The organism is Pseudomonas sp. (assembly GCF_049590575.1).
GTDB lineage: Bacteria > Pseudomonadota > Gammaproteobacteria > Pseudomonadales > Pseudomonadaceae > Aquipseudomonas.
Genome location: NZ_JBAWDE010000387.1, coordinates 1 through 46,547, shown reverse-complemented (window position 1 = coordinate 46,547; position 46,547 = coordinate 1). Strand labels below are relative to the sequence as shown.

General features: G+C 60.7%; 34 protein-coding genes, 1 tRNA gene and 1 pseudogene. 13 read left to right on the top strand and 23 right to left on the bottom strand.

The genetic code is table 11. From position 1 onward, the window contains the following. Window positions 1–460, bottom strand: a pseudogene (locus WBR57_RS26945) (energy transducer TonB); the annotation flags it as partial. A 400-nt stretch (window positions 461–860) separates the two neighbouring features. Between WBR57_RS26945 and WBR57_RS26940 the strand changes: the two are divergent. The 3 genes from WBR57_RS26940 (at window position 861) to WBR57_RS26930 (ending at window position 4,126) form a co-directional block, all read left to right on the top strand. Next, window positions 861–1,793, top strand: a complete 933-nt coding sequence (locus WBR57_RS26940; RefSeq protein WP_424088178.1) for a hypothetical protein — start codon at window positions 861–863, stop codon at window positions 1,791–1,793. Between the two features lie 130 nt (window positions 1,794–1,923). Further along, window positions 1,924–3,093, top strand: a complete 1,170-nt coding sequence (locus WBR57_RS26935; RefSeq protein ID WP_424088176.1) for a CynX/NimT family MFS transporter — start codon at window positions 1,924–1,926, stop codon at window positions 3,091–3,093. A 97-nt stretch (window positions 3,094–3,190) separates the two neighbouring features. Next, window positions 3,191–4,126, top strand: coding sequence for a LysR family transcriptional regulator (locus WBR57_RS26930; protein WP_424088174.1), 936 nt, complete (start codon window positions 3,191–3,193; stop codon window positions 4,124–4,126). Here the strand turns inward: WBR57_RS26930 and WBR57_RS26925 are convergent. Continuing rightward, a complete protein-coding gene (locus WBR57_RS26925; protein WP_424088173.1) occupies window positions 4,017–5,111 on the bottom strand; it encodes a fatty acid desaturase in 1,095 nt (364 codons plus the stop codon). The genes WBR57_RS26930 and WBR57_RS26925 overlap by 110 nt on opposite strands. Window positions 5,112–5,211: 100 nt before the next feature. Here WBR57_RS26925 and WBR57_RS26920 point away from each other — a divergent pair, with 100 nt between their 5' ends. Then, on the top strand, window positions 5,212–6,216 hold the full coding sequence (locus tag WBR57_RS26920) for an AraC family transcriptional regulator (RefSeq protein ID WP_424088171.1): 1,005 nt from the start codon (window positions 5,212–5,214) through the stop codon (window positions 6,214–6,216). 108 nt (window positions 6,217–6,324) lie between these two features. Here the strand turns inward: WBR57_RS26920 and WBR57_RS26915 are convergent, their stop codons facing one another. After that, window positions 6,325–6,690, bottom strand: a complete 366-nt coding sequence (locus WBR57_RS26915; protein WP_424088169.1) for a response regulator — start codon at window positions 6,688–6,690, stop codon at window positions 6,325–6,327. Window positions 6,691–6,839: 149 nt separating this feature from the next. Between WBR57_RS26915 and WBR57_RS26910 the strand changes: the two genes are divergently transcribed. After that, window positions 6,840–7,367 carry a DUF962 domain-containing protein gene (locus WBR57_RS26910; protein ID WP_424088167.1) on the top strand — a complete coding sequence of 176 codons (528 nt, stop codon included), beginning with the start codon at window positions 6,840–6,842 and terminating at the stop codon, window positions 7,365–7,367. A 37-nt stretch (window positions 7,368–7,404) separates the two neighbouring features. Here WBR57_RS26910 and WBR57_RS26905 read toward each other — a convergent pair whose 3' ends face one another. The 6 genes from WBR57_RS26905 to dibA all read right to left on the bottom strand — a co-directional run bounded on the left by WBR57_RS26905 (window position 7,405) and on the right by dibA (window position 13,591). Continuing rightward, window positions 7,405–8,385 carry a sulfate/molybdate ABC transporter ATP-binding protein gene (locus tag WBR57_RS26905; RefSeq protein ID WP_424088165.1) on the bottom strand — a complete coding sequence of 327 codons (981 nt, stop codon included), beginning with the start codon at window positions 8,383–8,385 and terminating at the stop codon, window positions 7,405–7,407. A 3-nt stretch (window positions 8,386–8,388) separates the two neighbouring features. Continuing rightward, window positions 8,389–9,261, bottom strand: coding sequence for a sulfate ABC transporter permease subunit CysW (cysW, locus tag WBR57_RS26900; RefSeq protein WP_424088163.1), 873 nt, complete (start codon window positions 9,259–9,261; stop codon window positions 8,389–8,391). Between the two features lie 13 nt (window positions 9,262–9,274). Further along, window positions 9,275–10,093, bottom strand: a complete 819-nt coding sequence (gene cysT / locus WBR57_RS26895; RefSeq protein WP_424088161.1) for a sulfate ABC transporter permease subunit CysT — start codon at window positions 10,091–10,093, stop codon at window positions 9,275–9,277. 76 nt (window positions 10,094–10,169) lie between these two features. Then, on the bottom strand, window positions 10,170–11,180 hold the full coding sequence (locus WBR57_RS26890) for a sulfate ABC transporter substrate-binding protein (RefSeq protein WP_122537822.1): 1,011 nt from the start codon (window positions 11,178–11,180) through the stop codon (window positions 10,170–10,172). 75 nt (window positions 11,181–11,255) lie between these two features. Continuing rightward, entirely contained in the window at window positions 11,256–11,438 is a 183-nt protein-coding gene (gene oscA / locus WBR57_RS26885; RefSeq protein ID WP_003170956.1) for a sulfur starvation response protein OscA, read from the bottom strand. Between the two features lie 239 nt (window positions 11,439–11,677). After that, on the bottom strand, window positions 11,678–13,591 hold the full coding sequence (gene dibA / locus WBR57_RS26880) for a phosphodiesterase DibA (RefSeq protein WP_424088159.1): 1,914 nt from the start codon (window positions 13,589–13,591) through the stop codon (window positions 11,678–11,680). 166 nt (window positions 13,592–13,757) lie between these two features. Between dibA and desA the strand changes: the two genes are divergently transcribed. Both desA and WBR57_RS26870 read left to right on the top strand, forming a co-directional pair. Continuing rightward, window positions 13,758–14,942: a delta-9 fatty acid desaturase DesA gene (gene desA / locus WBR57_RS26875; protein ID WP_424088157.1), complete on the top strand. Its 1,185-nt coding sequence runs from the start codon at window positions 13,758–13,760 to the stop codon at window positions 14,940–14,942. Window positions 14,943–15,129: 187 nt separating this feature from the next. Further along, a complete protein-coding gene (locus WBR57_RS26870; RefSeq protein WP_424088154.1) occupies window positions 15,130–16,131 on the top strand; it encodes a sensor domain-containing diguanylate cyclase in 1,002 nt (333 codons plus the stop codon). A 67-nt stretch (window positions 16,132–16,198) separates the two neighbouring features. Here the strand turns inward: WBR57_RS26870 and WBR57_RS26865 are convergent, their stop codons facing one another. From WBR57_RS26865 to gabD, 3 genes are all read right to left on the bottom strand, one after another. Continuing rightward, window positions 16,199–17,407, bottom strand: coding sequence for an HDOD domain-containing protein (locus tag WBR57_RS26865; protein WP_424088152.1), 1,209 nt, complete (start codon window positions 17,405–17,407; stop codon window positions 16,199–16,201). A 140-nt stretch (window positions 17,408–17,547) separates the two neighbouring features. Then, complete coding sequence (gene gabT, locus WBR57_RS26860) at window positions 17,548–18,825, bottom strand: 4-aminobutyrate--2-oxoglutarate transaminase (protein ID WP_106577350.1); 1,278 nt, start codon at window positions 18,823–18,825, stop codon at window positions 17,548–17,550. Between the two features lie 182 nt (window positions 18,826–19,007). Further along, window positions 19,008–20,450, bottom strand: coding sequence for an NADP-dependent succinate-semialdehyde dehydrogenase (gabD, locus tag WBR57_RS26855; RefSeq protein WP_424088150.1), 1,443 nt, complete (start codon window positions 20,448–20,450; stop codon window positions 19,008–19,010). A 371-nt stretch (window positions 20,451–20,821) separates the two neighbouring features. On the opposite strand from gabD, the gene WBR57_RS26850 reads away from it, so the two are divergent. The 3 genes from WBR57_RS26850 (at window position 20,822) to WBR57_RS26840 (ending at window position 22,518) form a co-directional block, all read left to right on the top strand. Beyond that, window positions 20,822–20,898: transfer RNA gene (locus tag WBR57_RS26850), tRNA-Arg, on the top strand. A gap of 527 nt (window positions 20,899–21,425) precedes the next feature. Beyond that, window positions 21,426–21,986 carry a hypothetical protein gene (locus tag WBR57_RS26845; protein WP_424088148.1) on the top strand — a complete coding sequence of 187 codons (561 nt, stop codon included), beginning with the start codon at window positions 21,426–21,428 and terminating at the stop codon, window positions 21,984–21,986. Between the two features lie 310 nt (window positions 21,987–22,296). Further along, the gene (locus WBR57_RS26840) at window positions 22,297–22,518 is read left to right on the top strand and encodes a hypothetical protein (RefSeq protein ID WP_424088146.1); all 222 of its coding nucleotides are present in this window, start codon (window positions 22,297–22,299) and stop codon (window positions 22,516–22,518) included. Window positions 22,519–22,752: 234 nt separating this feature from the next. Here the strand turns inward: WBR57_RS26840 and WBR57_RS26835 are convergent, their stop codons facing one another. From WBR57_RS26835 to WBR57_RS26825, 3 genes are read right to left on the bottom strand one after another with little or no spacing between them, the layout of a single operon-like run. Beyond that, window positions 22,753–23,352 (bottom strand): hypothetical protein, encoded by a 600-nt coding sequence (locus tag WBR57_RS26835; RefSeq protein WP_424088144.1) that lies wholly within the window; start codon window positions 23,350–23,352, stop codon window positions 22,753–22,755. Beyond that, window positions 23,349–23,921 carry an RNA polymerase sigma factor gene (locus WBR57_RS26830; RefSeq protein ID WP_424088142.1) on the bottom strand — a complete coding sequence of 191 codons (573 nt, stop codon included), beginning with the start codon at window positions 23,919–23,921 and terminating at the stop codon, window positions 23,349–23,351. The genes WBR57_RS26835 and WBR57_RS26830 overlap by 4 nt, the downstream gene beginning before the upstream one ends. Window positions 23,922–23,972: 51 nt before the next feature. Further along, entirely contained in the window at window positions 23,973–25,607 is a 1,635-nt protein-coding gene (locus WBR57_RS26825; protein ID WP_424088140.1) for a vWA domain-containing protein, read from the bottom strand. Window positions 25,608–26,041: 434 nt separating this feature from the next. On the opposite strand from WBR57_RS26825, the gene WBR57_RS26820 reads away from it, so the two are divergent. The 3 genes from WBR57_RS26820 (at window position 26,042) to WBR57_RS26810 (ending at window position 28,969) form a co-directional block, all read left to right on the top strand. Next, a complete protein-coding gene (locus WBR57_RS26820; RefSeq protein ID WP_424088138.1) occupies window positions 26,042–27,610 on the top strand; it encodes a M10 family metallopeptidase C-terminal domain-containing protein in 1,569 nt (522 codons plus the stop codon). Window positions 27,611–27,753: 143 nt separating this feature from the next. Then, the gene (locus WBR57_RS26815; RefSeq protein WP_424088136.1) at window positions 27,754–28,365 is read left to right on the top strand and encodes a hypothetical protein; all 612 of its coding nucleotides are present in this window, start codon (window positions 27,754–27,756) and stop codon (window positions 28,363–28,365) included. A 16-nt stretch (window positions 28,366–28,381) separates the two neighbouring features. Further along, a complete protein-coding gene (locus WBR57_RS26810; protein ID WP_424088134.1) occupies window positions 28,382–28,969 on the top strand; it encodes a hypothetical protein in 588 nt (195 codons plus the stop codon). Between the two features lie 72 nt (window positions 28,970–29,041). Here the strand turns inward: WBR57_RS26810 and lepB are convergent, their stop codons facing one another. The 8 genes from lepB to pgaA form a co-directional block, all read right to left on the bottom strand. Beyond that, window positions 29,042–29,830 (bottom strand): signal peptidase I, encoded by a 789-nt coding sequence (gene lepB, locus WBR57_RS26805; protein WP_424088132.1) that lies wholly within the window; start codon window positions 29,828–29,830, stop codon window positions 29,042–29,044. Window positions 29,831–30,531: 701 nt separating this feature from the next. After that, on the bottom strand, window positions 30,532–30,957 hold the full coding sequence (locus WBR57_RS26800; protein WP_424088130.1) for a hypothetical protein: 426 nt from the start codon (window positions 30,955–30,957) through the stop codon (window positions 30,532–30,534). A 4-nt stretch (window positions 30,958–30,961) separates the two neighbouring features. Further along, window positions 30,962–39,445, bottom strand: coding sequence for a hemagglutinin repeat-containing protein (locus WBR57_RS26795; protein WP_424088128.1), 8,484 nt, complete (start codon window positions 39,443–39,445; stop codon window positions 30,962–30,964). Between the two features lie 28 nt (window positions 39,446–39,473). Then, entirely contained in the window at window positions 39,474–41,195 is a 1,722-nt protein-coding gene (locus WBR57_RS26790; protein WP_424088126.1) for a ShlB/FhaC/HecB family hemolysin secretion/activation protein, read from the bottom strand. 364 nt (window positions 41,196–41,559) lie between these two features. Continuing rightward, window positions 41,560–42,042 (bottom strand): poly-beta-1,6-N-acetyl-D-glucosamine biosynthesis protein PgaD, encoded by a 483-nt coding sequence (pgaD, locus tag WBR57_RS26785; RefSeq protein ID WP_424088124.1) that lies wholly within the window; start codon window positions 42,040–42,042, stop codon window positions 41,560–41,562. 2 nt (window positions 42,043–42,044) lie between these two features. Then, window positions 42,045–43,385, bottom strand: coding sequence for a poly-beta-1,6-N-acetyl-D-glucosamine synthase (pgaC, locus tag WBR57_RS26780; protein ID WP_424088122.1), 1,341 nt, complete (start codon window positions 43,383–43,385; stop codon window positions 42,045–42,047). Between the two features lie 2 nt (window positions 43,386–43,387). Beyond that, window positions 43,388–45,385: a poly-beta-1,6-N-acetyl-D-glucosamine N-deacetylase PgaB gene (gene pgaB / locus WBR57_RS26775; RefSeq protein ID WP_424088120.1), complete on the bottom strand. Its 1,998-nt coding sequence runs from the start codon at window positions 45,383–45,385 to the stop codon at window positions 43,388–43,390. Window positions 45,386–45,397: 12 nt separating this feature from the next. Continuing rightward, window positions 45,398–46,547 (bottom strand): poly-beta-1,6 N-acetyl-D-glucosamine export porin PgaA (pgaA, locus tag WBR57_RS26770; protein ID WP_424088118.1); only part of this gene is annotated, 1,150 nt, incomplete at its 5' end.

The window sequence follows — 46,547 nt, the reverse complement described above, 5'->3', positions numbered from 1 at the left end:
GCTTCGGTGCGGGCTTGGGCTCAGGCTTTGGCACCGGCTTCGGTTTGGGTTTCGGAATCGGTTTGGGCGGCGCCGGTTTGGCGGCCAACTCATCCACCACCGGGGGCGGCGGCTCGACCACAGGAGGTGGCGGCGGTGGCGGCACAGGCGGCGGCGGTTCGACCACGGGCGGTGCCGGCTGGGAAAATTCGATGGTCATCGGCGGGATTTCCGGCGGCACAATCGGCAGCACCAGGGTGGGCTTCTGGCTGACCCAATAAATCACCGCACCGTGCAGGGCCAACACCAGCAACCCGAGCAGAATCCCTTCGCGCCGGCTGGAGAAGCGCTTCGGGGTTTTCTGCGTCCGCAACTGCCCCAACGGCGCGCGGTGCGGCCGGCCAAGGTCGACCAACTCACCACTCGGTGCCTGGCGCCATTGCGCCTCGTGTGCACTGGCGGCGGTCTGGACATTGCCCATTGATTCACTCCCTACGGTTTTGAAACAAAAAACCGACAGGCCTGCCTGGGAGGCCGTCGAGGGCTGAATCATCGGGGCCAGACGCTTATCTCTTAAAGTAATCTTTAAAGTTATGGATAGATCCGAAATGAATAAACGAAACATCCACAAACGCCAAAGCCTTGTTCTGTGCGGGCTGGCGACGAACAGCGTTTTTTCGATGCTTTCAAGGCATAAGAAATATTCATAAAAGGCATGGGATTTGTCAGCGGATGTGGATTCTTCGCACGCCCGTTTGGAACCCAACTCGCTCGCTCACCACCAAGGGTCCAACGCGCCGAGCTGGTTACACGCCGGCACATATTCGATAACACTCCTGACGATTCCTGATAAATGGGAGACGCTCAGCCTTGGAGAGCCCATGAATATCAACTCTAATTCCTCACAGATGCCGTCAAGTTATCAGTCGCTCGATTACCCGGCCGAGGCACAGCGTTTCGCCCCCCTCACACCGCCTCATTCCAATAAACCTCGCGCGCAAAATTTTGCCGAAAGTGCGGGAACGGCCCAGGACGGCGGGTTTGCGCTCATTACTCAGGCCCTGCAGGGCTTGACAAGTGCGCTCGCTTCGCTCAAGGCCATGATCATGAAGACTTCCAACGCCCGGGATCAGAGAAAGCCGGAGCCACACGCGCAAGCGTTTGTCGCCCAATCGGACACGAACCGAAAAACGGGTGAAAAAACCCAAACGCAAGAAAACGGCTATGAGCCCGTAGCCCATGGGCCCTATTCCACCGCACAGCTTCTGGATGGATTCTGGCAAAAGGGAGGCACGATGAATTGCGTCACCATTGCCGGAATAAAGGCCGCCATGCAGAGGTTCGGCGGCCCCAAAGAGATTTACTCGTCGGTAGAAAAAACGCCAGACGGGTATAACGTAAAAATGAGAGACAACCCCTACAAAACCTACCACGTGACCAATGCAGAACTTGCCTACGCCACCCGTCAATCGGGGTTCAGAGGCAACAACAAGCAGATACTCGATGATGCCAACTTCCTTTATGCCGTGAGTGCCAAGCGAGCGCAGTTCGAGAACAACGATGGCTATGCGCACCGCGGTTTCACGGCGGCCGTGGACAGCCTGAATACCTGGGAATACACCGGAGAAGGCCTTGGCCGACTGGGCTTGAATAACTATGTGCAGGAAACCGATGCATGGGATTTGATCAACGGCGCCGCTGGGATCATGGCCAGCAACGACCACGTCGTAGCAGTGCTCAATGGCGCTACAGACAATTACGGCAACCGGGGCTACAGGCCGGACTCGCGGGCAAGCGCCCTGAAGTTGCGCTAAGCACCGTGTGTTGCGGGTTATCAGGGTAAGATTTTATTTCAGAATAGCTCGTCAGTTGGCCATACTTCGCGCTCGATTGAGCCCAGGAAGGCCACCATGACCGCGCTGCACTACCGACTGAAAACCCTGTATGACGCTGAATAAATCCCTCGCCGGCTGGGGCCTGCTGGTGGTGCTGGGCTTGAACCTGCGGCCGATCCTCAGTTCCATCAGCCCGCTGCTCGGCGAAATCCGCCAGGCCACCGGCCTGAGTTTCCAGAGCAGCGCCCTGCTCACCAGCTTGCCGGTGGTATGCATGGGCCTGGTGGCCTTGGTCGGCGTGCGTGTGGAAGCACGCCTCGGCGAGCGGCGTGGCATCGCTCTGGGCCTGATGATGATTCTGCTGGCCTGCCTGGCGCGTTGGCTGATGGGCCAGGCGTCGGCGCTGCTGGTCACGGCCCTGCTCGGCGGCGCCGGGGTGGCGCTGATCCAGGCGTTGGTGCCGGCGATGATCAAGCGCGAGTTTCACCACCGCGTGCCGGTGGCGATGGGCGTGTATTCGGCCTCGCTGATGGCCGGTGGCGGGCTGGCGGCGCTGCTCAGCCCGGTGGTGGCTACGCACTTCCAGCAATGGCAGGCCGGGCTCGGCGTATGGCTGTTGCCGGCACTGGGCGCATTGCTGCTGTGGGCCTGGCTGCCGCTGGGCGCCGCCAGAAACCCTCAAGTGGCGCCGGCGTTCCAAGGCCTGCGTAATCGCCGCGCCTGGCTGCTAGCGCTGTATTTCGGCCTGGTGAACTGCGGCTATATGAGCATGGTGGCGTGGCTGCCGGCCTACTACCAGCAACTGGGCTGGGGCGTGCTGGCCAGCGGTTCGTTGCTGGCGTTCATGACCATCTTCCAGGTGATCGCCGCGCTGTTGATGCCAGTGCTGGCGCAACGCGGCATCGACCGCCGGCCCCTGCTCGGTATCAGCCTGCTGGCGCAGACCGTGGGTTACCTTGGCCTGATCTTCGCGCCGCTGGAATACCCGCATGTGTGGGTGGCCCTGTGCGGCTTCGGCCTGGGCGCGTGTTTCGCCCTGAGCCTGCTGCTGACCCTCGACCACCATCGCGACCCGCGCCAGGCCGGGCAACTGGCGGCCTTCGTGCAAGGCGTGGGCTTTTTGATCAACGCTCTGTCGCCATGGCTGACCGGCTGGCTGCGTGAGCTGACCGGCAATTTTGTCAGTGCCTGGGTGGTGCTGACGGTGACGGTGGTGGCGATGCTGGTGGTGACCCGCGTGTTCAGCCCAGCGACCTACCGCCCCGTGCCCGCTCTATAGATATGCGTTTAAGGTCTAGATAAAACAACAAAGCTTCATTGACGGAATAAGCAGCCCCCTTAAAATCCCGGTTCCCCTACAGGATGCCGGGCACCCCATGGACCTTCGCCAACTGCGCTACTTCATTGCGCTGAACGAGCACCGCAGTTTCGTGCGCGCTGCTGACGCCATGGGCATCACCCAGCCGGCGTTCAGTCGCAGCATCCAGGGCCTGGAGCAGGAATTCGGCTGTGTGCTGGTGGACCGCGCCAACAAAGACCTGCGCCCGACTCCCGAAGGCCAGGTGGTGCTGCAACACGCCTTAAGCCTGGTGCAAGGCGCGGCGCTGCTCAGCCACGAAGTCACGCGCATGACCAAGCTCGACGCCGGCGAGGTGCGCTTTGGCAGCGACGCGGTGGCGGCGGTAAACCTGGTGCCCCAGACCATGGCGCGGTTCATCACGGCCTACCCCAAGGTGCGCACCGCGTTGCAGGTGGATAACTGGGAAAAGCTCGGGCGCAGCCTGAGCCGCGAAGAAATCGAATTTTTTATCGCCGATGTGCGCCACTTCGAAGCCGACCCGAACTTCCAGACCCAGGCCCTGACGCCGCGCCGCAGTGTGTTTTTCTGCCGCGACGGGCACCCGCTGCTGGCCAAGGACAGCCTGTCCACCAACGACCTGTTCGGCTACCCGCTGGCCACGCCACTGATCGCGCCCGGCATTCGCAAATTGCTGGCCAACCTCAGTGGGCGCATCGATTTTGCGCCCGCTATCGAGCTGGAACAGTTCGCTGCGCTGGCGACCATCGTGCGCCAGTCGGATGCGATCGGCCTGGGCGCCGAAGAAGCCTTCGTCGATGCCTTCGCCCGTGGCGAGTTGCAGGTATTGCACTGGCGCAACCTGCCTCACGCCCTGGAGAGCCTGAACAACCGCTGCGGCGTGATCAGCCGCGCTGGGGTGCGCTTGTCGCCTGCGGCGAAGGCACTGATCGAGACGCTGTCGGCGCTGGAAAGCCAAGCCGATTGGCCCGCGCAAATGTCCCGAAATCATTGAAGCGTACGCCCATCTCGGCCATGACCTTGTGCGCCACGTTGGCCGTCATCTGGCGGATGTAGAACGGTTCCTTCACCACAAAGTGATGGATGCCATGGGTGCTGCCGAAGTTGAAGCAGAACGCCTGCAACGGCCACATCCACCATGGGTTCAACACCTGGGTTTGCTGGATCACATTGCCCAGTTCCACGTCGCCGTAGTAGTGCATGTTGGAGCTGACAAAGTGCAGACAAAAGGTGCGCAGCACGTTGGGGCCGATGATCACCACGGCGGCGATGTCGATCACGTGCATCATCTGCAAGGTGCCGGCGGACCAGTCAATCGGCGCGCCCATCAGGCTGGCGATGCCGTTGGCCGCATGGAAGCCGAGGAAGAGGTACCAGGCGCCCCAATGCAGCAGCGCCAGCGGTGCGTACACCAGCAGCGAGCGCTTGAGAATCTTCAGTTTGTGACCCCATGTCTTGGCGCGCAGCATGCGAATAAACGCCGACATCACGTTGTCGCCGACCATCAATAACCGCGCGAAACCCCACGGCTCGCCGTTGGTGATGGCGCGCTCTTCCATATCGGTCTCGGTGCCCGACACCTTGTGATGGTTGAGGTGCAGATGGCGGCGAATCCACGGGTTGATCGTACTCGGGCGCGCCAGCCACACCAGGCCCATCATCAGGTTGTGGGGCAGGCGCTGCTTGCGAAAGTACATGCTGTGGATCAGGTCGTGTTCCAGCTCGTGGGTCAGCGAGGCGAAAAACGCATTGAGCAGCAGGCACGCCCACCAGGCCATATGGCCAGTGATATACAACGCCGCCGAGCCGAGCATGCCGAGCAGGGCAAAGGCCAGGATGCCCGCGCCCAGCGCGTCCTGGTGCAGCAGCCAGGGGTGCTGCCGGCGCAACCGGAGGCCTTCGGCCAGCACCACCTCACGGATATGCGCCGAGCGTTGTTGCGCGTTCATCTGTTGGGGACTTGCAGAAGTACCGTGCATGCTTCCATCCTCTGGTTATCGATGCTGACATCCTGCACCAGGCCGTTGCGCAGGACGCTAGCCCCACACGCCAACCTGTTGACTGCAAGCGCCAATCGTCATGACCGAACCCACTTCGCTCGCCAGCTGGACCCGCGCCCTGCGCAAACAGCTCGATGCCCTGGGTCTCGACAGCGCCGCGCTGTGCGCGCAGGCCGGGCTCGACCCGCAGCAGATGGACGACCCGAATGCGCGCTACCCGCTGTCGGCGACCACGCGCCTGTGGGAACTGGCGGTGCAGGCCAGCGGCGACCCGGCGATTGGCTTGCGGGTGTCGCGGTTTGTCAGCCCCACCACCTTTCATGCGTTGGGTTACGCGTTGGTGGCCAGCGGCAGCCTGCGCGAGGTGTTCGAACGCATCGTGCGTTATCACCAAGTGGTCAGCGACGCCCTGGCCCTGGAGCTGGGCCGAGAAGGCGAGCGCTACTGCTTTCGCCTGCTGCAACCACCCGGCAGCCCGGCGCCGGCGCTGGAGGCCATCGATGCCTTCGCCGCGATCTATGTGCGCACCTGCCGCAACCGCTTGGGCCGCGACTACGCGCCGCTGGCGGTGTACCTGCGCAGGCCACAGCCGGACGACCCCAAGCCGTGGCACACGGTGTTTCGCGCGCCGGTGTTTTTTGGTGCCGAGGAAGATCGCCTGGAGTTTGCCGCCCAGGACTTCGACAGCCACCTGGACGACGCCAACCCGGAGCTGGCCGAGCATAATGAAACCGTGCTCAAACGCACCCTCGCCCAGCTGCAACCGCTGACCTGGGAACGCAAGGTGCGCGCCGCCATCGAGGCGCAATTGCCCGAAGGTGAGCCGAGCGCCGAACGGATCGCCCAGGCCCTGCACCTGAGCTTGCGCAGCTTGCAGCGGCACCTGGCGGATGAGGGCTGTCGGTTTGATGCGTTGCTCAATGAGTGCCGGGAGAACCTGGCGTTGTTGCACCTGCGCGATCCGCAGTGCTCATTGGCGCAGATCAGTCATCTGTTGGGGTTTGCCGATACCAGCAGTTTCAACCGCGCGTTCAAGCGCTGGACGGGGATGACGCCGGGGCAGTTTCGCGATGGGTTGCGATAGGCAGGGTCGCACCGGGGGCAAGCCCCCTCCCACAAGGGAATACATTCCAAGTGTGGAAGGGGGCTTGCCCCGATAGCGACAGGCCAGGCACCACAGACTCCAGATCAGTCAGCGCCCCCGATCCCGCCGCAATAACTTCCTCACCCGCGCCACCAGTGCCTTGGCCTCAAACGGCTTGAGCAAATAGTCATCCTCATGCAGTTCCAGCCCGCGCAGCCGGTCTTCAATCCCGCCCGGCGTAGTCAAAAACAGCAGCGGCGTCCCCCCCTTCAACCGAACCGCCTGCTGCAACTTCCAGGCGTTCAGGCCGGGCAGCATCACATCCAGGATGACCAGTTCGTAGTCGCTGCTTTCGACAAAATGCTGCGCGGCCATGCCGTTGGCCGCGACTTCCACGGTGTAGCCGGCCTCGTTCAGACCCTGGGCCATCCGCTGGGCACCTTCGGCTTCATGTTCCACTAACAGCACGCGCATAACACACCTCGATTGATCGTATGCACAGGCTAAGCGGGTTGGCGCCGGTTTGCTCACTTATAAAACCGATATTTGGCATAAACGGCGCTCGGTCGGGGCTTGCATGACGCGCTATTCTGAAACTTCGACCCACCACAGGAGGAACAACAATGAAAAGCCTCGTCGACCACCTCAGCCAATACGCCGCCTACCACCGCGACCCGCGCAATATCGCCAGCCACTTTATCGGCATCCCCTTGATCGTCGTTGCGGTGGCCGTGCTGCTGTCTCGCCCCGAATGGCCGGTGGGCGGGCTCTGGCTTTCGCCGGCGGTGGTGGTCGCGCTGTTTTCGGCGTGGTTTTACCTGCGCCTGGAGTTGGCGCTGGGTGGGCTGATGACGCTGCTGATGGGCTTGTCGGTATGGCTCGGGCACGTGCTGTCGGCGCAAAGCACGCTGGTGTGGCTCGGCAGCGGCCTCGGTATGTTTGTGGTGGGCTGGGTGATTCAGTTTGTCGGCCACTATTACGAAGGCAAGAAGCCGGCATTTGTAGATGACGTGTCGGGGCTGATCGTCGGGCCGTTGTTCGTGGTAGCGGAGTTGGCGTTTTTGCTGGGGTTGCGAGGTGACCTCAAGCAGCAGATTGAGGCACGGTCTGGCCCGGTAGTGCGCCGCGATCTGAAGTTGAGCAAGGTCTGAATGTGGGAGCTGGCTCCCACATTGTCTTGCGGTGTACTTAGGCTTTTTGCCAGACCTTGGGCTTGAAGAACAGGGTTTCGCCACGGGCCAGGCCGGTCAGGCTGTCGTGGTCTTTCACCACTTCGGCTTCGATCAGGTCAGCCTGGCCTTCGACCTTCAACGTCACCCGAGTGGTCGCGCCCAGCGGGCGAATATCGCGCACTTGCGCCGCGTGGTGGTCTTCCAGTTCATGCCGCGACAGCGACACTTCATGGGGGCGGAACAGCACGTGCTGGTCCTCACCCAAGTGCAGGCGATTGGAGTCGCCGAGGAAGTGGTACACAAAGTCGCTGGCCGGGTTCTCGTAGACTTCACCCGGTGAGCCGATCTGCTCGATCACGCCCTTGTTCATCACCACGATACGGTCGGCGACTTCCATGGCCTCTTCCTGGTCGTGGGTCACGAACACCGAGGTCAGGTTGATGTCTTCGTGCAGGCGCGCCAGCCAGCGGCGCAGCTCTTTACGCACCTTGGCGTCAAGGGCGCCGAAGGGTTCGTCGAGCAGCAGCACTTTGGGTTCTACCGCCAGGGCGCGGGCCAGGGCGATACGCTGGCGCTGGCCACCGGAGAGCTGCTCCGGGTAGCGATCCGACAGCCAATCCAGTTGCACCATGTTCAGCAGCTCATGCACCTTGACCGCGATCTGGCTTTCGTTTGGCCGCTGGTTTTTCGGCTTCATGCGCAGGCCGAAGGCGACGTTGTCGAACACCGTCATATGGCGGAACAGCGCGTAGTGCTGGAACACAAAACCGACGTTGCGATCACGCACGTCGTGGCCGGAAACGTCTTCACCGTGGAACACGATGCTGCCGTCATCCGGGGTTTCCAGGCCGGCGATAATGCGCAGCAAGGTGGTCTTGCCGCAGCCGGACGGGCCCAGCAACGCCACCAGCTCGCCACTCTGGATGTCAAGATTGATGCTGTTCAGGGCCTTGAAGGCGTTGAAATTCTTGCTGACATTACGGACTTCAATCGACATGACTTATTCCTCACCGGCGCTTTTGCGCAGGCGGTTGATACGGTTCTCGCTCCACTGCTTGAGCAGCAGGATGAAGAGCGCCAGGATCAGCAACAGGCTCGCGACGGCAAACGCGGCAACGTGGTTGTATTCGTTGTAGAGAATCTCGACGTGCAGCGGCAAGGTGTTGGTCACGCCGCGAATGTGGCCGGACACCACCGACACCGCGCCGAACTCACCCATGGCCCGTGCGGTGCACAGCACCACGCCGTAGATCAGGCCCCATTTGATATTCGGCACGGTCACGTGCCAGAACATCTGCCAGCCATTCGCGCCGAGCAGGCGCGCGGCCTCTTCTTCCTGGGTCCCCTGTTCCTGCATCAGCGGGATCAGTTCGCGCGCCACGAAGGGCACGGTGACGAAGATGGTCGCGAGCACGATACCGGGCAAGGCGAACACGATCTGGATGTCATGGTCCTGCAGCCACGGCCCGAAGAAGCCCTGGGCGCCGAACATCAGCACATAGACCAGACCGGCGATCACCGGCGAGACCGAGAACGGCAGGTCGATCAGCGTGACCAGGATGCTCTTGCCACGGAACGAGTATTTGCTCACGCACCAGGCCGCGCTGACGCCGAACACCACGTTGAGCGGCACCGAAATCACCACGGCGATCACCGTGAGTTTCAACGCCGACAGCGCGTCGGGTTCGAGGATCGCGGCGAAAAACGCGCCAAGGCCGTTTTTCAGGCCCTGGGACACCACGATAAACAGCGGCAGCAGCAGGAACAGGAAAAACACCAGCCAGCCAAGGCTGATCAGGATGCGTCGCGACACCGCGCTGCCACGCCGGGCTGCGTTGGCCGAGGACGCGGCGGAAATAGACGATTGGGACATGTTCCGCGCCTCCTTATGGACGTTCGATGCGCCGCTGCAGCAAGTTGATCAGCAGCAGCAACACAAAGGAAACCACCAGCATCAGCACACCAATCGAGGTGGCGCCGCGGTAGTCGTACTGGTCGAGCTTGACCATGATCAGCAGCGGCAGGATCTCGGTTTTCATCGGCATGTTGCCGGCGATGAAAATCACCGAACCGTACTCACCCACGCCACGCGCGAACGCCAGCGCGAAGCCGGTCAGCCAGGCAGGCAGCAAGGCGGGCACGAGAATGTAGCGGAACACCTGCAACGGCTTGGCGCCCAGGCAGGCGGCGGCCTCTTCGATTTCCCGGGGGATGTCGGCGAGTACCGGCTGCACCGTGCGCACCACGAATGGCAGCGTGACGAAAGTCAGCGCCAGGGTAATGCCCAGCGGGGTGTAGGCGATCTTGAAGCCCAGGTCGGCGGCAAACTGGCCCACCAGGCCGGTGGGCGTGTACAGCGCGGTCAGCGCAATACCGGCTACGGCGGTAGGCAAGGCGAACGGCAGGTCGATCATCGCATCGATGATCTTGCGGCCGGGGAAGGTGTAGCGCACCAGCACCCAGGCCAGCAGCGTACCGATCACGCCATTGATCAGCGCGGCATACAGCGCGGTGCTGAAGCTGAGTTTCAACGCCGCCAGCACGCGCGGTGCGGAAATGATGTTCCAGAACTGATCCCAGGTAAGTTGAGCGGCGTGTACAAACATCGCCGCCAGGGGGATGAGTACGATCAGGCTGAGGTACACCACGGTGTAGCCCAGCGTCAGCCCGAAGCCGGGTATGACGGGGGAAATACGACGCGACATAAGAGTCCTTGGTTAGCGGAACTGACACACAAAACCCGCAGGTGAATGCGGGCTCCGTGAGTGTGTGTTTCTCGGCTTACTGCGCCGTGTAGATCTGGTCGAACACACCACCATCATTGAAGAATTTCGGTTGGGCAGTTTTCCAGCCGCCGAAGTCTTTGTCGATAGTCACCAGGTCCAGTTTCGGGAACTGCTGGGCGTATTTGGCGGCCACTTTTGCATCGCGTGGGCGGTAGAAGTTTTTCGCCGCGATTTCCTGACCAGCCGGGCTGTACAGGTGTTTCAGGTATTCAGTGGCGATTTCGGTGTTGCCCTTTTTCTCGGCGTTCTTGTCGACCACGGCCACGGGCGGCTCGGCAAGGATCGACAGCGAAGGCACGACGATATCGAATTTGTCGGCGCCGCCGTCTTCTTTCAGGGCCAGGAACGCTTCGTTTTCCCAGGCCAGCAACACGTCACCCTGACCGTTGTTGACGAAGGTAATGGTCGAACCGCGCGCGCCGGTGTCGAGGATCGGCACGTGCTTGAACAGTTCTTTCACGTATTCCTGGGCCTTGGCTTCGCTGCCACCGGCTTTCAGTCCATAGGCCCAGGCGGCGAGGAAGTTCCAGCGTGCACCGCCGGAGGTTTTCGGGTTAGGCGTGATCACCGAAACGTCTTTCTTGATCAGGTCGCCCCAATCCTTGATGCCTTTAGGGTTGCCCTTGCGCACCAGGAATACGATGGTCGAGGTGTAGGGAGTGCTGGCGTCCGGCAGGCGGGTTTGCCAGTTTTCCGGCAGGGTCTTGCCGAGCTTGGCAATTTCATCGATGTCACCGGCCAGGGCCAGGGTCACGACATCGGCGCGCAGGCCGTCGATCACTGCCCGGCCTTGCTTGCCCGAACCACCGTGGGATTGCTGGATCTTGACGTTGTCGCCTGGGTGGGACTGTTTCCAGAAATTAGTGAACTCAGCGTTGTAGTCCTGGTACAGCTCACGGGTAGGATCGTACGAGACGTTGAGCAACTCGTAGTCCTTGGCAACGGCGGAACCGGCAAACACGGCACTGGCCAGGGCGGCCAGGGCATAACGGCGAATCGACGACATAGAAGGCTCCTGAAATTCTTGGGTGTTGGCTTTTTCTTATAGTTGCGGGTCTAGCATGCGAATCGCCGTGGTTGCTTAGCTCGGTTTGTTACCCGGGTTCTGCAGACGGAATTTTTCCTTGCGTTCAATCTGTACCACTTGTGCGTTGTGCACAGTGATTTCCACCGCGCCAAACCGCAGATCGCGCAGGGCGCTCTGGATCTCACGCAAAATGGCTGCTTCGTCCTGGCCGTCGACGCTACGTAGAGATGCGCTCATGGTCTCGCTCCTGAAATGAATAGTGCCTCGCAGTGGCGGCACTGCTTGCGGCGTGAGGGCGATAGTAGATAAGCACGGATATTCTTAAAAATACTATTTAAGAATGTTTATATAACCAGAAAGAATTTTCTGATGGGGCGAGGGGTTGCGCGGCGATTTTGTCTTCACGCTAGAAATAAAGCCTTGTGAAGTTCCAACGGTGGGAGGGGGCTTGCCCTTTCCCACAGTTGGACGGCGTTTCAAGGTTGGATCATGGGTGCCCGGTCCCAATCAATTTCATGTGCCGGCATCGGCCGACCAAACCAGTACCCTTGGCCCAGGTCGCAGTGTTGCTCCAACAGGAACCTTGCCTGCTCCACCTGTTCGATCCCCTCGGCATGCACCTGCATGCCCATGCTTTTGGCCAGGGCGATCACCACGCGCACAATTGCCGCGTCGTCTTCGTCCCACGGCAGCCCGGCGACAAAACCCTGGTCGATCTTGAGCTTCTGCACCGGCAGACGCTTGAGCCGCAGCAGCGAAGAGTAGCCGGTGCCGAAGTCGTCGATGGCCAGGCTCAAGCCCAGTTCACGCAGGCGATGCAGTTGTTCCAAGGCCACTTCCGGGTCGTCCATCACTGCGCTTTCGGTGACTTCCAACTCCACGAGGGCGGGGTCCAGGCCTGTCTCGTGCAGCACTTGGGCGACTTGCTCGTAGAGTTCACGCCGGGCAAACAGGCGGCTCGACACATTGATCGCGATGAAACTCAACGGCACGCCAGCAGCCAGCCACTGGCACATCTGGCGGCACGCCTGGTCCATCACCCAACCGTCGATATCGGCAATTAATCCGGTGCGTTCGGCGATGGGAATGAATTCGCCCGGCGGCACCAGCCCGCGTTCCGGGTGTTGCCAGCGCACCAGCGCTTCGACGCCGATCAGGCGCCCGCCGTGCAGATCGTGCACCGGCTGGTAGTAGACGCGCAGTTCCTGCTGCTCGAGGGCGCGGCGCAGTTCGCCGGCGATTTCCACGCGGTTTTGCGCGTGGGCGGTCAGCTCTTCGGTATACAGGGCATAAGCTTCGCGACCGACACTCTTGGCCTTGAACAGCGCAGAGTCGGCATTGCGCAGCAGTTGCTCGGCGCTCAGTGCGTCATTGGGGAACAGGCTGATGCCAATACTCGCGCTGATAAACAGCTGGTGACCGTCGAAGATAAACGGCTGCTTCATAGCATCAAGCATGCGCTGGGCCAACGCCGCCGCTTGCACCATCTGCGGGCAGCTTTCGACCAACACGGCAAACTCATCACCGCCCAGGCGCGCCAAGGTCACACCGCGGCCGAACAGCGCCTTGAGCCGTTCGCCCACCAGCTTGAGCAATTGATCGCCGACGTTATGCCCAAGGCTGTCGTTGATGATTTTGAAGTGGTCCAGGTCCAACAGCAGCAAGGCACAGCCACGCTTGTGGGTTTGTGCCGAGGCCAGCGCCTGCTCGGCGCGGTCGGTGAACAACAGGCGGTTGGGCAGGCCGGTCAGGGGGTCGTGATGGGCCAGGTGCGCGAGCTCGTGCTCGGAATCCTTGATGGCGGTAATGTCGGAGAAAACCGCGACATAATGGCTGACATGGCGCTGATCATCGTGGATGACGCGGATGGTTTGCCACTGCGGGTAAATTTCGCCACTTTTGCGCCGGTTCCAGATTTCACCGCTCCATTCGCCCGTGCGCTCCAGGCTTTCAAACATCTGCTGGTAGAAATGCGACGAATGGCGACCGGACTTGAACAGGCTGGGCTGCTGGCCCATGACGTCTTCGCGCTGGTAGCCGGTGATCGCCATAAACGCGCGGTTGACGTGCACGATCAGCCCCTGTGCATCGGTGACCAGCACGCCCTCGCGGGTGCAATCGAACACTGCAGCGGCCTGGCGCAGGCGCTCGCGGTTTTCTTTCAGCGGTTGCTGCAACTGATGTGCGCGGGCAAAACGCGCGCATATCAGGTAGATGGCCAGCGCGCTGAGGGCCACCCAGACGTACCCGCGCACTTGCAGCCAGCGCCCCAACTCCCGCGGTTCATCGAGAAAGTTGATCAATAAATGGCTGCTGAGCTGGAGCCACGCGATGGAAACCAGCAGGTATACCAGCCCCGCACGCAGGGCACCTCGGTATGAAAACAGCATATGGTCAGTAATCCTTACCCAAAAAACATAATCGCCCCACAAACGCTGCGGATTATAGAATAAGAAACATCCAGTCACTCCTATCTGAAAGGGCGGCTGGTTTTCTCTGTAGGCTTAGTGATAATGCGTGAGCTGTTTTTTTCTTTATCTGAGGGCCATACAGCCTATGTGGTACAACGGTTTTCTTGACTTGTCGGCCTGGCAACTGGTGGCAGTCACTCTGTTGATGACCCACGTGACCATTGTTGCGGTCACGGTCTATCTGCACCGCTATTCAGCCCATCGCTCCCTGGAGCTCAATGCCGGCCTGAAACACTTCTTCCGCTTCTGGCTGTGGCTGACCACGGCGCAGAACACCCGCGAGTGGACCGCCATCCACCGCAAACATCACGCCAAATGCGAAACCGTCGACGACCCGCACAGCCCGGTCATCAAAGGCCTGTCCACCGTGTTGCGCACAGGCGCCGAGCTGTACCGCGCCGAAGCCGAAAACCCCGAGACCCTGCGCATCTACGGCAAGAACTGCCCGGACGACTGGATCGAGCGCAAGATCTACACGCCTTACCCGCTGCTGGGCGTGGCGATCATGGGCGTGATCGACCTGCTGCTGTTCGGCACCATCGGCATTACCATCTGGGCGATCCAGATGATGTGGATTCCCTTCTGGGCGGCCGGCGTGATCAACGGCCTGGGGCATGCCGTGGGCTACCGCAACTTCGAATGCCGCGACGCCGCCACCAACCTGGTGCCGTGGGGCATCATCGTCGGCGGCGAAGAGCTGCATAACAACCACCACACCTACCCCAACTCGGCCAAGCTGTCGGTCAAGAAGTGGGAATTCGACCTGGGTTGGGCCTGGATCAAAGTGTTCAGCTTCCTGCGCCTGGCCAAGGTGCAGCGCGTGGCACCGATTGCCCATCGCGTGGAAGGCAAGGGCCACCTGGACATGGACACCGCCATGGCGATCCTCAACAACCGCTTCCAGATCATGGCCCAGTACCGCAAGTTGGTGATTGGTCCACTGGTCAAGCAGGAGCTGGAAAAGGTCGATCACTCGGTGCGCCACCAGTTCCACCGCGCCAAGCGCCTGCTGTCGCGTGAAACCAGCTTGCTGGATGATCGCCACCACCTGCGCATCCAGAGCATGCTGGAGCATAGCCACGCGCTTAAAGTGATCTATGAAAAGCGCCTGGCGCTGCAACAGATCTGGCTCAAGACCAGCTCCAATGGCCACGATATGTTGGCGGCCATCAAGGAATGGGTACACGAAGCCGAGGCCAGCGGCATCCAATCCCTGCGGGATTTCGCCCACCAATTGAAGACCTATTCGCTGCGCCCTGCAGCGGTCTGACAGGCCCGTGGGAGGGCTCGTCCTCCCACCTATCAGCTTTTTGGCGTCATTTCTCGGTCACCGCCAATCGGGCCTGTTGACGGAACTTCACTGCAATTAGCCTCTCTCAATGAACACTTCGCCATCATGGTGGCCCTTGTAGTGACCGCTGTTCCATCCTGCGGCCCGCCCAGAGAGAGTTGTACCGATGGTTCACGAAAAGTCCTACTCAACCGATACGACCACTGCTGAGCATCCCCGCCCAGCAGCGGCGGCGACCCTGCTGGCGTTGATGCACGCCCAGGGCGAAGTCGAGCGGCTGAGTGAGCGCGAGCAACTGCTGAGTTCACTGCTGGTCAGCGTGAATGCGGTGCTGTGGGCCATCGACTGGGAAACGCGCCGTGTGCTGTACGTGAGCCCGGCCTACGAACGGGTGTTCGGCCGCTCTGCCGGCCTGTTGCTGGCCGACCATCGGGAATGGCGCAACAGCATTCACCCCGAAGACCTCGACTACGCCGAACACAGCCTGGCGCGCGTGCTGGAACAGGGCGCCGTGGAGGACCGCGAGTACCGCATCATCACCGCTGACGGGCAGATCCGCTGGCTGAGCGACAAGTGCTATATCAACCAGCAGGTAGAACCCGGCGAACCGGTGATCGTGGTCGGCATGGCCGAAGACATCACCGAAAAAAAGCAGATGGAACTGGAGTTGCATCGCCTCGCCACCACCGACGTGCTGACCCAGAGCAGCAACCGTCGGCACTTCTTCGAATGCGCCAACCATGCGTTCGACAGCGCCTGTGCCCAGGGCGCGCCGCTGGCGTTCCTGCTGCTGGACATCGATGACTTCAAGGACGTCAACGACACCTACGGCCACCTGGAGGGCGATCAGGTGTTGCGGCGTATCGCCGAGAGCGGTCGTGGGGTATTGCGCCGTGGCGACCTGTTCGGGCGCATTGGCGGCGAAGAGTTCGCCGCCGTCTTGCCAGGTTGTGCGCCGGAAATGGCGTTGCAGGTGGCCGAGCGCCTGGGCAAGGAGATTCAGGAACTGAGTTTCAGCTTCGAAGGCCAGGCGTTCAACGTGACCATCAGCCAGGGCCTGGCTAACCTCACCGAGCAGGATTCGACCCTGGACAGCCTGTTCGCCCGCGCCGATGCCGCCATGTACGAGGCCAAGCGCCTGGGCAAGAACCGCGTGGTCGCCGGCTAGACATGTAAACGATGTCCCCGGTTTGTACCGGGGCTTGCCCCCTCCTACATTTGGATGCCTCCATCTTCTAGGACTTGCGCACCCGCGTAAGCTCGGCCAATCCCACTTTCAGCAAGCGCGCGGTTTTGCTCGCGGCCAGCTCTTCCAGGCCTTCGTGCTCGGTCAACCGCGCCATCTGCGCCGCCAGGTTCACCACCAGCGCATCCCGGGCATACACCCCGCCCTCAAGGGAATAGATCGCCGCAATCAATTGGCGCAACGCCAACGGCAAACGCCAGCGCGCGCGCAGGGCCGAGCCATAGGCTGCGCCAAAGGTGGAGAGGGATTCGCCGATTGCCTCCTCATCCAGCGCACCGCCACCCAGGCGCCAGTCTTCCAGGCAGCGCAGCAACGCCAGGTCGCCCAGCCGGTGCAGGATGCCGGCGCTGTAGCAGCGCTGATGGTCCAGTTCGAGCATGAACGCCAGACGGCGGGCGTAGTCGGCGGTGTCCTGGGACAATTGCCAGTGACGCTCGGCATGCACCACCAGCGCCGGGTCGCTCACTACCACGTTGTGCTTGAGCGCCAGGCCGAGGATCAGGTTCATGCTTTGCCCGGCGGCCAGCTTGTGCAAGGCCTCGTGCAGGGTTTGCACCGGTGCGCCGTGATAGCCGGCACTGTTGGCGGCGGCGATCAGCACCGCGGTGACTTGCGGGTCCATGCGCACCAGGTCTTCGAGGCGCTTGAGGTCCAGCCCTTCAGGCCCGAGGCTGCTTTGCACCGCCGCCCTTACATCGACGCGCAACGGCGCACCATCGCAGACCTCTCGACGGCGCTCCAGAAACACCGGCAACGTCATGCCCGGCGCCAGCGCTGGAATCGCGCAATACACGCTTTCGCCTTCGTTCAGCAGCAGGTCTTGCAGGCGCTGGGTCAGGCCTTCCATGTTCAGGGGTTTGGTCAGGTACGCGGTGGGCGCCAGGGGCAAGGCTTCGCGCACGCTGGCGGTGTCATTGCGACTGCTCAGCAAAATGAACGGCAGCGCGGGCGAGCGGCGCTTCTGGCGCACGTTGCGCAACAGGCTCAAGCCATCGATGCCCGGCAGCTCCCAATCCGCCAGGATCAGGTCATAGGCCTTTTCACGCAGCAGCGTGGCGGCCTGCTGCCCATCGGCACACACGTCCAACCGCGCGTCGCAACGCACATTCAACAACACTTGCTTGAGCAGATCCCGTGACCAAGGGTCCGCTTCCGCGATCAACACTCGGGGTACAGCCGGCAAATCAACAGCAGTCATCCAGCACGCTCCATCGGCAATGCTTGCAACCTTAGTCAATGCAAGTGCCTTCGTACAATGAACAGGGCCTGAATGTGTTTCGTCGGGCATAAAAAAACCCGCCGAAGCGGGTTTTTTCTGTCGATCAGATCAGTTTCCGATTACAACTCGGAGAAGCACTCTTCAATGATCGCCAGGCCTTTGTCCAACTGCTCGTCCGGCGAGGTCAGTGGGACCAGTACGCGCAACACGTTGCCGTAGGTGCCGCAGGACAGCAGGATCAGGCCCTTGTCACGCGCCTTGGCCACCACCGAGGCAACGGCCGCCGCGTTCGGCTTGTGGCTGTCGCCGCCTTCGAACAGCTCGACCGCGATCATCGCACCCAGGGCACGCACTTCGCCGATCACCGGGTACTTGGCTTGGATGGCCTTCAGGCCAGTCACCAGGCGCTCGCCGACAGCCTTGCAGCGGTCCAGCAGGTGTTCTTCTTCGAACACTTCCATCACGGCCAGGGCCGCGGCGCAGGCGATTGGGCTACCGGCGTAGGTGCCGCCCAGGCCGCCTGGCGCGATGGCGTCCATGTATTCGGCCTTGCCGCACACACCGGCCAGCGGGAAGCCGCCGGCGATGGATTTGGCGAAGGTGGTCAGGTCGGCAGCAACGCCCATCTGTTCCATGGCGAAAAAGGTGCCGGTACGGCCGGCGCCGGTTTGCACTTCGTCGGCGATCAGCAGGATGCCGTGCTTGTCGCACAGTTCGCGCAGGCGCTTCATGAAGGACTTAGGCGCGACGTAGAAACCGCCTTCGCCCTGCACCGGCTCGATGATGATCGCAGCGATATCGCGCGGCTCGGCATCGTTCTTGAAGATACGTTCGATGCTGGCGATGGCGTCGTCGTCGCTCACGCCGTGCAGTTCGTTCGGGAACAGCGCGCGGAACACGCCGCCTGGCATCAGGCCCATGCCGGCCGAGTAAGGCACGACTTTACCGGTCAGGCCCAGGGTCATCATGGTGCGGCCGTGGTAAGCGCCGGTGAAGGCGATCACGCCGGCGCGGCCAGTCGCGGCACGCGCGATTTTCACGGCGTTCTCAACGGCTTCGGAACCGGTGGTGACCAGCAGGGTTTTCTTGGCGAAATCACCTGGCACCTTGGCGTTGATTTTTTCGCACAGCTCAACGTACGGCTCGTAGGCCAGTACCTGGAAGCAGGTGTGGGTCAGCTTGTTCAGCTGCTCGGTCACGGCGGCGATGATTTTCGGGTGCACGTGGCCGGTGTTCAGCACGGCGATACCGCCGGCGAAGTCGATGAACTCGCGACCTTCAACGTCGGTCACGGTGGCGTTCTTCGCGGATTCGGCGAAGATCGGGTGAATCTGGCCAACACCGCGCGGTACAGCGGCTTCGCGGCGTTTCATCAGGGATGCGTTGGTCTTGCTCATAAAGTCCTCATTCGCCACTCATCGGGTGGCGCGGTCCAAGGAATACGTGGCGGGGAGGCAACTACGGCAGCATGCGATGATCGACTGCCACAGCTTTCCCGGCCACTACGAATAACGGTTTGAATCACGCAAAGGGTCAGCGCTCTCGTGCCCCTTGCGTTTGCTGCGATCTGCCGCCGAGCTTAGATGCCCAGGCAGAGGTATTTGATTTCCAGGTAATCCTCGATCCCGTACTTGGAGCCTTCACGGCCCAGGCCCGAAGCCTTGATGCCGCCGAACGGCGCCACTTCGTTGGAGATCAACCCGGTATTGACGCCGACCATGCCGTATTCCAGGGCTTCAGCCACACGGAACACACGGCCCAGGTCGCGGGCATAGAAGTAGGACGCCAGGCCGAACTCGGTATCGTTGGCCATCGCAATCACGTCAGCTTCGTCTTTGAAGCGGAACAGCGGTGCGAGTGGGCCGAAGGTTTCTTCCTTCGCCACGGCGGCGTTTTTCGGCACGTCGACCAGAATGGTCGGCTCGAAGAAGTTGCCTTCCATCACCTTGCCACCGGCCAGCAGCTTGGCGCCTTTGCTCAGGGCATCCGCGATGTGCTCCTGAACCTTGGCCACGGCTTTTTCGTCGATCAGCGGACCGGTGGTGGTGCCGTCTTCCAGACCGTTGCCGATCTTGAGCTTGGCCACGGCCACCTTGAGTTTTTCGGCGAACGCGTCGTACACCGAATCCTGGATGTACAGGCGGTTGGCGCAGACGCAAGTCTGGCCGTTGTTGCGGTACTTGGAGATGATCGCGCCTTCGACGGCCTTATCCAGGTCCGCGTCGTCGAACACGATAAACGGCGCATTGCCGCCCAATTCCAGGGAGACTTTCTTGATGTCCTTGGCGCATTCGGCCATCAGCTGGCGACCGATTTCGGTCGAACCGGTGAAGGACAATTTACGCACGATCGGGTTGCTGGTCAGCTCACCGCCGATGTCGCCGGCGCTGCCGGTGACCACGCTCAGCACGCCTTTCGGGATACCGGCACGGTGCGCCAGCTCAACCAGGGCCAGGGCCGAAAATGGGGTTTGCGAGGCAGGCTTGATCACCATGGTGCAACCGGCGGCCAGGGCCGGGCCGGCTTTACGGGTGATCATCGCGGCCGGGAAGTTCCACGGGGTGATCGCAGCGGTCACGCCGATCGGCTGCTTGATCACGATCAGGCGCTTGTCAGGCTGGTGGCCGGGGATCACGTCACCGTAGATGCGCTTAGCTTCTTCGGCGAACCACTCGATGAAGGAGGCGGCGTAGACGATTTCGCCCTTGGCTTCGGCCAGCGGCTTGCCCTGCTCGAGGGTCATCAGGCGACCGAGGTCGTCCTGGTTTTCGATCAGCAATTCGAACCAACGGCGCAGCTTATTGGCGCGCTCCTTGGCCGTCAGCGCGCGCCAGGCCGGCAGGGCCTTGTCGGCGGCTTCGATAGCGCGGCGGGTTTCGGCCGCGCCCATCTTCGGCACGGTGCCGAGAATCTCGCCCGTGGCCGGGTTGTTGACCTTGATGGTTTGACCGTTGTCCGCATCGACCCAAGCGCCATCGATAAAGGCTTGCTGGCGGAACAACTGGGTATCTTTGAGCTGCATGTCGGCTTTCCTTAACAGCACCGCGCGCACGCGGAGCGAATTAGAGTTGTTGAAAGGCGCCTGGTGGGCTGCCGTCAGGGAAATCAGCCCCAGCACGCACGATGAAGGAAATGGCGCACGGGAGACAGAGCGTTTGAAATCTCAAACGAATCCTAGGATCAATGGGGGTACAGGGCAATAGTCTGTTCGAAAAAAAGAACGAAAACCGCGCATTTGCCGAATCTTTCTGATCAGCGTGTTTCTGCCGGGTTCCAGCGCATTGACCGCTGGTATCCGCCGCAGGGCCCCTGCGAGGCGAATTCCTACCTATAAACGGCCAAAGACCAGCATGGACGCCCAAGGGCGACATGGGTATGATGTCGCCCGCACAAGCATCCGTAGCTCAGCTGGATAGAGTACTGCCCTCCGAAGGCAGGGGTCGTGGGTTCGAATCCCGCCGGGTGCACCAGACACAGATGAAAAAGCCCCAGCTCGAAAGAGCCTGGGGCTTTTTTGTGGGTGATTTTTTGTAAGCCTTGTGGCGCAACTTTCTGGAATTTCCGGATAGTTGCATCTCATATGGGCTCTTATGATCTCAGGCCGGCAGTTGACACTGCTCCTAGCCTGCAATCCTGCGTTACGTGTGTTGTGACGCATTGAATAGGGCGTTGGCCTGAACGTAAATAAATCTGTCCCTATTTTCCCCACATTGTTGGCCTCTAGGGTGGGTAATTGCACTCCATCTGACCGCCCATTTGCATTGCACTTGCCCACTCATTTGCATTCGACTTGCCCACTCATTTGCATTCGACTTGGCCAATCGTACGCATCGGATTGGGGCAAAGAACGCACGGCGGTGGCCTTTTCTCTCTCCCGATGTGTCGCGCTTACAGTCTGCCCTGTTATGCTGATTCAGCAATCCGGCGTGTAGATAAGATGCTATACGGCATTAAGTGACAGGAATGTCGGCTAATTGATAGCTAGGGAAAATTGAGTATGCGTCGCTTAATAGCCAACGGATTTGTGTTTGTCAGCATTGCGATACTCTGTTCCGGCTGCACATCCTATTCGTCCCAGCCGACAATCAACGAACCCGCTGAACCCGAAACACAAGAAATTATCTCCAGCTTCAGTTACGCAATAAACTCCCCATGGAAAGACAGTCGCTTCGCCAAGGACGCATACGCAGCGACACTCAAAGTCATTTCCGATGCACAGGATACGGACTCCAGCCTCGCCGCTCCGACCCTGCCGGCATTAGAAATAAAGATCTCGGAGTTCTCATCTGGCGGCGCTTGCGGACAAGATTACTTGACGGGCCTGAGTCTGGGTTTGATCCCCAGTTGGTGTACGCGGACAAACCTTTTCAAGTTCGATTTTATATTGAATAAGGATCAGCGCTTTTGCAGGCAGAAAACCTACTCGATAAACTCCACGTCGTTTTCACATCTCACGATGATTCCGTTTGCACTATTCAATACGGACAATCAGCCATTGACGCTTTATCAGGCGGCGCTTAAAGATTTTCTTCGGATAGGTCAATGTGCGACGCGTTGAGAGGCATGTTGACAGGCTTTGTTTTGCGGTTACGGGGGCTCTTCGGGCGTTAGAACGCTTGAGGTTTATCTCAGGTAGCGGCAGCTTTTGGCCGTTTTTTGCCGATCAAAGCCACCCAGTATGCTGGTCAAATCCGATGCAAACGACTGGTCAAGTCGAATGCAAATGGGTGGTCAAGTCCATGCAACTTCGCATCTAGGGAATCAAGATGACCAGCGTGTTTCCGATCACCAGGTGGTGAGGACAGCTGATATGCAATGCGACTGGCTCGAGGTAGATTGACTACCTGACAACACGGCGGGAGAACATCATGGAAGACACCCCTTTGCTTGCGTCATTACTCAAGCGCATGAATGAAAACCGACTGGCCCTGGGGGCAGCTATCGAGGAGCTGTCAAACTGGGTTGAGCAAAGAGGATCTACAGAAGTGGCACAGAACATTCGAGGGGCACTGGATACCCTGGATGGAAATGCAGGATTTATCACCCTTGCGCTTGCCTCACTTGCTGCAGAAGGTCGAACGAAGAAGTAACTACTCAGCTGGATGGCAACACATCACCAACCATCTGGTGTTCCTTTACCTACCTCGAAAAAGTGGCCAGAACGAAGCGCCGTGTATGCCCAGGTGTATGCCTAACCGAATAACCACCAAATATACCCAATAAATACGGGCCTTTTACTGTCCAGTTCAAACGACGCCGGGGCACCAGACACAGATGAAAAAGCCCCAGCTCGAAAGAGCCTGGGGCTTTTTTATGGGTGCGAATTATCGCTTCTGCAACGCCTCCAACCGCGCCGGCAGGTCTTCCTGGGGAAAGCGCTTGTGCAACGCCAGCAGCTTTTCATCCGCTGCTCGGGTTTGCCCCGACTCTCGCAGCTTCAAAATCTCCCGCAACCCCTCCTCCAACGAAGGCAACGCCACCGGCGCTCGCTTGCTCAGTTTTGCCGCAGGTGCGTCCGCCAACGAGTCGGCGATTTCAGCTTGGGCCGGTGCACTTTCGGCCTTGGGAGCGGTGGCCATACGGGCCATCGGCGCGGGGGCGGAGAAGGCTTGCGGCGCGGAGCGCGCGGGTTCTTCGTGGAGTGCGGAGAAGGTCGCGGTGGATATCTCGGGTGGCGGCACGGGGGAGCGTATGACCAGGCCGATCATGAGCGCCACGCCGGCGACGGTGGCGAATACCATTTGCCAGCGCGGTTGTTGGCAGGCGTGCAGCCAGCGTTGCAACAGGCTCGGCTGCGGCGTCGGGGCTTCGCGGCGGGCGGCGTTGAGGATCAAGGCGTCGAGGGACGCGGGCGGTTCGCCGGTGCTGTGTTGACGAAAATGCTGGATCAGGTCGTCGTCAGGGGTGTGTCGGGATTCGGTCATGCGGGGATCTCCTCGGCCAGCAGGCGGCGCAGTTTCTGCTGGGCGTAACGCAGGCGGCTTTTCACGGTTTCCAGCGGGGCGCCGGTGAGGGCGGCGATTTGCGGCACTTCGAGATCGCCGTGCAGGCGCAGCAGGAAGACTTCGCGCTGGTCTTCGGGCAAGCCTTGCAACGCGGCGTCGAGCCGCGCCTGGTCGCGGCTCAGGCTCAGTTGCTGTTCAGGCCCGGCGCTGTCGTCGAGCTGGGCGTGCAGTTGCTCGTCATAGCTGTCGTGCAGCGGGTTGTGAATGCCGTGCTTGCGCCAGTGGTCGATCAGGCGGTTGCGGGCAATCTGGAACAACCACGTACGAAAACTCGCTCGGCCCTGTGGCTGAGTGTTGCTGCGGATCAGGCTGAGCCAGGTCTCCTGGTAGATTTCCTCGGCCAGTTCGGGCTTGTTGCACAGCGACACGAGGAAGCGGTACAGGCCCTGGCGGTGCCGCGCGTACAAGGCTTCGAAAGCCGAAGCGTCGCCGGTGCGGTAGCGGGCCAGCAGCGATTCGTCGCTGGGTGGATCGTCTGGTACGGCCATGTAATGGGCGAACTCCTTTTTATCAGCCGAAGCAGGATTACTGTGGTCGGGTCAGGGTTTTAGACTCTGGGCCAGTTCGACCAGTTGCACGAATTCGTTGCGCAGGCCGAACGGGTCGTCGCCTCGGGCCGAGCGGGCGAGTGCGGCAGTGTCCTGCAGGCTCATGCTGCCAGTGTAGCGGCCATCCCCCTTGAGCTGTTGGGCGAAAGCCGCCACGGCCGCCGCGAAGCGCAGGTCGTCGCTGGCCTGGGTCGATGAGGTGCCGATAGGCCGTTCGATCAGTTGGCTGTCGCCACCCGCCGCAGGCTTGTAGCGCAGCCGCAGCAGCGCCAGTTCAGAGGAGGTGTTCTGCGCCGTAGGCGCAGCGCTGTAGCGCAAAGGCTCCAGCCAGCCCTTCTGGCCCTTTGGCACAATTTCATACAGCGCGGTGACGGTATGCCCTGCGCCAATCTCTCCAGCGTCGACTTTGTCGTTGTTGAAATCCTCACGCTTCAAGGCACGGTTTTCGTAGCCGAGCAGGCGATATTCGCTGACCTGCGCCGGGTTGAATTCCACCTGCAATTTTACATCCCGCGCCACTATCGCCAGGGTTGAGCTGAGCTGGTCCACCAGCACCTTGCGGGCTTCACGCAGGTTGTCGATATAGGCGTAGTTGCCATCGCCGGCGTCGGCGAGTTGTTCCATCAGGTGTTCGTTGTAGTTATCCACGCCAAAGCCGAGGGTGGTCAGGGACACACCGCTTTTGCGCTGCTCGACCGCCATTTGCTTGAGGCTGTCGAAGTCGCTGACACCCACATTGAAATCACCGTCAGTGGCCAGCAGGATGCGGTTGATGCCCTGCTCGATAAAGCCTTCGCGGGCCATCTGGTAAGCCAGTTGGATGCCGGACGCACCGGCCGTGGACCCGCCAGCGGTGAGCTGGTCAATGGCGTTGCGGATCCTGGTTTTTTCGCGGCCGGACGTAGGCTTGAGCACCACACGCGATTCGCCAGCGTAGACCACCAGCGACACACGGTCCTGGTCGCGCAACTGATCGACCAGCAATTTCAGGGTGCTTTTTACCAGCGGTAAACCTTCGCGTCGGTCCATGGAGCCGGACACATCCACCAGGAATACCAGGTTGGCCGGCGCCAGCTCCGCCACGGCGCGGTCGGAGGCCTTGATACCGATGCGTAGCAGTTGCGTATGCCGGTTCCATGGCGTGGCGGCGACTTCGGTGGTTACGCCAAAGGGCGAACCGTCAGTGGGCAATGCGTAGTCATAGGGAAAGTAATTGACCATTTCCTCCAATCGCACAGCGCCTTCAGGCGGCAGCCTGCCTTGGTTGAGAAAACGCCTGACATTGGCATAGCTGCCGGTGTCGACGTCGACGCTGAAAGTGGAGACGGGCGTTTGCGCCACGCGATGCACCGGGTTGTCCGGCAGGTTTTGGTATTGCTCGCGCGGCTCGCTGCGGTATTGCATCGCCGTCGAATCCTGCAGGGCCAGTCGCGCGGTCATCGGGGCCGGAACGGACATTCGCTTGAGCAGCGCCCCCTGCACCGGCTCGCTGTTCATTTCAGCAATCGGTGCAACCTGCTCAGGCCTGGCGACATCACGGGAAGAAGGCATACCACAACCGGCCAGCGCGACACACAAGGTGACGGCAAAACCCTGGGCTGCAAGGCGAAAATGACGACGGGACATTAGCTTAACCTCATGTATGAATGATCCGCTCACAAGGTCAGACGCAAACATACGAGCGTTCGGGTTAACGCCCGGCACACGGTGCAAGCGACGTCACGCTGTGGATACTCATCCAGCAGCGACGGGCCTACGCTACAAAAAATAAACATTCAGTTAATAAAAACATTCGCTTTAAACGAAGCGGCGAAGACTAACTCGGACACATATCGGCCTTTGGAAATACCTCCTGACACTGGCAGCTTTATACCCCGCAACATGGAGCCTGCAGCCTCGACCAGGGAAGGAAAAGTGCACATATCCACCGGGTAGGTATTACATTGAGAACAAATCCTGCAACACCTTTCTATTCCCCCCTTACGAACGCGCCCCAACACGCCCAGGTGAGTGATGGCGTCGATACAACGCTGCGTCCTGACGACCCGCATGTAAGAAAAATGAAAATGCCGTCCTTTCGAACAAAGCAATGCATTGGGCAACTCACACGAGACCCAGGCGCTTGGCGAGACTGGAACCAGAACAACAAAACCGAGATTTCCTACTACTTCAATTCTTACCGGGGCAACGGATTCAATGAAGAACAGAAAAACAGCGCCCGGCGCTCAATCGAGTCCTGGAGCGATGTGGCTAATCTCGCTTTTACCGAGAACGGAGGACGGGCAGAAGGCAGGCTGACCTTTAGCATCAACCCTAGGGTTAAAGTTGCATACGGTCACTACCCCAGCAGTTTCGCAGCCGGCGATACCGCTTATAACCCCAAACACGTGAACCGAAATACGCTGACTCACGAAATCGGTCACGCCCTTGGCCTCAGTCACCCGGGGGCTTACGACGGGCGTCCAGACAATAGGTACCGAGTCTATGCCCAAGACTCCAAAGCCCATTCCATCATGAGCTATTACGACGCTCAAACCAGTGGCAAAAGAATCAATGGCAACCCCATTGCCCCCATGATGGATGACATCAGCGCCATTCAACATAAATACGGTGCCAACTATCAAACTCGCCGCGAAAACAACACCTATGGTTTTAACGACAATACCGGAAGGGACTACTACTTACTAAAAAGCGCTCAAGACTCCGCTAAATTTTGCGTCTGGGACGGCGGCGGCGACGACACTCTGGACTTGTCGGGCTATGGCACTAACCAAGTCATTAACCTGCGGGAAGGTTCGTTCTCTGATGTCGGTCACGGAAAAGGCAACGTTTCGATCGCCCGGGGCGTCACTATTGAAAATGCCATTGGCGGCTCCGGCAATGATGTGCTGATCGGGAACGACGCCGATAACCGACTCACCGGCGGAAAAGGCGGGGATCGGATGCGCGGTGCCGGCGGCGCGGACACTTTTGTCTATAACCACACCAGCGACTCCACGGCGGAAAACCCCGATGAAATCATGGACTTCACCAGCGGCACCGACAAAATCGAAGTGACCGAGATGTTGAAGAAAGCAGGCCTGTCCTCGCTTTCTTATGTCAATGCCTTCCGCGGAAAAGCCGGTGAGGCACATCTGGCCTATGACAAAAATACCGGTAGGGGGAGCGTGTCCATCGACACGACGGGTGATGGTAAGGCCAACCTGCTCATCAATACGCACGGGGAGGTCAAAGCCGGGGACATCGTCACGGCGTCTCAGCTCAGGCCTACCCCTCTCCGGCGCCCTCCAGCACCCAAGAATCCGGTACAGCCGGTTTCAGGCAGGCCAGAGATCAGAGCGCATTTCGTCTTCAATCAGGTGAGCGATTCGAGCCGTTCCAACTCTCGTTTGTTGACCGATTTCATCAGTGGGAAAGACATGATCGATTTGAGAGGCGTGCAGAAAGATGCCAAGACAAACTTCAGGCTGGTTAAGGCGTTTACCGGAAAAATTGGCGACACCGTCGTGAAGTTCAACCCGCAAACCCAGCGTTACTTTATCGCCGTGGACCTGACCGGAGACCGCAAAACGGACTTCCTGGTGAGAAGCACACAACTAATCAAGCCGGAGGACGTGGTCACAGGCTGACCGCCTTGCTCAAGGACAGTATTTTGCTGGCCCGGCGAGGCCAGCGAAGTGCTGGGTGAAACGGACAACACGGGGGCACCCCTCAAGTTATAGGCCAAGCGGTCGAGACACTGGCTTGGTTTACTCACTTATAGGGATATTGCGTGCTGAAAATCCTCCTTCGGGCTACGGCCCTGCTCGCCGCGCTGTCGATGACCGGCTGCGTGTCCTACACCGTCAGCGGCCCAATCGGCGCGCCGCTCCACCCAGCCGCTGTCAGCAGCCCGCGTAACGCGCAGATCGCCGATGTGACGGTGAATGACGCTGATGTCAAAGAGGCCAACAAAACAGCCATCAGCCACGCCCTTACCGTACAGCTCAACCAGTACGTGCGCACGGCGGGCTACTTCAAGCAAGTTACCGAGTACCCGGTGCGCCTGGAAGAAAACGATGTAACGCTCAAATTCAACATGACGTCCCTCAAGGGGCATCGCGCGCCGCACCCGGGGTACTTTCCCGGCGCACTGCTGACGCTGACGATCTGGATCTGGGTCAACGGTCCGATCTACGTGGACAGCTTCGATGTAGCCGGTGACCTGGTGATCGTCGATCGCAACGGCAAGGAACTGGCCAGCGCCAAGGATTCGATCAAGTTCGAACATAACGTCGGCCTTTACAGCGGTGAATATTGGGCGCCTTCGATGGGTGGCCAACAGTTGACCAAACTGATCACCCAACTACTCGACAGCGCCGCCGCCAAGCTGGCCAAACCCTGATTTCAAGGAGCGACGCATGAAAGGATTGATCAAACACAGCCTGGTACTGGCCGCCGTCCTGCTGACCGGCTGCGTGTCTTACTCGCAGCATGAACTACCTGCCGTACAGGCCTGGCCGCCGACCGCCAACATGCCCGCGCAAAAACCTACGGTGTATGTGCGCACCACTGCGCAGAACCACGTCAACGGCGGCCCGGGCAATGCGGCTGCCGGCGCACCCGCCGCCCTGTGGGAAAAGGCCGTGGCCGATTCGTTCCGCCAGTCCAAGCGCTTTTCGCGGGTGAGCACCGACAAGGTCGACTCGGACATCTATGTGGATGCCACGCTGCACAACAATGAAGAGTACAGCCCGGTGCTGACGTTCATTTCCGGCTTCACGTTCGCCATTATTCCGACCACCGCGAAGAACATCTTTACCCTGGAAACGGTGTTCAAGGACAAGGAGGGCAAGGAACTCGGGCGCGTCAAAAAGAGCGAGTCCGTGCGTACCTTGATTCATCTGGTGCTGATCGTGGGCATCCCATTCCAGGCGGATACGCGCGAAGTGGTAGAGGCGCTGACACGCAGTACGCTGGATGAGGCGGTGCAGCGCAAGCTGCTGTAAGCCGATTGCGCGCGCACGCTACTGGGCGTGAGCGCCTATTGGTTTACGGTGTTGCTCCAGCGTCAAGAAGTATCAAGGGAAGGCAGTCCCGATCCGCGACCGCTCCTTTGAGAACCAGATGCCGGTCACCTTGCCCACCACGTCCTCAACCGCCACCTGCCCCATGAAACGGCTGTCATTGCTGTTGTTGCGGTTGTCGCCCAGCAGGTAGACATGCCCCGGCTCGACCTTGACCGGCGTGAGCGTCATTGACTCAGGGCCCTCCACCCGGTCAGCCGGTGCGTGGAAGAGCCCGAGGTTCTCACCGTTGCGGATCAACTCGCCGTTGACGATGGCCAGGGTGTCCCCGCCCACGCCCGCCACGCGCTTGATTGCTTCAGTGCCGTTCCAGCGGTACACCACGATATCCCCGACCTTCGGTGGGCCGGGGCGCAGATCGGACACGATGTAGTCCCCAATCGAGACCGTGGGTGCCATTGAGCCAGTGGGCACAAAGTAGGTGCTGAAACCCAGCACCGGCGCTCGAAGCACGCTGAACAATGCACAGGTGATCACCACCATCACGCCCACATAGAGCACATGGAAACGCTTGCGCGGCACATTCAGCGGGCCGGTGTAGCGCCGCGCCAGCACGGCCGAGGTAATCGCCGAGGCAAGCTTGACCGTAATGATAAAGCCAAGCAGCACGTAGAGCCCAAAGGGCGACGAGGCCAGCCCGCACAGCCCCATCAGCACGATGCCGACGTAAAGCAGCGCCGCCACGCGGATGCCCCACTTGATGCGGTCCACATAGACCAGCCCCCAGCCGGCTACCAGGCAGGACATCAGGAAGGCTTGGAGGGAGAGTTTTACGGGTTTCATCGATAGTCCTTGAACAGGTAAAGGCACCCGGCAGTGCACCTGTCGGGGTTTATCGCAGGGGATCACTACATTCCCCCATTACCGGATATGTAAGACTTCACATACGTCCATCGAGTGAGGATCCAATACGCCGCGAATACAAACGTAAGAGGAAAGCCGATCCAGTTGTATACCCAAGGCGAGTCAGTGCGCAGGGCAAGTGAAATCACCGCAGCGATGATCATCGCGAGTAGCAGGCTAGCCGCCAGAATCATGGAAAACAGTGAGACCGATAAGAAAAACCCACCGATCCATTTATTTCTTCTCACCCGAAGCCTCCTCGTAAAACGCTTTAAAGGCGCTTTCGCTTTAAAGGGGACGGATTTATTTACGCTTTAAAGGGGACGGATTTATTTAGGTCTGGCGCTGGCCGGCAAGCTATTAAATAAATCTGTCCCCTTTGCTGGTTGTCCCCTTTGCTGGTTTTATTTCTGACGAGATAGCAGGAAATTTCGCCGCCATTTCTTCTGAATACTTTATTAACCTCTCTAAATCATTAATCATTACGCGACCTACTGACCTGAATGTCCGGGATGCCAAATACCCCACCCCGGCTGCTTGCTATGAACCGAGCTGAAAAAATAGTAGAAAAAATAGAGCGCAAAAACGTGGTCCGACCCCGATTTTTCGACCCCGATTTTTCTCTATTTTTCATTTCTTTTTTATGGTCGCCAATTGACCTCAATACTGCAGGTTCCGCCGCGCGGATCACGCTGAGACGTGATACAGCCCCACCAGAATTCGTGGATATTCGCCAGTTCGCTTCTTCTCAGTGGTTCGCCAAAGTGTTCGACCAAAAACCGGTCATGGGCGTTTTTTTGGTCATCGGCAGTGTCTTCAGCGTCACCCATCAGGGCGAATCCGAACATTTTCAACCTGTCGTTATAGAAGTTGAAGGTGGCGGTGACTGCCTGCCCGAAAATAAGGTGTGAGGCGCTGGCACACATGACCCATCCATTTTGCATGTCGATTTCACGGTCGAAACGCAGGCCCTGTTGAATAATTTCTTGCGCCATCAGATTCGCAGCTATGGATATGCGCCCATCAAGAACAAAAATTCCGGTTTCACTACTGGACGATGGTGACATGTGCTTACCTGCTGAAAGGGATCGAGTACAGAGGAACCAGTACATTTTCAAAGTTCGGGATAAATACCTGCCCGACGCCGCCGACGCCAAATTGTGGGTTCGCCAACGCATTGCCTGAACCGACCTTCACATCACTCATCACCTTATAAATCGTGACACCGTTGCGATAGGGCGGATACTTAGGGTTGGCTAAGTTGGCTTGAATTTGCAGCCCCTCATAATAGCCCTTCGCAGAACCACCCGTACTTTCGAACCCATGCATACTTGTGTAATAAGGCGACTGCCCAGGCACTGCGCCGACCACCAATGAGCCTTCACGCAGCACGGTATCCGTGTACTTATCAACCCCCACATAAGCCCCCGACCCCTGCCAGCTTGCAGCAGTCTCTGAAGGGGACTTGGGGATGGGGCCCAAGAACTCTCGGTCTCCTGGGACGGGCACTTTGACCCCCGCCGGAACGACATCGCGCCCGATGATTGCCGTCTTCAAGCCCCCCGGGATCCCGGCTGACGTGGCGTTCAGCGCTCCGAGCAGAATATTCGTAGCCCCATCACCGGTGTCACCCTTATAAGCCTGTACACCGCCGTAGGTAATCTGCAGAACCCCACTTTCAGCCGTCACAAGTCGCATCGCCAAACCTGCCGGCCCGCCCAGTGCATACAAGGCCGGCGTACCGATAGCCGCCTCCCCTTGATACACCTGGTCGATGCGCAATACGTTTTGCGCTTTGTAGTAAAGCTGTTCGTTTTCGCTAAGGGGACGGCTCATCTGCGCCAGCAAACCTTCCGGATAGAGGCGATCCAGCGAAGCCATCTTGTCGGGATACTTAGCCGCATAAGCCACCTCGTTGCTTTGCAGCAACGGACCTGGCCGTATCAACGCGTTGATACGACGATCAGCTTCATCCTTCCCATACACCGCGTAGAGTGCGTTAGCGTAATCCCCGAGATACGCCTCTGCGGCTGCTTTATCAGCCTGCGACATGGAGCCAGGATTACGGCGCAGGCGCTCAACCAATGCGTCGGAAATCTGATCCTGCTGATCAAGCGCAATAAGTGTCTGCGCGTCCTTGGTGGTGTACTTATTGCGGTTAAGCGCATCGCGCGCCTGTTGCAGCGCCGACTCGTTTGCGGGACTCAACAGGTTATTTTCAACCGCATTTTTCCCAACCTGCGCCCCTGCTACCGCGTCCAGCGCGCCCTTGCCGGTCAGCGCACCGGAAAGGCCACCCGCCAACGTCGAAAGGCTGGCGATCGTCTGTTTTTGCTCTTGGGTCAGGCTTTCATTGCTGATGACGCCATACAGGTGCTCCTTGATCAGCCTAGCGGTTTCTTCCGCCGCGACAGCGCCCGCCACACCTGCAAGCGCCGAGTTGCCGCTAGCCCGGGCTAGTACGGCGCCCAACACCGCGTGAGCCATCAGGTTGGCATTCGGGTCGCCTTTGGTCAGGTCCTTGACTTGCCCTGCCAGATACGGCGCCGCCGCACCCGCCAACGCACCCCCAACACTCCCGCCCATGGCCGCTTGGACCACGGCGGTCACCGCCTGGCTGGCTTTCTGGAAGCTGCTGCCGATACCGTAGTCCTTTTGCGCCTGCTGAAGGATCTGATCGCGCGACGGGTTGGCAATCCCATCGTCCATCAGCTTCTGGCGGGCGGCTCGGCCAGCTTCGGTGTTGGGGTCCTGGGCATCCTGGATTTTCGCGGCGGCAATCGCATCACCAATGCCCTTGGTCAGCTCCATCGAACTCTTGATCAGGTCCATGCGCTCCTGCATGGCCTTTTCATCGGGTTTGTCGAGGCGTTGGTTGGCGTTGGCGGTGTCGCGGTTCAGGCCGACCAGATCGTTGGCACCCTCAGGGTTGCGTACCAAGATCGTGCCTTCGCTGACGGCGCTGCGGGTGTGGCTGTGGTCCGAATCGTCGAGCGCCATGCCGTACGGGGCACCCGGCTTGAGTGTGCCCACGCCGCCGCCATAGGAGCCGGAAACACTGAAGCCCGCCGACTTGCTCTCGATCTCGCTCTTGTTCTTGATGTCGCTGACCAGCAGGCGGTCAGTCAACAGCAGGTTCCGGTCGGCCGCGGCCTCACTGGCAATCACCGCGCCTTGCAGGGTAGTGTTCTTGGCCACGTCGATGGTGTAGCCGCCTTTGCCGGCATAGAAGCCGCTCTGGTCGGTCACGGCCTGGTAGTCGCTGTTCATTTTCGACGCCGCCAGGTTGGCGGACGCTGCAACCGTGGAGCCGTAGCAGAACGGCGGAATGCAGATGCTCGCGCCAAAACCGGCGCTGTCCTGCTTGCTCTTGGAGGTTTCGCTGTCCTGCAGCGACACAATGTTGAGGTCGCCGCCGATATCCGCATCGATACGGTCAGCGCGCACCTGTGCCCCGTTCAGGCTGGTGTCCTGCCCGCTGCGCAGTAGCAGCGCGCCGGTGTCCAGGGTGGTGTTGACCTGCGTCACGGAGCCGCCGGAGCCCAGGTTCTTGGCGGTTTGCGCCCCCAGGTCGAGGGTGAAGCCGTTTTGCTCGCCAACATTGAAGCTGGCACCGATGGCGGTCCTATTGCGCGAGCCGTCGTTTTTACGCTCGGTAGTGTTCTGCGCGCTTTGCATCAGGATGTTGTTTTTCGCAGACAACAACGTGCTGCCGGCTTTCAACGAACTGCCGGTAATCGTCAGGTCACCCAGGGTGCCCGGTGCATCACCCGCTGCGATGATCGACAGATTGCCGCCGGCGTTGAGGCTGCTCTGGTGCGCGGTCTGCGCCGTGTATTCGCTGCTGCTTTTGGTGCGAGTGTTAGCCAGCTCGGTGCCGATCTTGATCAGCGAGCCGTTGCCGGCCGAGCCACCTTTTTTGTCCTTGAAGTCGGTGCTTTGGTCAGCAAGCTCACCTAGCTGATTATTCAGGTTGTAGGTCGCCAGCGCAGCCTGGGCAATTTTCACCGCCTTGAGGCGCGGGTCATCGGAGCTGCGGGCCGCTTCGGCGGCGTCGCGGATGCTGTTGGCGGTGTCGACCACGGTGCCCGCAACCACGCGACCCACGGCCAAGCTCTTGGAGCTGTCTTTGCTGGTCTGGCTGGCGGTTTCCATGCCGGAGGTGACGGTGACATTGGCACCAGTCAACTGCATGTTTTTGGTGCTCACCAGATCACTGGCGATCACCGCCAACTCCCGGCCGGCGGTCAACGACACATTGCCCGCGCTGGAGCCAATGGTGCTGCCGGTCAAGGTCATCTCATTGGCGGTGCCGTTGTGCTTCGAGCTGTTGATGTAGAGCTTCTGGTTGCCGGTCATGTCATCCAGACCAAGCTTGTTGCCGGTCAACACCCCGGTGAGATCGCGATTCTTTTCCTTGTGCATGTCGGTGCGGGCGAAGGTGTTCTGCGCCGCGTCGATAGTCAGGTCGCGGCCAGCCTGGACGGCGAGGTCGCCGGTGCTGACCAGGGACGAACCGGTCACCGTCGCGTCGCGCTTGGCCGCCACGGTGACGGTTTCGCCGGAGACCATGCTGCCAACGGCGGTGGTGCGTTTTTCGTCGACTTTGTCCTGGACTTTGCTCGACTTGAGCCCGCCCCAACTGCTTTTGCTTTCCTTGCGCTCATGTCGGGCGCTGTCGGAATTGCTCACGGCCAGGATGTTCACGTCCTGAGCGGCCACCAGTTGCGTGGCGCCTTTTTCAGCGGTGACGGCACTGCCGGCCAGCAGCAGGTCGGCACCAGAAACCACGGTGCTGTTCGTACCGGCACTGACGAGGCTGCCGACGTTGTTCACCGCGTCGGTTTCATCCAGGCGGAATTTCTTGCCCTGGGAGGTCTTCTTGGTCTTGCTGTAGAAGCTGTAGTCCTGGTCTTCAGCAGCCTTGAGGCTGAGGTTTTTGCCGGACACCAGGTACGCCTCGTTGCCGGCACTCACTTGGCTGGCGACCAGCTGCAAATCCTGCCCGGCACTCAGTGTGGCGTCGCCGCCGGCCTTGATCACACTGGAGACTTGCTGGACATGGTCCTCGATGCGTTTGATCTTTTTCGAGTTGTACGCCAGGTGCTGTTCGTTGGCCGCCACGCCTGCAGTGAGGTCGCGGGTGGCGATGAGGTTGATGTCGCGCTTGGCGTCCACCTGGCTCGCGACAATGCTGATGTCGCGGGCGCCGACCACGTGCAGGTCACGGCCGGCTTCGACCACGGAGCCTTGCTGAACGATGTTTTTGTAGTTCGAACGGTTGCCGATGGCGCCGCTGTCGAGGGTTTTCGAGGCGGTGATGTTGACGTCGCCCGCCGCCTTGACTGTGGTGTCGGCACCGCTCTTGAGCACGCCGCCGACGTTGTTGACGTTGCCCCCGGCTTGCATGGCCAAATCGTTAGCCGACTCGATACGCGCGGCGCTGTCGACAAAGTCGCTGCGCTCGGTGCGGTAGGCACTGGCGCTTTCATGGGTGGTGACCGTGCGCTCGTTGAGCAACTCGGCACCCGCAGCCAGGTTGACGTTGCCGCCGGCAATCACGCCGCCAGCGCGGTTGGTGAGGTTGTTGGCGCTGAGCAGATCAAGGCGCCCGCCGGCTTCCATCAACCCGCTGTTGGTGAGGTTGCTGCCGACGTTCGCCAGCAGGCTGCCATTAGCACGAAGCGTACCGGCGTTGTTGAGGTTGCCGCCGGTGATCAGGCTGACGTCACTGCCGGAAATCAGTGCGCCATTCGGTGCCAGGCGGTTGTTCGCTTGCGCCAGGTACAGCACCGGCACCAGCACTTGCTGGCCGGCGACGGTGGTGTTTTCCAGCCATACGATGTCGTGGGTCAGGGCCGCGACCTGCTCGGCGGTGAGGCTTACGCCCACCGAGAGGTTGAGGGCGTCTTTGCTGCCGATGGCGTTGTCCATCAGGTGCTTGAACAGGTCGGCGTCGCTGGTCTGGCCGTCGATGAAACGCTGGCCGGTGCGGGCGAGTACGGCTTGCTGGATCAGGCGTTGTTCGTAAAAGCCATCGCCCAGGCGCTTTTGCGCGGTGTCCGGGTCATAGCCGAGCTTGGTTAGCAGGTAGTCCGAGCCCAGGAACTGGCGCATGTTGGTGAACAGCGGGTTGGTTTCGATCAGGTATTTATGCGCGCTGGCCGCGAACTGGCTGGTGGGCAGGCCGTTGACGCCATTGCCGTCGTTGAGGTGGAACAGGCCGTTCTGCCCGGTGGGCACATCGAAGCCCGGCAGGCCCAATGGGTTGACCTGTTGCTGGGCGAGGTCCGGCGGCAATTGCGCGTTGAGGCTGACCTCGGTGGAGAAGCCCGGCGCGTTGGTGTTGGCGCCGCTGCCGACGTAGGTGTAGCCACGCTGCACGACGCGGTTATCGATACCGTCCTGGGCTTTCACGTCCACGGCGCCACCGGCCTGGATCACGGCGGCGTAGCTTTGATTGGAGGGCGCCAGTTCGGTGGTCTTGCGCAGCGCCGTCCGCTCCGATTCCATCGCGCCGATAAACGTAGCCAGGGACGCTTCAAGGCCACCGAGGTTGTTGGCGTCGTACTGCGTGCCGTCGAGGGAATATTGGTCGGTGAAATTCGCCGCGTAGGTGTACCAGCCCTCGGGCTTGCGCTCACGCTCAGAGGTAAAAACGCGATCGTACTGGGTGTCGTGGGTCACCAGGCCGACGTTGCTCAGTTGGTTGACCTGAATCGTCATGGCGCCGCCGGCGGCGATGCTACTGCTGCTGTTGAGCAGTTCGCCGCCGGTAAGCAGCATGTCGCCGCCCGAGGTGATGCTCGAACCCGCCGTCGCGGCGCTGACGATAAAGTGATCACGCACGGTGATCTGGAACGGCCGGTTCTGTTTGCCGCCGTCGCAGTCGCCACCGGTCACGCCTTCGATACAGGCGGTGGGGGTGATCGACGCGCTGTAGATGCCGGACTCTGTGTTGAGCACCGTACGGATGTTGTCGAGGGTGCTGGCGGCCAGGATCAGGTTGCGCTCGCTTTCAATGGTCCCTGAGCTGTTGATGATGCTGGTGGCCAGCCCGCCCTGGCCGTCGCGGTCGACGCGCAGGTTGCCCATAGCGTAGATGTTCGCGCCGAGGTTTTTCAGGCGATCGACCTTCAGGTTCATGTCGCCGCCGCTGAAGATCAGGCCGTGGTCGTTGAGCAGGTTGCCCACCGCCAGGTCGAGGCTGCCCTGGCTGGCGACCGTGCCGCCCACGGTCCAGTCCTGGCCGCTGCCGACCAGGCTGCGGGTGCCGAGCAATTGCCCAGTGGCGGTTTGCTGCAGGTTGTCGACGTTGACCGTCAGGCGCCCGGCCTGGATCGCGGTGCTGTTGGTCCAGCTGGCTTTGTCGAGGGTCAGGTCACCCTGGGTCACCAGGCTGCCGCCAACGTCATCCAGGCTGATGCCGCTGAGGTCGAGCACGCCGGTGCCCACGTGCAGCACCTTGCCGCCGGTGTTCTGGAAGGTGGTGGCGGCGAGGCTCAGTTGGTCGTTGGCGGTCTCCAGGCTGCCGCTGTTTTTCAGCAGGCCTCCGATGGCGTAACGGCTTTTACCTGCGACGCCCAAGGCACGCATTTGCCCACTGTTGTCCAGGCTGGCGGTGTCGAGAGCGAGGGTCGTGGCGCTTTCGATCAGGCCACGGTTGGTCAGGGCGCCGCGCAGGCTGAGGTCGATCTGGTTACCGGCGATTTCGCCGCCGTTGTCCACATTCACGCCGCTCAGGCGCACGCGGTCACGGGCGAACAGGTTGCCGCTGCCGTTGTTGAAATCAGTCGCGTCGATCACCGCGTCACCGGCTTTGGCCGTGATGCGTCCACCGGTGTTTTCGAGGGTGCCGGCGGTAATCGTCACGCCAGCCTTTTCGCTGTGGATCAGGCCGTTGGCGCCGTTTTGCAGCAGGCCGGTGGTGGTGAGGCTCAGGCCATCGTTGGCGGCCAGGGTGCCGTTGTTCTGGTTGTCGACGCTGTTGGCAAACAGCGTCAGCAGGCCCTGGCTGGCGAGCTTGCCGCCCTGGTTGTCGACATGCGCGGCACGCTGCACCAGCAATGGCCCGACACTCGCCAGCTTGCCGTTGCGGTTGATCAGGTCACCGAGCAAATCCAGGGTGATCGAACTGGCCCCGGTGAGGTTGCCGGCGCTGTTGTCCAGGCTATTGCCGTGCAGCGTGAACGCGCCGGTGCTGTCGATGATGCCGCCCTGGCTGTTATCCAGCAGGCCGGTGATGTTGAGGGTTTGTGCGCCGTCGCTGAGCAGCTTGCCGGTGTTGCGGTTGTCGAGGCTGTCGGCGGTGACGTTCAGCGCCTGCTTGGCGCTGATGCTGCCGCCCTGGTTGACCAGGCTGTGCACGGCGGTTGCAGTGAGGGTGCGATTGGCAATCACCGTGCCGCTGTTGGTGATGTTCTGGGCGTCGAGGCTGACGTCGCCAGCGGTGTTGCGCGTGTTGTCGGGGTTGACCCCGGCTTCAATGATGCCGGTGTTGGTCAGTTGGCCGTTGCTGGCCAGGGTGATGCTGTCGCGCGCGGCGAGGGTCTTGCGGTTTTTCAGCTCGCCCTTGGTTTTCGCCTTGAGCGTGGTGCCTGCGTAGACCGGACCATTGGTTTCCAGGCTCGCTGCCTTGATGTCCACCGCACCGCTGGCGGCGGCCTGGGCCATGCTCAGATGGCCGTTGGCGTCGAGCTGGATATCACCGCCGCTGGCCGCCAGCGTTCCGTCGAGTTTCACGCCCACACCGGCTTCGGTGCCCACCAGTTTGATAGCGCCGGCGTACATGCCGCCCAGGGCCGAGGAGTCGATGGCCAGTTCCGGTTTTTCGCTGCCGTCATCGGCGCGTACGGTGGTCTTCAGTGTTTGTGCATCGACGTCGTTGCGCCCGGCAATCACGGTGAGCTGGCGCGCGTTGATCTGCGCGTTGATCTTGGCCGAACGGGTGATGATCTCGAAGCGGTCGACGTTGCTCGCGTTCAAACCCTTGCCGTCGATGGTCACCGCACCGCCGTCGACCTGGTAGTGGTCCAGGCGCCCGACTTTATCGATCACCGGTTTACCCGTGGTCAGGGTCACATTCGGGGTGTTGATGAAACCGCAGCCGTTGCAGCTGATGCCGTAGGGGTTGGCGACGATCACCTTGGCCGACTGGCCGGCCACTTCGGTGTAACCGCGCAACTGGCTGGGGCTACCGCCTTTGACTTCGTTGAGGATGACCTGCGCAGCGCCGCCCTTGAGGTTCGGGTTGCCGACAATGATCCCGCCCAGCTGGGTGCTCTGCACCGCGCCGGTGGCGTTGTTGAGGATCACGCCATTGGGGCCGACGTTGTAGTCCTTGAACTGGTTGTGGGACAGGCCGCTGCCATTGGGCGTGGCGATGTTCACCACCGGTACGCCGTTGCCCGCCTGGCCAACCGTGGTGCCAGGGCCGCTGACCACTATGCCGTCCGCCTGGGCCAGCAGTGGCTGCCAGAACAGCGCGTTGGCCAGGATCAGGGCCAGGCCGCGTTGGCTCAGGGTTTTCAGGGCAGAAACGGGGCGAACGTCCATATTCAAAGTCTCGGGCAGCGGTGTTGAATTACAGGAAGAAATCCAGGCGGAAGTAGATCGGCGCTTCGCGCTCGGTCACCACGCCAGGTCGCTCAAGGGAATGGGCAAAGGTCACGCTGGTGCTGACGTATTTGCCTCGGGCGAACAGCTCGACGGAATTACTCGACACCCGGCCGTGCTGGTCGTCGTTGTAGCGATCGTTGCGAATCACGCCCTGGTCGTAGCCGACGCTGGCGCCGTACTCAAGGAGCGCGGGGCGCATCCAGTCCACGGTGACCGGCCGCGCCCAGCGCACTTCGTTACGCCAGTAGCCGCCGCTGTCGCCGTTCAGTTGCTGGTCCTTGAACCCGCGCACCGAGTAGGAACCGCCGAGGCTCATGCGTTGTGGCGCGAACAGCACGTCTTCACTGCGCTGCCCGGTGGCCAGGCTGGAAAAACTCAACGACTCGCCCCACAACGTGAAAGGCTGCAGGTAGCTCATGGTCGCGGTGTATTTGCGATAACGCGGGGTTGGCGTGAGGTTGCCTTGAGGGTCGCGTTCTTGCTGGTTGCTTTGCGCGTCGAAGGCACCGATGCCGTTTTGCATGCCGACATCCAGGTTGACGAAGGCACTGCCGATGCGCCGACCGTGGGTGAGGCCAACCTGGAATTCGCTGAGGCGGTTGCTGTTATCCAGGCGCGCGTCGAGCAGGTAGTTGTTGGTGCGCAGGTGCGTGAGGCCGAGGTTGACCGAGGTCTTGCTCACGTCGTCGCGATGGATCACGCGTTCGGCACGCAACTGGTGGTTCTGGCTGTCGCCGTTCTGTTTGAACTTGAACCCCTGGACCACGCCGAACGTGCGGTACTCGCTCTCGCTGTAGCTGTAACTGAAGTTCCACCAACCCCACGGCACGTTGTAGTAGAGCATGCTGTTTTTCGAGGTTTTCTGGTAGTCGCTCACGGCGTCGTGGCCGCCGCGCAATATCAGCTGGTCGGCCAGGCCCAGCGGGCTGTCCCACTCCAGGCCGGCGCCCCATTGCTGTTCGCCGGTGCTTTTCTGCCCATCGTTATTGCGCGACAGGCTGGCGCGCCAGGGCTTTTGCGGTTGGTTCTTGACCACCACGTCGCTGCCGCCGACTTCGCTGCCAGGAGTCAATTCCATCTGCGCCTGTTTGGAGGGCAGGCGGCTGAGCTGGTCCACCAGTTGCTCGACTTCGCGCAGGTTGAGGGCTTCGCCGACCTTGCCGGGAAACGCCATGGCCAGTTCGCGGTCCGTCACGCTGCTGCCCTCGGCTGCCTTCAAGGCTTCGAGTTTGCCTTCCACCACCAGCACCTGGAGGTGACCGTTGGAAAGGTCCTGCTGCGGCAGGTAGGCGCGGCTGGTGACCCGGCCCTTGGCGATGTAATAGTCGGTGATGACCTTGAGCAATTCATTGAGCTGCGCCACGCCCAGGCACTGGCCGATGTAGGGCTTGAGCAGGCGTGTACGGTCGACGGCAGGCAGGCTGTCGGCGCCCTTGAGCTCGATGTCTTTGATCGGGAAACAACGGGTGTCTGCGGGCAGCGCCGGGGCCTGGGGTTTGGTGTCTTTGCCGGGCAAGTCCTGAAGCTCTTCGAGGCGTCGGCGCTGCTCTTCGAGCAGGCGATTCTGCCGATCACGAATCAGGTCCTGGTCCCCAGGTGTAGGGGCGGCCATCGCACTGTTCAAACTCAAATAAGCGAGCAGGAAAGTGCACAGAAGATACCGAGTCCGTGGCGATAACAAAGACATGTTCGATCCATCGAAAATCAAGGGCGGCAAACTAACATCGAACTAGTGCTAATCCAAAAATCTGAATTAGTTGCACAACCGCACGCGCTAATCACTCAACCAATTGATTAATAACAACAAAAATTATCAAAAAAGATAGGCAGCTCGTCACGGGAAGTATTATTCCGACAAGCGGCAACCGTTTTGATAGCGATTCGTCGGAGAACCTGGAAATTGCCATTAGTTGGCCATCAAGTTCTTGCCGAGATAAGTTAGTACCGGAAAAGTCGGAAAAGTTCGCGGGCGTTTTGTGAATTGGATCCCATTTGTCGGTATTAAACCAGATTGTTCCCACATTGCGCGGGAACAACCGTGCAGTTCAATCCTAGCTGGCGTCTTTGTCTCGATCCTGGCCGGGCACCAGGGTCAAGCCAGGCTTTTCCACATCGCGCGAGACGTGCGATTTGACTTCCGCCACGCCGCCCTCCTCGTCGTTGTGGATCACCAGAACACCAGGCCGGCGCAATTGCTCCAGGTCACCTTCGGCCAGGCTGAAACTCTCGCTCAGGTTCTTGTCGGTCAAGGCCTTGCCCTCAGCGCGACGCTGGGCAAACTTGCGCCCTTTACGCTGCTGGTAGCGCGCCCAGGTGACCAGGATCACCGCGTTGAACAGGGCAATCCATAAGTAGATTTGCAGGGTATTGAGCGCCGCAAAAATCGGCGCTTCGATACGCGGGCCACCATGGGTTTCGAGCATCGAGATAATCCCGCGCGCCAGCAACCAGATCAACCCGGCCCAGGCCACCAGGGTCAACAGTACGTCGATGACCCACATCACGGAACGTTGGCGAGTTCTGACCAGTTTCATGCTCACGCCTCCTCTTCAATCGGTTTGATACCGCGGTCCGGGCTGACCCAGCGGGCGCGCTTCTGGTGCTGGTTGAACAGCACCCTGGGGAAACTGACCAGGGTGGTGAACAGACTGACCAGCCAGAACACCATCGGGTACCACACGGTCCAGAACAGGGTTTTCCACAGGTCTTTCTCGTAGCGGCGGTCGATCAGGATGCTTACCGCAAACTGCATCAGGCAGACCATGGCCAACACCAGCCCGGTGAACGCCGGCGGCATCAGCGAGTCGACGGCGATTGCCTGTGGCAGCGGGATAAATTTGCCCACGCCCCAGAAGATCACCGAGAGCAAGAAGGTAAAGGCCCAGCCGGTGGACAGGCAGTACTCGAACAGCAGCGGCCACAGGTAGCGATGGCGCCATTGCCAGATGCCGCGAATGTTCTTGAACAGCACCTCCGCCCCGCCCTGGGCCCAGCGCAGACGTTGCTTCCACAGGCCGCCGACGGTTTCCGGCATGAGGATCCAGCACAGCGCGCGCGGCTCGTAGAAAATGCTCCAGTGATCGAGTTGCAGCTTCCAACTGACATCGATGTCCTCGGTGATCATGTCGGTGCTCCAGTAGTCGATGCGGTCCAGCGCTTTCTTGCGAAACGCCACCACCACACCGGACACTGTGAAGATCCGACCAAACACCCGCTGCGTGCGCTTGATCAAGCCGATGATCGACGAGAACTCGCCGACTTGGACCCGCCCGATCAAGGTCGAGCGTGTGCGAATCCGTGGGTTGCCGGTGACGGCGCCCAGGCGCGGGTTGTCGAGCATCGGCGCGACCATATAAGCCGCGGCGTTTTTGTCGAGCAACGCGTCGCCGTCGATGCACACCAAATACTCACTGCGCGCAGCCACAGCGCCCATGCGCAGGGCCACGGCCTTGCCCTGGTTCTGTGCCAGGTGCAGCACGCGCAGGCGCGGGTGCTGCAACGCCAAGGCGTCGAGCACTGCGGCGGTGTTGTCGGTGGAGCCGTCGTTCACGGCGATCACTTCGATGTTCGGGTACAGCTGGTCCAGCGCCGCGTGCATCGTGTCGGCGGCGTTATCCCCCTCGTTGTAGCAAGGGATGATGATCGAGATCAGCGGGTTACCCGCCAGGGTCGGCGCCGGCGTGTCTTCTTCCCAGGGCCAGTGGCGCTCCCAGTGCAGCCAGAAGTACACGCCGCCGGCAATCCACAACGCCGACATGAACAGCGGGTAGAAGAACACGAAGTCCATCAGGAACTGCCCGGTGACCAGGAAAATCAGGCCCAGAGGCACACCTAACACCAGCGCCAACACGAATAAAGCCAGGATTCTGTCGAACATGGTCAAGGGTTCCATTGGTTGGAAAGGGCCGGACGTACCGTCTTCAAGTCCGGGGAGTTTTCCAGGAAGTTGTCCGGGTAATAACCAAAACTCGTGACCCCCTGGCGTTTGAGCACACCCATCCATTCAGCCATCTGCGCACCGTCGATATCGGGTGCGGCCGCGGTGCGCCAGTCTTTGGCCTGCAGCTCGAACACAGTGCGTTGCAGCGCACCGGGACGCGCCTTGACCGTGGCGACCAGTTTTTCCAACCAGGCGTTGGAGGTGTTCAGTTCCTGGCCTTCCATCAACGGCATGGCCATGGGTGCGGTCCAGTTGTAGGTCTGGAGGAAGTCATCGAGGTTCTGCGCGAACCAGGCTTCGCTGTCCGGGTTGAGCATCGGCTCGGCGAAGATATTGCGTGCGGTCTGCACCTGCGGCCCACCGATGGCACGGACCTTGGCGGTCAGCTCCTTGGTGAAGTCGATCAGGTAGCGGCTCTTGAAGCGCGTCCAGCGCTGCATCACTGCAGGGTCGGCACGCAAGGCCGCAATGGTGTCCGGCAGGCCATTGGCGGCATAGGCCTTGAGCGCGGCGGGGCTGGCGTCTTCGAAGTCCGACAGCACGGCGTCGTCGTGGTACAGCACGCCGTCGATGGCGTTGTTGCGCGCCAGATCTTCATAGATCTCGCCGATAATCTTGCGCACCTGCGGATCGAACGGCGACAGGCGCTTGTACTGGTCAGGGTCGGTGCTGACCTTGCCGGTTTTCGGGTCCCAGCGGGTCACGCGCGGCAGCTTGGAATCGAGGGCGAAACTCAGCACCGGCATCCACGCATACACGGCGGCATGGGCCCGGGTGTGCAACTGCCAGGACACGCGGTTGAACAAGTCGGCGCGCACCGGCAAGTGACGGTTGGGGAAGTACACCGAATGCACCAGGCCGTCACCCTTGGGGTCGGCGAAGGCTTGCAGGAACACAGTGCCTGCGCCCATATCCACCACGCGTTGCACCAACTGGTCGAGGTTGCGCGCTTGTTGGGCCGGGTCCGGGTCGTAGACGTTGTCCAGGTCCACATGCAGCACCCGCAGCGGGGCCGCGGTTTGTGCGGCGACGATGCTGTTGGCGAAATGCTCGCCGTCCGGGTCGGAAGCCACCAGGAAGCGCGGGCTGTTCATCAAGTCACTGGAACTGTCGAGGCCGTCTTCCAGGGTCAGCGCCATCTGGTAGCCCTGCTCGCTGACGACCGCCAGCGAGGTGCCCTTGGCGGCGCCGTAGGGCCATACCCACACCCGTGGTTTTTTGCCGGTGACAGTTTGGATCTTGTTGGAGATCGCCTGCACATCCGCACGCATCCGCGCCTGGAACTGCGCCTCGGTTTCATAGCGCCCGCTGGCCGGGTCATAGCGCAGCGAAGTCGCGGCCGGCTCGAGGTTGCCCTGGGGGTTGGCGAGAATCCCTTTGTGGTTGGCGTCGGTGTGGGCGGCGATTTCCACCAGGCCGGACTGCGACACTTCGCGGATCTGCTGCCAGGTGAGGAATTCGCCCCGCGGCCGTGGTGAACCGGCAAAGTCCACCGGCTGGTTCAGCGGCGTGTCGATCCAACTGCCGACGGGCGCCAGCAGGGCCGGCCAGTGGTAGGCGCGCAGAATCGGCATCACACGGGTGTAGAAGCTCGAATAACCGTCATCGAAGCTGAGCATGACGGCTTTGGGTGGCAACTCGGGGCCGCCATTGCGGGCCGCGAGAATCTGGTCGACGCTGACCGCCTGGTAGCCGTTCTCGCGCAGCCAGGCCAGCTGCTCGATCAAGCGCTCGGTGCGCACCGCCACCACCGCCTGGTCGGGGTCGCGGTCCTCGATGTCGTGGTAGGCGATACCCAGGAAATGGTTTTTCGGCCACGCGGCTTCGTTGGCCGGTGTCGGCCGCTCGGCGGGTGGAGTGAATGGCGCGGGTTGCTGGGCGCAGGCACTGGCCAGCAATACACCCAGGACCAACAAGCAACGGCTGAGGACGGTCATGGTCAGGCTCTTCTAGAAACGGTAAGTGAGGTCGACGAGCAGGCGTAGATCGCGTTCGCGATCGCCGTCGTAAGGTCGGCTGATCAGGCTCAGGTTGGCGCCGGCTTCCAGTACATCGTTCCAGCGAAAACGTTGGCCGTAGCCCACCAGACCGATGCCACCGGTGGAATAATCGCGCTGACTATAGGTACCCGCACCGACCTGGAACTGCTGACTCCACTGGGTCTCGTAGCGGTGATAGAGCACATGGTTGACGTTGACCATGGGCAACACGGTGAAGTCCGACTTCGGGTTGAAGTAGATCGTGTCTTCCTTGCTGTTGCGGCTGGCGCCGACTTCAAGGCCCAGGTCCACTTGCACTTTCGGCGAGCTGTAGAGGCCTTCGCGGCCGCTGAGCAGGGCTTCGAAACGGTCGTTGCCATCGCTGAAATGCGACGGGCTGAGGGTCAGTTTCCACTCGCGGCTTTCATTGGCGCGCCAGCGGATGAAACCGCTGCCGCCGTTGGCGGTGATGTCGGCATTCAACGCGCGCAGCGGCGTGGTGGACAACAGGTAACCCAGGCTGCCGCCGTATTGCCAGTTGTCGTTGATATCGCGGGCAATCGACACGGCAGCGCCCTGCTTGGTGCCATTGCCGTAGGAATGGTTGGACACCTCGGCTTCCACGGTCATGTCACGGGTGCGTCGCTCTACGCCCACAAGCTGCCAACGGTGCTGGCCGGTGCCCTCTTCGAAATCCGCGCGGGCATAGCCGGCACCAGCGAACACGCGCCAGTCTTCGTCGATGGGCGGCGTGTAGATACGGCTTTCAATGCCCCAGTCCCGGGTTCCCGAGACGGCCCCTGCATCGCCGTTGTTACCGCCACCAAAACTTTTGCCGGTGTAGGCTTCGACCCGCAGCTCGGCCATGTCGTGCACGTCGCGCAGGCGGCTGAGGCGCTGCACCTGGCGGTTGTCCGGGTTGCGCGCGAGCACATCGTCGGTCAGTACGTCCATTTGCCGCCATTCCTGCAAGTCCATGGCGGTGTAGGCCTGGCTCACTTCCAGGCCAATGTCGCGCGGGGCCTGGGCTTCGGTTTCCTTGAGGACGCCTTCGGCGCGGCGCGGCAGATCGCGGGCGCGGTACATATCGGCCTGGGCCAGGCGCAGGCCGACATTGCCC

Excerpts from the sequence above, each read along its gene's own strand:
- pgaC (WP_424088122.1), bottom strand. The coding sequence starts at position 43,385 with ATGTTCGACAGAATCCTGGCTTTATTCGTGTTGGCGCTGGTGTTAGGT.
- WBR57_RS26810 (WP_424088134.1), top strand. The coding sequence starts at position 28,382 with ATGAAAGGATTGATCAAACACAGCCTGGTACTGGCCGCCGTCCTGCTG.
- WBR57_RS26940 (WP_424088178.1), top strand. The coding sequence starts at position 861 with ATGAATATCAACTCTAATTCCTCACAGATGCCGTCAAGTTATCAGTCG.
- WBR57_RS26845 (WP_424088148.1), top strand. The coding sequence starts at position 21,426 with ATGCGTCGCTTAATAGCCAACGGATTTGTGTTTGTCAGCATTGCGATA.
- WBR57_RS26890 (WP_122537822.1), bottom strand. The coding sequence starts at position 11,180 with ATGTCGTCGATTCGCCGTTATGCCCTGGCCGCCCTGGCCAGTGCCGTG.
- dibA (WP_424088159.1), bottom strand. The coding sequence starts at position 13,591 with ATGCTGTTTTCATACCGAGGTGCCCTGCGTGCGGGGCTGGTATACCTG.
- WBR57_RS26915 (WP_424088169.1), bottom strand. The coding sequence starts at position 6,690 with ATGCGCGTGCTGTTAGTGGAACATGAAGCCGAAGGTGCCCAGCGGATG.
- gabT (WP_106577350.1), bottom strand. The coding sequence starts at position 18,825 with ATGAGCAAGACCAACGCATCCCTGATGAAACGCCGCGAAGCCGCTGTA.
- desA (WP_424088157.1), top strand. The coding sequence starts at position 13,758 with ATGTGGTACAACGGTTTTCTTGACTTGTCGGCCTGGCAACTGGTGGCA.
- WBR57_RS26910 (WP_424088167.1), top strand. The coding sequence starts at position 6,840 with ATGAAAAGCCTCGTCGACCACCTCAGCCAATACGCCGCCTACCACCGC.
- oscA (WP_003170956.1), bottom strand. The coding sequence starts at position 11,438 with ATGAGCGCATCTCTACGTAGCGTCGACGGCCAGGACGAAGCAGCCATT.
- pgaD (WP_424088124.1), bottom strand. The coding sequence starts at position 42,042 with ATGAAACTGGTCAGAACTCGCCAACGTTCCGTGATGTGGGTCATCGAC.
- WBR57_RS26870 (WP_424088154.1), top strand. The coding sequence starts at position 15,130 with ATGGTTCACGAAAAGTCCTACTCAACCGATACGACCACTGCTGAGCAT.
- WBR57_RS26790 (WP_424088126.1), bottom strand. The coding sequence starts at position 41,195 with ATGTCTTTGTTATCGCCACGGACTCGGTATCTTCTGTGCACTTTCCTG.
- lepB (WP_424088132.1), bottom strand. The coding sequence starts at position 29,830 with ATGAAACCCGTAAAACTCTCCCTCCAAGCCTTCCTGATGTCCTGCCTG.
- WBR57_RS26835 (WP_424088144.1), bottom strand. The coding sequence starts at position 23,352 with ATGACCGAATCCCGACACACCCCTGACGACGACCTGATCCAGCATTTT.
- WBR57_RS26865 (WP_424088152.1), bottom strand. The coding sequence starts at position 17,407 with ATGACTGCTGTTGATTTGCCGGCTGTACCCCGAGTGTTGATCGCGGAA.
- WBR57_RS26925 (WP_424088173.1), bottom strand. The coding sequence starts at position 5,111 with ATGCACGGTACTTCTGCAAGTCCCCAACAGATGAACGCGCAACAACGC.
- WBR57_RS26800 (WP_424088130.1), bottom strand. The coding sequence starts at position 30,957 with ATGTCACCATCGTCCAGTAGTGAAACCGGAATTTTTGTTCTTGATGGG.
- pgaB (WP_424088120.1), bottom strand. The coding sequence starts at position 45,385 with ATGACCGTCCTCAGCCGTTGCTTGTTGGTCCTGGGTGTATTGCTGGCC.
- WBR57_RS26795 (WP_424088128.1), bottom strand. The coding sequence starts at position 39,445 with ATGGACGTTCGCCCCGTTTCTGCCCTGAAAACCCTGAGCCAACGCGGC.
- WBR57_RS26920 (WP_424088171.1), top strand. The coding sequence starts at position 5,212 with ATGACCGAACCCACTTCGCTCGCCAGCTGGACCCGCGCCCTGCGCAAA.
- WBR57_RS26840 (WP_424088146.1), top strand. The coding sequence starts at position 22,297 with ATGGAAGACACCCCTTTGCTTGCGTCATTACTCAAGCGCATGAATGAA.
- WBR57_RS26905 (WP_424088165.1), bottom strand. The coding sequence starts at position 8,385 with ATGTCGATTGAAGTCCGTAATGTCAGCAAGAATTTCAACGCCTTCAAG.
- cysW (WP_424088163.1), bottom strand. The coding sequence starts at position 9,261 with ATGTCCCAATCGTCTATTTCCGCCGCGTCCTCGGCCAACGCAGCCCGG.
- WBR57_RS26930 (WP_424088174.1), top strand. The coding sequence starts at position 3,191 with ATGGACCTTCGCCAACTGCGCTACTTCATTGCGCTGAACGAGCACCGC.
- cysT (WP_424088161.1), bottom strand. The coding sequence starts at position 10,093 with ATGTCGCGTCGTATTTCCCCCGTCATACCCGGCTTCGGGCTGACGCTG.
- WBR57_RS26830 (WP_424088142.1), bottom strand. The coding sequence starts at position 23,921 with ATGGCCGTACCAGACGATCCACCCAGCGACGAATCGCTGCTGGCCCGC.
- WBR57_RS26820 (WP_424088138.1), top strand. The coding sequence starts at position 26,042 with ATGAAAATGCCGTCCTTTCGAACAAAGCAATGCATTGGGCAACTCACA.
- WBR57_RS26825 (WP_424088140.1), bottom strand. The coding sequence starts at position 25,607 with ATGTCCCGTCGTCATTTTCGCCTTGCAGCCCAGGGTTTTGCCGTCACC.
- gabD (WP_424088150.1), bottom strand. The coding sequence starts at position 20,450 with ATGCAGCTCAAAGATACCCAGTTGTTCCGCCAGCAAGCCTTTATCGAT.
- WBR57_RS26935 (WP_424088176.1), top strand. The coding sequence starts at position 1,924 with ATGACGCTGAATAAATCCCTCGCCGGCTGGGGCCTGCTGGTGGTGCTG.